Source organism: Dokdonia ponticola (assembly GCF_042653865.1).
Classification (GTDB): domain Bacteria; phylum Bacteroidota; class Bacteroidia; order Flavobacteriales; family Flavobacteriaceae; genus Dokdonia; species Dokdonia ponticola.
The window spans coordinates 57672-115342 of sequence record NZ_JBHSFV010000011.1 but is presented as its reverse complement, the minus strand read 5'-3'; the positions used below and the strand labels follow the sequence as shown (position 1 = coordinate 115342).

At 37.9% G+C, this 57671-nt stretch carries 46 protein-coding genes (2 of these 46 cut by a window edge); 13 read left to right on the top strand and 33 right to left on the bottom strand.

The genetic code is table 11. The features are described from left to right. Both ACFO3O_RS16900 and pheT read right to left on the bottom strand, forming a co-directional pair. On the bottom strand, nucleotides 1-339 hold the beginning of the coding sequence (locus ACFO3O_RS16900; RefSeq protein ID WP_379980974.1) for a hypothetical protein. The gene continues 384 nt to the left of window position 1, outside the view; only the first 339 of its 723 coding nucleotides appear in the window; the start codon lies at nucleotides 337-339; its stop codon lies off the left edge, out of view. Nucleotides 340-491: 152 nt separating this feature from the next. Beyond that, on the bottom strand, nucleotides 492-2918 hold the full coding sequence (gene pheT, locus ACFO3O_RS16895) for a phenylalanine--tRNA ligase subunit beta (RefSeq protein WP_379980972.1): 2427 nt from the start codon (nucleotides 2916-2918) through the stop codon (nucleotides 492-494). 321 nt (nucleotides 2919-3239) lie between these two features. Here pheT and ACFO3O_RS16890 point away from each other — a divergent pair, with 321 nt between their 5' ends. From ACFO3O_RS16890 to ACFO3O_RS16875, 4 genes are all read left to right on the top strand, one after another. After that, nucleotides 3240-5543: an endonuclease gene (locus ACFO3O_RS16890; RefSeq protein WP_379980970.1), complete on the top strand. Its 2304-nt coding sequence runs from the start codon at nucleotides 3240-3242 to the stop codon at nucleotides 5541-5543. A gap of 285 nt (nucleotides 5544-5828) precedes the next feature. After that, nucleotides 5829-7088: a TlpA disulfide reductase family protein gene (locus ACFO3O_RS16885; RefSeq protein WP_379980968.1), complete on the top strand. Its 1260-nt coding sequence runs from the start codon at nucleotides 5829-5831 to the stop codon at nucleotides 7086-7088. Nucleotides 7089-7158: 70 nt separating this feature from the next. Then, entirely contained in the window at nucleotides 7159-8265 is a 1107-nt protein-coding gene (locus ACFO3O_RS16880) for a DUF2911 domain-containing protein (RefSeq protein ID WP_379980966.1), read from the top strand. 315 nt (nucleotides 8266-8580) lie between these two features. After that, nucleotides 8581-9690 (top strand): hypothetical protein, encoded by a 1110-nt coding sequence (locus tag ACFO3O_RS16875; protein ID WP_379980964.1) that lies wholly within the window; start codon nucleotides 8581-8583, stop codon nucleotides 9688-9690. A 15-nt stretch (nucleotides 9691-9705) separates the two neighbouring features. Here the strand turns inward: ACFO3O_RS16875 and ACFO3O_RS16870 are convergent, their stop codons facing one another. The 3 genes from ACFO3O_RS16870 to ACFO3O_RS16860 form a co-directional block, all read right to left on the bottom strand. Next, entirely contained in the window at nucleotides 9706-10278 is a 573-nt protein-coding gene (locus ACFO3O_RS16870; protein ID WP_379980962.1) for a DUF4377 domain-containing protein, read from the bottom strand. 70 nt (nucleotides 10279-10348) lie between these two features. Continuing rightward, nucleotides 10349-12451 (bottom strand): ATP-dependent DNA helicase RecG, encoded by a 2103-nt coding sequence (gene recG, locus ACFO3O_RS16865; protein ID WP_379980960.1) that lies wholly within the window; start codon nucleotides 12449-12451, stop codon nucleotides 10349-10351. A 227-nt stretch (nucleotides 12452-12678) separates the two neighbouring features. Next, on the bottom strand, nucleotides 12679-13260 hold the full coding sequence (locus ACFO3O_RS16860; protein WP_379980958.1) for a hypothetical protein: 582 nt from the start codon (nucleotides 13258-13260) through the stop codon (nucleotides 12679-12681). Between the two features lie 293 nt (nucleotides 13261-13553). On the opposite strand from ACFO3O_RS16860, the gene ACFO3O_RS16855 reads away from it, so the two are divergent. After that, nucleotides 13554-14183, top strand: coding sequence for an SDR family oxidoreductase (locus ACFO3O_RS16855; RefSeq protein ID WP_379980956.1), 630 nt, complete (start codon nucleotides 13554-13556; stop codon nucleotides 14181-14183). 287 nt (nucleotides 14184-14470) lie between these two features. Here ACFO3O_RS16855 and ACFO3O_RS16850 read toward each other — a convergent pair whose 3' ends face one another. The 5 genes from ACFO3O_RS16850 to ACFO3O_RS16830 form a co-directional block, all read right to left on the bottom strand. Beyond that, nucleotides 14471-15427 carry an FkbM family methyltransferase gene (locus tag ACFO3O_RS16850; RefSeq protein ID WP_379980954.1) on the bottom strand — a complete coding sequence of 319 codons (957 nt, stop codon included), beginning with the start codon at nucleotides 15425-15427 and terminating at the stop codon, nucleotides 14471-14473. 236 nt (nucleotides 15428-15663) lie between these two features. Then, nucleotides 15664-16797 (bottom strand): DUF819 family protein, encoded by a 1134-nt coding sequence (locus ACFO3O_RS16845; RefSeq protein WP_379980952.1) that lies wholly within the window; start codon nucleotides 16795-16797, stop codon nucleotides 15664-15666. A gap of 184 nt (nucleotides 16798-16981) precedes the next feature. Next, nucleotides 16982-17788, bottom strand: coding sequence for a hypothetical protein (locus ACFO3O_RS16840; RefSeq protein WP_379980950.1), 807 nt, complete (start codon nucleotides 17786-17788; stop codon nucleotides 16982-16984). A 114-nt stretch (nucleotides 17789-17902) separates the two neighbouring features. Continuing rightward, a complete protein-coding gene (locus ACFO3O_RS16835) occupies nucleotides 17903-18745 on the bottom strand; it encodes an abortive infection family protein (protein ID WP_379980948.1) in 843 nt (280 codons plus the stop codon). A 145-nt stretch (nucleotides 18746-18890) separates the two neighbouring features. Next, a complete protein-coding gene (locus tag ACFO3O_RS16830) occupies nucleotides 18891-19730 on the bottom strand; it encodes a hypothetical protein (protein ID WP_379980946.1) in 840 nt (279 codons plus the stop codon). A 223-nt stretch (nucleotides 19731-19953) separates the two neighbouring features. Here ACFO3O_RS16830 and ACFO3O_RS16825 point away from each other — a divergent pair, with 223 nt between their 5' ends. Next, on the top strand, nucleotides 19954-22182 hold the full coding sequence (locus tag ACFO3O_RS16825) for a M1 family metallopeptidase (protein WP_379980944.1): 2229 nt from the start codon (nucleotides 19954-19956) through the stop codon (nucleotides 22180-22182). Between the two features lie 443 nt (nucleotides 22183-22625). Here the strand turns inward: ACFO3O_RS16825 and ACFO3O_RS16820 are convergent, their stop codons facing one another. Continuing rightward, nucleotides 22626-23144 carry a DUF7935 family protein gene (locus tag ACFO3O_RS16820; protein ID WP_379980942.1) on the bottom strand — a complete coding sequence of 173 codons (519 nt, stop codon included), beginning with the start codon at nucleotides 23142-23144 and terminating at the stop codon, nucleotides 22626-22628. A gap of 189 nt (nucleotides 23145-23333) precedes the next feature. Here ACFO3O_RS16820 and ACFO3O_RS16815 point away from each other — a divergent pair, with 189 nt between their 5' ends. Next, on the top strand, nucleotides 23334-25142 hold the full coding sequence (locus ACFO3O_RS16815) for a hypothetical protein (protein ID WP_379980940.1): 1809 nt from the start codon (nucleotides 23334-23336) through the stop codon (nucleotides 25140-25142). 248 nt (nucleotides 25143-25390) lie between these two features. Here ACFO3O_RS16815 and ACFO3O_RS16810 read toward each other — a convergent pair whose 3' ends face one another. From ACFO3O_RS16810 to ACFO3O_RS16760, 11 genes are all read right to left on the bottom strand, one after another. Beyond that, nucleotides 25391-26953 (bottom strand): FMN-binding glutamate synthase family protein, encoded by a 1563-nt coding sequence (locus ACFO3O_RS16810; protein WP_379980938.1) that lies wholly within the window; start codon nucleotides 26951-26953, stop codon nucleotides 25391-25393. A gap of 86 nt (nucleotides 26954-27039) precedes the next feature. Continuing rightward, complete coding sequence (locus tag ACFO3O_RS16805; protein ID WP_379980936.1) at nucleotides 27040-27420, bottom strand: hypothetical protein; 381 nt, start codon at nucleotides 27418-27420, stop codon at nucleotides 27040-27042. Between the two features lie 40 nt (nucleotides 27421-27460). Beyond that, on the bottom strand, nucleotides 27461-28714 hold the full coding sequence (locus tag ACFO3O_RS16800; protein ID WP_379980934.1) for a DUF3999 family protein: 1254 nt from the start codon (nucleotides 28712-28714) through the stop codon (nucleotides 27461-27463). Next, nucleotides 28698-31097 carry a DUF2339 domain-containing protein gene (locus tag ACFO3O_RS16795; protein WP_379980932.1) on the bottom strand — a complete coding sequence of 800 codons (2400 nt, stop codon included), beginning with the start codon at nucleotides 31095-31097 and terminating at the stop codon, nucleotides 28698-28700. Before ACFO3O_RS16795 ends, ACFO3O_RS16800 begins: the two co-directional genes overlap by 17 nt. 213 nt (nucleotides 31098-31310) lie before the next feature. Further along, a complete protein-coding gene (locus ACFO3O_RS16790; RefSeq protein WP_379980930.1) occupies nucleotides 31311-32000 on the bottom strand; it encodes a DUF6304 family protein in 690 nt (229 codons plus the stop codon). A 416-nt stretch (nucleotides 32001-32416) separates the two neighbouring features. After that, nucleotides 32417-33691 carry an amidohydrolase gene (locus tag ACFO3O_RS16785; RefSeq protein ID WP_379980928.1) on the bottom strand — a complete coding sequence of 425 codons (1275 nt, stop codon included), beginning with the start codon at nucleotides 33689-33691 and terminating at the stop codon, nucleotides 32417-32419. Between the two features lie 100 nt (nucleotides 33692-33791). Continuing rightward, nucleotides 33792-34343, bottom strand: coding sequence for a DUF4287 domain-containing protein (locus ACFO3O_RS16780; RefSeq protein ID WP_379980926.1), 552 nt, complete (start codon nucleotides 34341-34343; stop codon nucleotides 33792-33794). 127 nt (nucleotides 34344-34470) lie between these two features. Then, nucleotides 34471-34899, bottom strand: a complete 429-nt coding sequence (locus ACFO3O_RS16775; protein ID WP_379980924.1) for a hypothetical protein — start codon at nucleotides 34897-34899, stop codon at nucleotides 34471-34473. Nucleotides 34900-35400: 501 nt separating this feature from the next. After that, nucleotides 35401-36678 carry an amidohydrolase gene (locus tag ACFO3O_RS16770; RefSeq protein WP_379980922.1) on the bottom strand — a complete coding sequence of 426 codons (1278 nt, stop codon included), beginning with the start codon at nucleotides 36676-36678 and terminating at the stop codon, nucleotides 35401-35403. Between the two features lie 75 nt (nucleotides 36679-36753). Then, nucleotides 36754-37308, bottom strand: coding sequence for a hypothetical protein (locus tag ACFO3O_RS16765; protein ID WP_379980920.1), 555 nt, complete (start codon nucleotides 37306-37308; stop codon nucleotides 36754-36756). Between the two features lie 2 nt (nucleotides 37309-37310). Continuing rightward, nucleotides 37311-37850 (bottom strand): DsrE family protein, encoded by a 540-nt coding sequence (locus ACFO3O_RS16760; protein ID WP_379980918.1) that lies wholly within the window; start codon nucleotides 37848-37850, stop codon nucleotides 37311-37313. A gap of 1268 nt (nucleotides 37851-39118) precedes the next feature. Here ACFO3O_RS16760 and ACFO3O_RS16755 point away from each other — a divergent pair. Further along, nucleotides 39119-41458 (top strand): ATP-dependent helicase, encoded by a 2340-nt coding sequence (locus tag ACFO3O_RS16755; protein WP_379980916.1) that lies wholly within the window; start codon nucleotides 39119-39121, stop codon nucleotides 41456-41458. Here ACFO3O_RS16755 and ACFO3O_RS16750 read toward each other — a convergent pair. Beyond that, nucleotides 41448-42353 carry an alpha/beta hydrolase fold domain-containing protein gene (locus ACFO3O_RS16750; RefSeq protein ID WP_379980914.1) on the bottom strand — a complete coding sequence of 302 codons (906 nt, stop codon included), beginning with the start codon at nucleotides 42351-42353 and terminating at the stop codon, nucleotides 41448-41450. The genes ACFO3O_RS16755 and ACFO3O_RS16750 overlap by 11 nt on opposite strands. Before the next feature lie 191 nt (nucleotides 42354-42544). Here ACFO3O_RS16750 and ACFO3O_RS16745 point away from each other — a divergent pair, with 191 nt between their 5' ends. After that, nucleotides 42545-43162, top strand: a complete 618-nt coding sequence (locus ACFO3O_RS16745) for an L-threonylcarbamoyladenylate synthase (protein ID WP_379980912.1) — start codon at nucleotides 42545-42547, stop codon at nucleotides 43160-43162. 112 nt (nucleotides 43163-43274) lie between these two features. Here ACFO3O_RS16745 and ACFO3O_RS16740 read toward each other — a convergent pair whose 3' ends face one another. The 5 genes from ACFO3O_RS16740 to ACFO3O_RS16720 form a co-directional block, all read right to left on the bottom strand. Further along, nucleotides 43275-44033 (bottom strand): leucine-rich repeat domain-containing protein, encoded by a 759-nt coding sequence (locus ACFO3O_RS16740; RefSeq protein ID WP_379980910.1) that lies wholly within the window; start codon nucleotides 44031-44033, stop codon nucleotides 43275-43277. A gap of 587 nt (nucleotides 44034-44620) precedes the next feature. Then, nucleotides 44621-44812 carry a hypothetical protein gene (locus ACFO3O_RS16735; RefSeq protein ID WP_379980908.1) on the bottom strand — a complete coding sequence of 64 codons (192 nt, stop codon included), beginning with the start codon at nucleotides 44810-44812 and terminating at the stop codon, nucleotides 44621-44623. A gap of 166 nt (nucleotides 44813-44978) precedes the next feature. Next, nucleotides 44979-45584, bottom strand: a complete 606-nt coding sequence (locus tag ACFO3O_RS16730; RefSeq protein WP_379980906.1) for a hypothetical protein — start codon at nucleotides 45582-45584, stop codon at nucleotides 44979-44981. A 340-nt stretch (nucleotides 45585-45924) separates the two neighbouring features. Then, a complete protein-coding gene (gene pepT, locus ACFO3O_RS16725; protein ID WP_379980904.1) occupies nucleotides 45925-47166 on the bottom strand; it encodes a peptidase T in 1242 nt (413 codons plus the stop codon). Between the two features lie 600 nt (nucleotides 47167-47766). Further along, entirely contained in the window at nucleotides 47767-48609 is an 843-nt protein-coding gene (locus ACFO3O_RS16720) for an alpha/beta hydrolase (RefSeq protein ID WP_379980902.1), read from the bottom strand. Between the two features lie 86 nt (nucleotides 48610-48695). Here ACFO3O_RS16720 and ACFO3O_RS16715 point away from each other — a divergent pair, with 86 nt between their 5' ends. Then, the gene (locus ACFO3O_RS16715) at nucleotides 48696-49724 is read left to right on the top strand and encodes a quinone-dependent dihydroorotate dehydrogenase (RefSeq protein WP_379981139.1); all 1029 of its coding nucleotides are present in this window, start codon (nucleotides 48696-48698) and stop codon (nucleotides 49722-49724) included. A gap of 103 nt (nucleotides 49725-49827) precedes the next feature. Next, on the top strand, nucleotides 49828-49989 hold the full coding sequence (locus tag ACFO3O_RS16710; protein ID WP_379980900.1) for a hypothetical protein: 162 nt from the start codon (nucleotides 49828-49830) through the stop codon (nucleotides 49987-49989). A 183-nt stretch (nucleotides 49990-50172) separates the two neighbouring features. Here the strand turns inward: ACFO3O_RS16710 and ACFO3O_RS16705 are convergent, their stop codons facing one another. Both ACFO3O_RS16705 and ACFO3O_RS16700 read right to left on the bottom strand, forming a co-directional pair. Continuing rightward, nucleotides 50173-50715, bottom strand: coding sequence for an RDD family protein (locus tag ACFO3O_RS16705; RefSeq protein WP_379980898.1), 543 nt, complete (start codon nucleotides 50713-50715; stop codon nucleotides 50173-50175). 615 nt (nucleotides 50716-51330) lie between these two features. Then, complete coding sequence (locus ACFO3O_RS16700) at nucleotides 51331-52044, bottom strand: hypothetical protein (protein ID WP_379980896.1); 714 nt, start codon at nucleotides 52042-52044, stop codon at nucleotides 51331-51333. A 232-nt stretch (nucleotides 52045-52276) separates the two neighbouring features. Between ACFO3O_RS16700 and ACFO3O_RS16695 the strand changes: the two genes are divergently transcribed. After that, nucleotides 52277-52888, top strand: coding sequence for a LysE family translocator (locus ACFO3O_RS16695; protein ID WP_379980894.1), 612 nt, complete (start codon nucleotides 52277-52279; stop codon nucleotides 52886-52888). Between the two features lie 123 nt (nucleotides 52889-53011). Further along, the gene (locus ACFO3O_RS16690) at nucleotides 53012-53836 is read left to right on the top strand and encodes a hydroxymethylglutaryl-CoA lyase (protein ID WP_379981137.1); all 825 of its coding nucleotides are present in this window, start codon (nucleotides 53012-53014) and stop codon (nucleotides 53834-53836) included. Between the two features lie 169 nt (nucleotides 53837-54005). Here the strand turns inward: ACFO3O_RS16690 and ACFO3O_RS16685 are convergent, their stop codons facing one another. The 3 genes from ACFO3O_RS16685 to ACFO3O_RS16675 form a co-directional block, all read right to left on the bottom strand. Further along, nucleotides 54006-54341 (bottom strand): nuclear transport factor 2 family protein, encoded by a 336-nt coding sequence (locus ACFO3O_RS16685; RefSeq protein ID WP_379980892.1) that lies wholly within the window; start codon nucleotides 54339-54341, stop codon nucleotides 54006-54008. 70 nt (nucleotides 54342-54411) lie between these two features. Further along, complete coding sequence (locus ACFO3O_RS16680) at nucleotides 54412-55944, bottom strand: alpha/beta hydrolase (protein WP_379980890.1); 1533 nt, start codon at nucleotides 55942-55944, stop codon at nucleotides 54412-54414. 122 nt (nucleotides 55945-56066) lie between these two features. Beyond that, nucleotides 56067-57671, bottom strand: partial view of a Xaa-Pro dipeptidyl-peptidase gene (locus ACFO3O_RS16675; protein ID WP_379980888.1) — the 3' portion only. 237 nt of this gene lie beyond the right edge of the window; the window shows 1605 of its 1842 coding nt (coding positions 238-1842); the start codon falls outside the window, past its right edge; it ends in the stop codon at nucleotides 56067-56069.

Here is a 57671-nt window from a genome sequence, read left to right as displayed (position 1 = left end):
TGTTGTCTGATGTTTGTTTTCTAGATACTTAATTTCGTCCAAAGCTGCCTGTGGATATTTGCCTTTAAAGTACTTAGAATCTAGGAATCGTAAACGATAATTAACACAAATTTTCTTGATTTGTTTAACATGGAAGATTCGCTCAGAATCAAGAAGGTCAAAATCAAAAGGAACAAAATCGTCTTTATCAGTCCCTTTTAGGGTGTCGATGATTCCTTTTTCGCGCAAGCGGTCTTCTTCAAAAACACGTTGTACTTGTGCAAGAATATCTTCTGATGTCCCATGCTTACTGCGTTCTTTAATGAGTTTATCTTGAATGTTTGTTCGTTGAAGTAGCATTTTCTTTTTATTTTAAAGATACGCAGTTTTGGAATAAATATCAATACATACAAGGACAACTACTTCTATTTTACAAACGTGAAACAAAAAGCCCTGTTTTTAAGAAACAGGGCTTACAATAAACTATAAAATTTTAATTCTCAAATGAAGTATTATCGCAAACTAGCTCCCAATTCTTTCTCAAAGCGCTGTTGTAATTTACTCATTACTTTGTCAATTTGCTTATCGGTGAGTGTTTTGTGTTCATCTTGCAATAAGAAACTCACGGCATAACTCTTTTTACCTTTTGGTAAGTTTTTCCCTTCATACACATCAAATAGTTGGATGTCTTTAAGGAGTTGTTTTTCCGTTTGTTTTGCAAGGGTATGGATTTCTTCAAATCGTGTTGAAGTATCTAATAGCAATGCAAAATCCCTACGAACGGATGGGTATTTTGGGATCGGTTGAAACTTGATTTTATTTCGTTTAGCAACCTCGATAATATGATCCCAATTAAAGTCAGCGTAGTATACATCTTGGCTTAGACTAAACTTCTTGAGAATAGACTTTTTTATAGGGCCATATTCTACCAATTTTGTTTTTCCAAGTTGAATGCTTACCGCTTCAGAAAAGATATCATTTTTAACAGTAGCCGTTCTTCCTCTTGTGATCCCTAGTCGATCTAATACAGCTTGTATAATCCCTTTTAAATAGAAAAAATCAGTAGTTTCATTAGTTGCTTTCCAATGTTCTGCATGACGATTTCCAGTCACAAAGAGCGAAAGATGTTTGTTTTCAACCGTACCAGACTCATAGCTATGGTAGGTTTTGCCATATTCAAAAAACTTGAGGTCAGAACGTCTTCGGTTGTTGTTGTATGAAATCGCCTCCAATCCAGAGAACAACATAGATCTCCTTAGTACACTTAATTCTTGTCCTAGAGGATTCAGCATCGTCACGTTATTTTCTGCGTGTATAAGCTCAGAATACTCTCCATAACTAGGCGTTGTTAAACTATTGGTCATGATCTCATAAAACCCTTGAGCCACCAGTTGATTAGCAACGACATCTTGTACTTTATGATCTTCAAACTTAGAAGAGTTGGCAACAGTAGCGTTTAGTTTATTCCCAAAATTAATATTGTTGTACCCGTAAACGCGTAAGACTTCTTCAATGACATCGGCTTCACGAGTAACATCATTTCGGTAGGCAGGAATGGTCATTCCTAAACCAGATTCAGTGACATTATTAATCTTGATATCTAAAGAAGATAAAATGGCTTTAATCTGTTCTCTAGGTAGTTCTTCTCCGATGAGTTTTGCGGCATTTTCAAAACTTAAGAAGACTTGTTGGTCTTCTATCTTTTTTGGATAGATGTCTACAATCTCACTCGTAATTTCTCCGCCGGCGACTTCTAATAATAAAACAGCCGCTCTCATCAGAGCATAGTCTGTAATTTTAGGATCAATTCCTCGTTCAAAACGGAAAGAGGCATCTGTGTTTAAACCGTGACGCTTTGCTGTTTTTCGTATAGATACAGGATTAAAATAAGCACTTTCTAAGAAAATAGCCGTAGTACTTTCTGTAACACCACTATCTAAACCTCCAAAAACACCTGCGATACACATTGGTTTTTCTCCGTCACAGATCATTAGATCTTCCTCGTGTAGTTCACGCTCAACACCATCTAGAGTGGTGAATTTCGTTCCTTTTTCGACTGTTTTAACTTCTATTTTATTGCCTTTAATTTTAGAGAGATCAAAAGCATGTAAGGGTTGTCCTAATTCATGTAAAACATAATTGGTAACATCTACGATGTTATTGATAGGCGTTAATCCTATGGCTTTTAAACGATGTTGAATCCAAGCAGGAGATGGAGACACTTTAAGCCCACTGATGACAAGACCTGTATATCTTGGTGCACGCTCTCCGTCTGCAACAGATACAGCTACTTTATTGAGTCTGTTTTCTATTTTAAATGACGTGTTAGAAGGCGTAATTAACTCTGGAGTGATGTCATGTTGCATGAGTCCTGCACGTAGGTCACGAGCAGTACCTAAGTGGCTCATGGCATCGGCGCGGTTAGGAGTAAGTCCGATCTCAAAAACTTGATCATTTTCTATTTCAAATACATCGGCAGCGGGTGTTCCAGGAACTAAACTGTTATCCAATACCATGATTCCATCATGACTTTTTCCAAGACCTAGTTCATCTTCGGCACAAATCATACCGTGCGATTCTTCGCCACGTATTTTTCCTTTTTTTATAGTCCACGCTTCCCCTTCTTCAGTGTAGAGGGTGGTACCTATTGTAGCCACGGGTACTTTTTGTCCTTTGGCAACATTAGGAGCGCCACACACGATTTGAACAGGGGTGTCTTGTCCAATGTCAACCGTAGTGACTTTTAATTTATCTGCATTTGTATGTTGTTCACATGTAAGTACATGTCCAATCACAACGCCTTCAAGGCCTCCTTTTACACTCTGGTAAGATTCAATGCCCTCTACTTCAAGACCTAAATCGGTTAAGAGCTCTCCAGTCTTCTCTGCATCCCAATCTATTTTGATAAATTGCTTTAGCCAGTTATAGGATATTTTCATGAATTAAAATAGGTATTTAATAAGTTGACAAAGATAGAATAAGATGCTTAGCAGACAAAGAAGTCATAAAACTATCTAATAGATATTTTCAACAATTTAATAATAAGAATTATGAACAACACTGATTATTTTAATTGTTTAGTTATCAATATTTTATATATAAAATGTTAGTATCCTGAATCTTATATGATATGCACGCATAGGAATAGCGTTATTTTTCTATTAGATTCGCTGCGCCGTTTAGAGATAACAATTTAATAATAAGTCGCTTATATTATAATTTTTACTTTTGTAGAAGAATACAAACCCAAACATAATTTTATGAAAAAATCAGTACTGTTTTTAGCCTTATGTTGTATTGCATCTATTGCATACAGTCAAATTCCATCATATTATGATGATGTCAACCTAACCTTACAAGGCGCGTCTTTACAGGCCGAATTGTCAACCAAAGTCACAAACACCCACACGACGTTCTTAAGCTATACACCTGGTGTATGGGACGCATTAAAAGTAGCCGATTTAGACCCAACCAATGCGAATAATGTCTTATTAATCTATGGATATGATGATACGGACGGAAACACGCTTACCGATAGATCAAGAGATAAAAACTTAAATGGAGGAAGCTCGGGAGAGTGGAACAGAGAACATGCCTACCCAAAATCATTAGGAAACCCAAACCTAGGTACGACAGGCCCAGGGGCTGATGCACACCACATTCGTCCAAGCGATATACAGTTGAATAGCCAACGAAGCAATCGGAAGTATGCCGCAGGTTCTGGGAATGCAGGAGTTACGGCACAAGGTCATTTTTATCCAGGAGATGAGTGGAAAGGCGATGTCGCACGAATGATGCTTTATATGTACATCCGCTATGATAATCGGTGTTTGCCTTCTAATGTAGGTATTGGAAATGCCGTAGCTAGTGATGCTAATATGATTGATTTGTTCTTGCAATGGAATGTAGAAGATCCGGTCAATGCTTTTGAAGATACCCGTAACGAAGTTTTAGCAGGGATTCAAGGAAATAGAAATCCTTTTATAGATAATCCAGCCTTCGCTACTCAAATTTGGGGAGGCGCACAAGCCGAAGATCGATTTGACGGCAATACAGGAAACCCAGGAGATCCAGGAGACCCAGCGGCTTCAGAGCTCTTCTTTTCTGAATATATAGAAGGTTCTTCTTTTAATAAAGCGTTAGAAATCGCCAATTTTACAGGAGACGCTGTCAATTTATCTGCATACTCATTAAGAAAACAAACCAATGGTGCAGGCGGTTGGAGTGCTGATTTTTCATTGAATGGTTCATTAAATGATGCAGACGTTTATGTGGTAGCGCATAGCTCAGCCAATGGAACCATTACAGGAGTGGCTAATACAACAACAACAAACACCATTATTAATTTTAACGGAAATGATGCTGTTGGTTTATTCAAAAATGGAGCGTTGATTGACATCATCGGAACATTTAATGGAGGTAGTGCCAATTTTGCAAAAGACGTAACGTTGCGAAGAAAGGCCACTGTAGTGTCGCCTACAACTACTTATACAACGTCAGAATGGGATAGCTTTCCTTCAAATACGGCTAGTGATCTTGGAGTCCATACGGTAGAAGGAAGTACCCCTCCCGCAGCCGATACCCAAGCACCTACAGCACCAGCAAACCTTTCCGCTTCAAGCGTAGGAGAAACATCACTGACGCTCTCTTGGAATGCCGCAACAGATAACGTGGGTGTGACCGAATATGAAGTGTATCAAGGAAGCACTGTTATTGGAAATCCATCAACAACGAGTTATACGGTAACTGGATTAAGTTCAGCAACTAACTATAGTTTTAGTGTTCGTGCTAAAGATGCCGCGGCCAATGTTTCAAATGCAAGTAACACCATTTCAGTGACCACAGACGCTGTCGTTTTAAATTACTGTTCTTCAGAAGGAAATAACGTAAACTATGAATACATTGATTTTGTGGGTGTCGGTGGTATTTCCAATACGACAGCAGCCAATGGGGGGTATGCCGACTTTATCAACCAAACAGGCGTTATAGGATATGGTTCCAACACCATCGTATTGAGCGTTGGTTTTTCAGGGCAATCCTACACAGAAAACTGGGGTGTTTGGATTGATTTTAACCAAAATGGCACTTTCGATACCTCAGAAAAAGTAGTTACAGGATCGACGTCAAATACGGGGAACCTTTCGTATACTTTTACAGTACCAACAAGTGCCTTAGCAGGAACCACCAGAATGCGTGTATCTATGAAGTGGAATGGAGATCCAACCGCTTGTGAGACCTTCTCATACGGTGAAGTAGAGGATTATAACGTGACTATAAGTGCCAATAGAGATGCAGCAGCAACGCCAACTTTAAAAACCGACGGGCAGTTGCGATCTGAAGCTCCTATTTATGAGGCGCAGTTCACGCAACAAGACGACACCTTACGTATCCAAATGGCGGACGCTAGACCTGTACATTATACCGTGTATACTATATTAGGGCAGGTGATAAAGCAAGATTCATTCAGCGGAGCAACATCAGTTGCAGGCTTGCGTAAAGGCGTGTACATCATACAGATTAATGATGGACAACGCGTTGTAAGTAAGAAGTTTATAAAACAATAAATTTAGTAGATACTCTGTAAAATCGCTTGAAGATTCGTCTTTAAGCGATTTTTTTTGCTTTATATTCGTGTTTGTTGTAAGGATACTGTGATATGTAGACTTTAGTAGCTGATATCTTATACCAGTTATTAATTGAATTTACTGGAAAAGAAAACGATGATTTTTTTCTTTATATAAGAAAGAAAACTAAAGCATAGCCTAAGCTACGGTTTCTTTTTTCTTGTGAAATAGAAAGGAAAAAAGGGTGTTTTATTACAGTAAATTCAATTAATAAATGGTATTACTATGAAAAAACTTTTGCTCCTTTTGATATGTCTTAGTGCACTTTCGTGCGAAACAAAACCCTCAACGCTTCATACTGGTTTTTGGCGGGCTACCTTAGACGTACAGGATACCAAACAACTCCCCTTTATTTTTGAAGTAAAAGACAACGGAACGCTTGTGATTCAAAATGCAGAAGAACGCATCACCGTTGATGAAATCGAAATCAACGACAATGAGATTCGGATTCAAATGCCTGTATTTGAAGGGTATTTTCAGGGAGTATTTAGCGATGATGGCAATCAGATTACGGGGGATTTTATCAAACCTAGTTTAGATCGGGTGGTGCCGTTTCAAATGATTTATGGAGACCGTGTACGCTTTCCTGCCGACCGAGTAGGTGGGCGTGAACCTGCCTCGCCAGCAGGCAGGAGCGGAAAAACCCCCACCACCAATATCACTGGGAATTGGGAGACGGTGTTCAGTGAAAACGGCCCAGAAGACACCTATATCGCCAAAGGAATTTTTAAACAAGAAGGACGTCAGGTGACAGGAACGTTTAGAACCACCACAGGGGATTATCGGTTTTTGGAAGGTATCATGGATGGGGATCAATTACAACTTTCTGCCTTTGACGGAGCCCATGCTTTCCTATTTACAGCGACCGCCACAGACAGTACGCTAGAAGGTCAATTTTATAGCGGGAATCACTGGAAAGAACCTTTTCGCGCTAAGCGAAATGAAAATTACCAACTTCCAGAAGCGACAAGCCTTACCTACATCAAAGAAGGCTATAATGGACTAGCATTTACATTTACAGATGCAGAGGGCACGATGGTGTCTCTGGATGATGAGCGCTATAAAAATAAAGTGGTGCTTGTGCAGATATTAGGGTCATGGTGCCCGAATTGTCTGGAAGAATCTAAGTTTTATGCGGAGTATGTAAAACAAAACCCAAATCCCGATTTTGAGATCATAGGGCTCGCTTTTGAATATGCACCCACGCAAGAAAAAGCATTTGCAAGCATACAGCGCTTACAAGATCGATTGCGTATCTCATATCCTATTTTATTGGCACAATATGGCAGTGATGATAAAAAGTTGGCGCAGGAGAAATTACCGATGCTCAATCATATTATCTCCTATCCTACCTCTATTTTTATAGATAAGAAAGGAGAAGTAAGGCGGATTCATACGGGCTTTAATGGTGCCGCTACAGGGCAGGAATTCGTCGATTTTAAAACAGATTTTGATCAGTTTGTTAAAAGTTTACTCGATGAGTAGGTTTTAACAGGAAGCTAACAGTACGAGACGATAGTGTCTTGTATATTTAAGAAACAAAACAACCTTACAAATGAAACATTTACAACCATGGATTGCGTGTGCAATCATCTGCTTTTTTGTGTTTAGTACAGATAGTAACGCACAAATCAAAACCCCAGCCACTAGTCAAAAAGCAACCGTAAGTCAAACGGTAGGAATTTCTGATATCACCATTACCTATTCCAGACCTAGCGTACGCGGGCGTAAAATTTGGGGAACACCATTAGCACATTATGGATTTCAAAACCTTGGTTTTGGAACATCCACCGCAGCACCATGGCGTGCCGGAGCTGATGAAAATACGGTGATCACCTTCACTCACAATGCAACCGTCGAAGGAAAAGCCATCAAAGCCGGTACCTATGGATTGCATATCGCTCTTGCAGAAGACAATACGGCGACTATTATCTTTTCAGAGAATTCGACGTCTTGGGGAAGTTATTTTTATGACGAAAATGAAGATGCCTTACGGGTGAAAGTGACCACTAAAGAAATAGCGCATACAGAATTACTTACCTATCAGTTCACAGCAGTAGATGCCACATCGGCAACAGTCGCATTACAATGGGAGAAAAAAGAAATTCCTTTTAAAATAGGGTTTGATGTACCTTCTATTGTGATGAATGATATCAGTAATACGCTAAGAGACGGAAAAGGATTCAATCGTCAAGCATGGGAAAATGCTGCGCAATATGCCTTTAGTATCGGCAATATGGAAAAAGCATTGGAGTGGATCAATAATGCGCAAGAGGGCTGGTTTTTTAGTCAAAAGACATTTGCCAATGCCCAGATCAAATCGGCTATTTTAAAACAAATGGGAAAACCCAATGAGGCTATTGCAGAGATGGAAAGCGTATTTGATCAAGCCACTGCCATAGAATTACATGGATATGGAAGGCAGTTATTGGCTGGAGGAAATCTTAAAAAGGCAGAAGAAGTCTTTAAAATCAATGCTAAGGAAAACAACAATGCATGGCCTACACAATACGGTTTAGGCCGACTATACTCAGCAAAAGGCGATTATAAAAAAGCGATTAAATATCTAGAGAAAGCCTTGAAAAACGCACCTAATCCAGCCTCAAAAGCAAACGTACAAGCAAATATTGAAAAACTTAAAAAAGGAGAGGATATTAATTAGATGGACGTCTGTTTTGAAAAGTTCTGTAAAAAGTAGTGATGTCCGTTCGAGCGCAGTCGAGAACTATTAGTTCTGTGTTCTCAACAAGTAAGTTTCGACTTCGCTCCAACAGATATTTAGCTAAAGAGGCTTTCTAAAAAGTAACTTAGTGGGCAAATTGTCATCCTGAGCCTGTTGAAGGAGTACTGGTAATCAATAGATTAAAACTTCGATAGACTCAGTTTGACATGCTTAACTTCTTTTTAGATAGCCTCTTTTTTTGATTCAAACCTTAGAATTCAACGACATTTTAAGTATCTTTCTAAAAAAAAAGCAATGAGGTATTTCTTGTATACCCTTGTGTTGTGCACTGTTTTGCTATGTAGTTGCTCAGACACAGATGATGATCCTGTGATGGTTGATACAGCCACCGACTTCCCCGATTTTTCATTCTTTAACTTTTCAAGTGATACGGAGCTGCTTCAGTATCAATTTACCGCGTTTGATCAGATGGGTAGTTTTTTAGATATTGCTGCATTAGAGGCGATTAGTCCGAGTATACAACGTGTGGAAATTGCAGGAGATGTTGCAGGTTTGTATTCAGGGAATATGGTATGGTTAAAAAATGTACGCACCGGAAGCCTTTCTTCAGGAATGAACTTTTTTGAAGAATCGGATACGGAGTTTCGGAGTTGGACCATTAATTCGGAGCAAGAAGTATTTTCAGGCTATAATGATTCCAATGCACTAGACAATCTACGACTTCGTGTGATTAGCTTGAATTCTGGTGTGGTGTCTGATATCCAAATAGGCTCACTATCCCAAAACAGCATTCCTGCCTATCGCAATGGGCGGTTGGCTTTTTACGAAAATCAGACGGCTGTGAGTGGCGGACAACAAGCGACGCTTGTGGTGGTGAATACAGATGCTGTAGAGGTACTTAATTTAGACGTGCTTGCAGGTGTGCATATCTTCGGCCTTGTTTTTGGGGATGCTAATGATTTTTATACCTTCTTAAGTGATAATACCTACATTCGGTATGATGCCACGACCTTTACACAGTTAGAAACAGGCCCTTCGTCTTTTAATCGGTTTTTGGATGGGTCAGAGCAAATTGTCGATGGAAAACTCTATTTTACATTTATGCAATCCGAGCCCGCGGTGGTGCCTGATTTTCCAGCCATGTACGATATTGCTTCTCAAGAAACCACTTTTGTAGAGATTACTCCTGCATTGAGTGCACTTGCTAGTGAAAATGGATGGGTTGACCTTCAGCGAACGACCTTTAACTATGTGGCTAGCCAAGACGCTTGGTTAATTGGTTATCGATACCTAGATGCGGTTGGCAATGAAGTAGGAGGGGTCGCTAAGTTTTCTGTAGATGGAGACCTCCAAATCAACCTCGAAGTCGAGCATTTTCCATGGAATCTTGTGGTGTTGGAGTAGTTAGTATTATCTTACCTAAAGCATATACGTAGAAACGAGAACATACACATTTTCACTATTTCTAGTGAAAATTCCAATTAAAGATGAATTTTCTTCGAGATCTTCTATGCTGAGTTCATCGCACATCGTGGAGCAATCAATAGGAATACTATCTAGAACTTTAAATCCAGTCACAGCATCGCCAGTAACAAATATTTCTGATCCAAATGAAGCGTTATATCCTAGCCATACTTCAAAGGTTTCTGTGGTAGACCCTGGCGTTTTACTGACAACCTCTAGAAGTTCATAACGTGTATTAGGAGCATCTTGAACTGGAGGGTCTACAGGTGTCTCAAGCACACGTAATTCGTAATCAAATCCCAATTCATAATCAAACCCTTCTACAAACCGATAAAAAGAGGAAAACTCCCCACTCTTTGTAGAAAGAGGAAGTAGTGGAGGAGTCGTATTTGAAACAGCGATTGTAGTCATATAATGAGTGAATGTTAACGTAACGATTTCGGAATTTGAATCATCATCAGAAGCGCAACCTATAAGTACTAAAAAACAAACTAAAATAGACAAAGAGAAACGATGTAACTTTTTCATAAGGATCATTTATAATGAAAATTCAAAAATATAAAAAAGGTTGCTTTCAGTTATGTTATCAAATTGTAACTTAACTTATAAAACTCCAGATATTCTTAAACTTCACCATTTGGGCATACATAAATCGGATGATTTGGTTTTCCGCTTTCGCGAAAGCGGGATCATCCTTCACCACGCCCCATGCGTAACTCCGAGCTATTTTTAGAATATCATTATCTCGAATGATGTCGCCTATTTTGAGATGCAAGGCGCCACTTTGTTGGGTGCCGGTGATATCTCCGGGGCCTCTGAGCTTCAAATCGACTTCTGCAATCTCAAAACCATCGTTGGTACGGGTCATCGTTTCCAAACGGGTTTTGGAGTCGCTAGAAAGTTTAAAACTGGTCATCAGGATACAATAACTTTGCTCGGCACCACGACCGACACGTCCTCGTAATTGATGCAGCTGACTCAACCCAAAACGCTCCGCACTTTCAATAATCATCACGGAAGCATTGGGGACATTGACGCCGACTTCGATCACGGTCGTGGCGACCATGATCTGCGTTTCGCCTTTAATAAAGCGTTGCATTTCGTAGTCCTTATCGGCCGTTTTCATCTTCCCATGGACGATGGAAATCTGATAGTCAGGGAGGGGAAATTCTCGCGAAATACTCTCGTAGCCATCCATCAAATCTTTGTAGTCCATCGCCTCCGATTCTTGGATTAATGGGTACACAATATAGACCTGTCTGCCCTTCTTAATTTCATCCCGAATAAAGGCAAAAACCTTCAGCCGATTGGCATCATATCTGTGCACCGTTTTTATCGATTTTCGACCTGGTGGGAGCTCGTCAATTACGGACACATCGAGGTCTCCATAAACAGTCATCGCAAGAGTACGCGGAATAGGGGTAGCGGTCATCACCAACACGTGTGGTGGGTACTCATTTTTGTGCCATAACTTGCTTCGCTGTTTGACCCCAAAACGATGTTGCTCATCAATAATGGCAAGCCCTAAATTTTTAAATTTCACCTTATCTTCAAGTAAGGCATGTGTGCCAATAAGAATCTTTAATTCGCCATTTTCGAGTTGTTCGTGAATAATTCGTCTATCTGAAGCTTTAGTTGAACCTGTAAGTAATGAAATGCTGGTATTTAATGGTTTACATAATTCAACTAACCCATGATAGTGTTGAACTGACAAAATTTCAGTCGGCGCCATGAGACAGGCTTGAAAACCGTTGTCAAGGGCTATTAACATTGACAAGAGCGCCACAATGGTCTTTCCAGAACCCACATCTCCCTGTAACAACCGATTCATTTGCGCATTAGATCCTAAATCAGCGCGAATTTCCTTGAGCACTCTTTTCTGTGCACCCGTTAATTCGAACGGCAAATGCTCGTTGTAAAAGGTGTTAAAATGTTCACCAATATTTTTAAAAGGATAGCCTTTTATTTTAGTTTTATGCATTCGATTTTTGAAGGCTAATTGCAATTGAATATAGAAAAATTCTTCAAATTTTAATCGGTATTGTGCCCGTGCTAAATCGGCTTGTGATTGTGGAAAATGGATGTTCAATAATGCCTCCCTTTTTGGCATCAATTTGAGGCTTTCCATAATGGGTTTTGAGAGGGTTTCATGTAGATGACTTTTGGCTTCCAAAAAGAGCGTTTGCATAAGCGTATTAACCACCTTATTGGTGATGCCTTTATTGCTCAATTTTTCGGTACTTGGATACACGGGTTGCATGGCACTTCGCAAACTTTTTTCGTGATCAGCGAGAAGTTCCATTTCAGGATGTGGCATGGAAAAGCTGCCATTAAAATAATTGGTTTTTCCAAAAATCACATAGACCGTATTGAGCTTAATACTTTCCCGAATCCACTTTTGACCTCGAAACCAAACCAACTCCATAGAACCGCTATCATCTTTAAAAGTAGCCACGAGACGTCTCCCTTTTCCCTCAATCATTTTGAGACTGGTCACTTTCCCGATGACTTGTACATCGGCGTTATTTCGTTCTAATTCAGAAATGGTATAATACCGCGTCCGGTCGATATATCGATTTGGAAAGAGGTGGATGAGGTCTTGATAGGTATGAATCCCCAACTCCGCACGCAACAGATCGGCTCTGTTCGGGCCAACGCCTTTTAGGTAGTCAATAGGTGTCTGAAGGAAGGTGGGATTCATTAAAGCTAAAATAATCAATTCCTGTGGATCGAGGAATTTAAAAACTTAGGATCATTTTATTTTTTACCTAGAAATTTTGTTTTTAGGTAGTGTAAGTTTTATGTATGATTTCGTTTGGTGTTTTGATATCTGATTTATCAAATACAAATCGAATAGAAGATTTGCAAGGATTTAGTTACGTAGTTTTTAACTAGTAATGAATTATGCGGGGTGTTTTGTGTGTTCTTTTATTCCGTTATATATTTTTCAAACTCCGTTTTGTCTACTTTCTTTATCATTGTTGGTTTTTCTATTTTCAATTTACCAGATTTGGTAAACGTTGTATTTTTATCATTTGGTATCTCAACAAAATACTCGAAAGTTCCTTTTTCGAAGTCAAATTTAGACCATGCGAAAATTCCTTTTTGATTTTCGTTTTGATAATAATCTGTTTCGGTTTTAACGTCTAAGACTCCATATTCAATAACCTTTTTGAAATGCCCATTTCTCGGTTCAGGTTTCCACCAATAAGTTGTATATTTTTTGGATTGGGTTTCGTCTTTTTCCCAATCAGTTTTTAATTTAGGGATTCCAAGCTTTTCACGTTCAGTATTAAAATCAAATCCGTGATTCGTATTTAAAGGAATAAAAAAATCTGAAATTAGTACGCCTAGAAAAACACCTACATAAACTCTATTCTTTTTCCAATAGTTTTTAAATAACTCTTTTAACGAGGCTTGTCGATTTTTGTTCCAATCCCAAATTAAGAAGATTGGCATTGAAATTAGAAAAATCATTAATATTCCAAAAAAGAAGTAATGTCCGCTCATTTTTTAATTGTTAGTAAGACTCCCTTCGTATGACTTGTGAGTATCATGACAAGTATATGAAACATTTTTAGTTAGTTTATTATTAGTGATATAAAAATTAGTTTTGGGTTCTTGTAAATTTAAGCATAGGTATTTCTTATCCTTTGTTGTGGTTTCGTTCTTTTTTAGTTATATTCTATTGTGGCTCTTGTTAATCGTTTAGAACGACTTCAAAAAGGGGTACGTATGACAAGAATGATTGTTTATCAACCACAATGAATTGAAGTATAATTACCTATAAAAAAAACACATACATGGAAAATATATTGGTAGCAGGTGCAAATGGCACAACAGGGAAAAAAATAATTCATTTACTTAAAAATTCTCAGTACTTCAACCCCGTAGCGATGGTTCGGAAAGAAGACCAAATAAAACAGTTTGAGAATATGGGAGTTCAAACCATTTTAGGGGATTTAGAAAAAGAAGTTTCTCACGCAACCAAAGGTATTGATAAGGTTATTTTTGCCGCAGGTTCTGGAGGGAAAAATGTAGTTGGAGTCGATCAAGAAGGAGCCAAAAGACTCATAGATGCTTCTAAAGTAGATGGCATTTCAAAATTTGTCATGTTGAGTTCTATGGGAGCAGACCATCCTGAAAAAGCAGACGATTTGCAAGAGTATCTTAAAGCGAAACATAATGCTGATGAATATTTAAAAACAAGCGGCCTTACGTATGCTATTGTCAGACCAGGGAGTTTAACTGATGACAAAGGAACTGGCGCTATCGATCTTCAAGAAAAACTACATCGTAACGGCTCTATTAGTAGAGATGACGTAGCCCAAACCCTAGTAAGATCCCTACACGACGATGCACCACATCACACTACTTTTGAAATTTTAGAAGGTAGTACCCCTATAGGGAAAGCATTAAATAACGTTTCTTAGTCTTTTTAGTAAAATCAGTGTATATGAATTGAAAAGAAATCTTGATAGGTATAAATGTCCAACTCCGCACGGAACAGATCGGTGCTGTTCGGGTCAATACTTTTTAGATACTCAATGATAGGTGTTTGTAGGAAGGTGGGATTCAATGACGCTAAGTTGATCCAAATTTTACAAGCTAGAAAATCTATTCTTTTGCTTTTATACTTGTTTTTGAAATTAGACATTCCCATAAGATGTAATAAAAAAAGCCTCAGAATAGAGGCTTTGAATACGTGCTTTTACTAGAATTAAGAACTTTTGCGACGGTTACTGCTGTTAGGTAGCGTTTTTAATAAATACCATGGAATAAATGTTCGAATAATCAAGTCTCGTTTAATTTGTAATTCTAATTTTTTCTTCTTCATGGGGATACAAAGCCAGTTAGATGATTTATTTACTAATAAGTCATCTTTAGTTATTTTGGAAATTGAAAATTTATTTATTTTGAATATGTTATAACCTAGATCCTCAAAGAATTGGCTTATATCTTTTGGTTTTGAATCCGCATATTTCAATAAAAGTTTTGGACTGACTTCTATTACTACAACGGGACTGTATTTTTTTAGGGTATTCTTGGCTCCACGCAGGACAAAAGGTTCATGACCTTCAGTATCTATAGAAATAAAATTCACATTGTTAAACGCATCTAGAAAATCATCAAGTTTAGCCGTTTTAACCCGAATAAAATCAGAACCCTCTTGATTGTTTATTATTTTTCCAGTGCCTGAGGATGTTTCAGTAGGAACTAAAAAAGAGGCTTCACCTTTCTTTTCGGATATAGCATATTCAAAAACATTAAGAGATTTTTGAGTTTTAGATAATTCTCGGAGATGTTTTAAATTTTTAGGTAAAGGTTCAAATGCGTGAACTTTTGCATCATTAGTAACAATATCACAAAAAGAAACCGTTTCAGTTCCCATGTTTGCACCAATTTCAATAATATCACCTATGGCGTGTTTAGCTATTGAATTTGAGATTATTACGTTTCTCCAATCAAAAAAACCATGGATGTAAAATCTATATCCATGAAAATCAAGGGTATTACTATTTAAATAAGAACCTGTAATAGATTTTTTTTTGAAATCTATTTTATATTCCCTCGCTAGCTCAATTGGAAAAATAAAATCCCGTATTTTTTGAGAAATGATAGGGGGGAAACATTTACAAATTTTCTGAGCAAATAATATTCTTCTTTTTGGGTTCACTACTTTTAATTTTAGCCAATATTAGTATAAAACTAATATACATTTTTTCTAGGTCACCTTAGAAGAATAAACAGTTTATTAGAAGGTTTTGTGCTTGAAAGGTATGACTATAAAGAGGGGGGATGTTGAAAGGTTTTGGGTATTTTTATAACGTCTGTTAAGACACATCAACTATTGTACGGCTTTTATGCTTGTTGTATACGCTTTCGCGAAAGCAGATTCCTCAAAACCACCCTTTACAACACATACACCACCATAAACCCTAAATACGTACCCAGCGCATTCCCTAACGACCCCACGAGAATAGCAGGTAATAACAGTTCTTTACGTTTAAACGTTTCGGCGAGCGCAATAGCAGTGGTGCCTCCACCAATATTGGCTTGACTTACAATCGAAATCATATCCCAATCTCTGTAGATCAGTCCGCCAAAAAGAATGGTAAACACACCGTGAAGTATGACCGCAAAAGTCGTAAAACCAAGTAGCGTAAGTCCGATGGCTTTTAATTCCACCACAGCATTGAGTTCGCAATACGCACCAATAACCGCTAGGAAAATATACACTAAATAGAGTCCCAGCGTCTGACTTCCTTTCAATTGAGCAACAAATGGGATTTGAGCAAGGAGAATCCCTAGCGTAGAAATCGTAATCATCGAAGGGATTTGGGGTACATAAGTTGCCAATAGGTCAGAAACAAAATAAGCAGCAAGTCCTAGAAATACGAGCCACATCAAGCTATGTGTGTTTATCCCTTCACGTTCCTGAGTCTTGGTGGTCTTTTCGGGGGTGTGTATTTTTTTATCTTTCCAGAGGGAGCGTAATAGCGAAGGAATTGCAAGCGTTACGATAATCCATAAAGTAGTCACTACATTATCAATCGCAATTGTCCCAGCATATAAAACGCCTCGTTTTTGAAAATCATACTCCAAAGCAACCGCATTAAAATTAATACTGCCACCGGTATACGTCCCTGTGAGCATCCCAGCGATGATGTTGGCATCTTCTCCTAATACTTCTTGTGGCGAAACGACATACCATGAGATCAAAATGCCTAAAGTGGTCGCTAACGAGCCTATCAAAAACAAAATAATCATAGGCGCTCCCGCTCTTTTGATAGATGATAGATTGACGCCAAGCAATAAATAAAAAATCGAAATAGGAGCAAGGTAGGTGAAAATCCCATCATACAAAGGAATCGAGTTCGATGCCGATGGAATCAGGTTTAAGTTGGCAATTACGGCGGTAAAAAGAATCGCTAGCAAGGCAACGCCTAATTTTTTACCTAAGTTGGTTTTGGCAGCATATACAGCCAGCATCACCATGGAAAGGAGCATGAGTAAGACATACACTGGGTTTTCAAGAAGGGTCATAAACACTCGTTGGTTATCATAACATACGATCTAGAGCTCAATATACGGGATTTTATTATTCCATGTCTACCGATGTAGTCGTATTAAATTCTTGGGAGAAAAGCTTTGGTTGAGAGGGTATGATACTTTGTTTTTGCTAGAATTATGGAGGTGTGTGACGGTTGCTGGTGTTGGGAAATGTTATTTATTCAATTAATTTCTCTCTATGTTTTTCAACCATTTTAGCAATTGCATTATCTTCTTTTCCAATTAGGTTTAAATATTCAGGTAGATATTTTTCGGTAATTACGTCAATGTCAAAATACCTACCATTATTATCTGTTAAAGCAACTTGAAATTTTATATGATTCTGATTTTTAATTTCTAATTCTTTATTTTGTTTCACAGATAATAACTCTCCTTGTAGTATTATTAATGGTCTATAATAAAAACCACTAATAAAATCATTAGTATTCTTTCTGTCTTTAAGTTCTATTCTTTGAAACTGAATGTATTGAAATAATGAGTTAATACTATCGTGTTTTATATCAGGGTGTAATGCAATCCAACCATCGTTAAATTCCTTAATTAATTTTTGAACTCTACTAAAACTGCAATATTGAGAGGAATAGATAAATTCTTTTTTAGATTCCAATTCACTTTGCGTCCAAGATAAAATATTCCAAAAGGCTTTATTAAGAACGCTGAAATTCAGAGCCGCAATTCTACTTGGTAAAGGTGCTAAATTTTCAAAAAAGACTATTGGCTCTTTATTATTCATACATTCTATTAGTAGAGTTGAACTTATAGTGTCCATTTTTGGGTAATCATAATCAAGATATTTATAACCAACCACATCAATTTCTCTTTCTATTTCAGTTTTTAAATCTTTAAACCTTGCATTGGGGGTAGTTGACCAATTACTTCCATTCAAAACTTGATTCACTCTATCCTCAAGAAGATATCCTGAATTTAGAAGAGCTTTTTTTATTTGTTCTTTTGTTATTCCCAATGTTGAGTTTTAATGTTGCCTAACGTGTGTGTGTTTTGTTGCGTAGTTAAGCAACTAATTTCGTAAGTAGGCGACTATTAATAATGAATTATAAACGTTATTGTAGCTAGTGTTTTATTTTTTTCTTAGTTCAAACGTTTCCAATAAAAAAGTACATAGTGTAATTGCTGAACCAACAGCAAGTCTTGCATGTCTTGAATTCAATCCACTACTTTTTACTTTTCCGTGTCCTGTTCCATAGAGGTTTCTTAATTCGGTCATTTTTATTGCAACTTGTCCGAGATTACTCAACAGAACTTTAATTATATCAGCTCCTTTTTTGGCGTTATCTACATTTCCTGGTACTAATTCAAGAGCTTTTTGTGTTTCTTTTAATAGCTTCGGAACATCATCATTTTTGTCAAATCCAACTCCCATTTCGGTTAGGATCGTTTTTAGTGTTGATTCAAGTAATTCTTTTGCCGAACCAATTGCCAAACTAGGGTCAGTATCAATAGACTCTTTAATTCTATTCGTATATTCTTGAAAGTGAGTTTTATCTAATAGACTTGTTGCATTTTCTAGTTGCTCAATTTCGACTTGTCCAACTGGAACTATACTTTTTCCATTAAATTGATATCCATCACGTTCTAATGTCTTTATTAGTTTATCATACCATTCTTGGTCATTTTTCGCATTCCAATCATTAAAACCAGTTTCTTCCTTACTCTCATTAAGTCTTATTAGAACATCAGTGTAAACACTAAGAATTTTTTTTACATCAGCAGGATTAGTCCAATTCACAGAAGCATAATAATTTTCAACTAAACCACGTCTTTGTCCAGAAGGCATTTTTTCTTCTGGTATTTCGGTAAATGGAATATCGTAATTGTCAAAATCTCTTTCAATTTCTCTCAATGTAGTTCCAACAAAATATTCTTGAAATTCTCTTCTTGTTCTTTTAGTTATTAATTTCATTAGGTTGGGTTACAATAGTTACAACAGTCGAGTGTATGATTTCGTTACGGGTTTAAGCAACTAATTTAGCAAATAAATCACAGATAGAAAGTTCGCTAGGACTTTCGTAAGTAGGCTAGAAGTCAGCAATTAATTTTATGCTTTGTTAGGCATTGGGATTTATTTTTTTGAATTCTAAATAGGTTTCTGCTAAATCAAATTCTCCATCTTTTTTTAATCTTTCGATGAAATTTTCATTTTGAACACTATCTATTAATTTATTATATCTCTCTTTCATCCAACGATATTTCACTTTTATATCAGACCTATAGACGTTGCTGGAGCCTATAAGGCCTTTTCTAATTTTTTGTCCTATTTTCTCAATATAATCTGGAAATCCATATTGAGGGTCGTCCAATTCTTCTTGTGCTTTGGCAAAGTAATCAATGTAATACATTCCGTCAGAATCTTTTTCAAGCAATGATTCTACATATTCTTTTTCCTCTTCTGAACTGTGTTGTTGACTTCTTGCAGTACCTGCTAAATCGATTATGTCTTTATGCAATATTACTCTTGGATATAGAGCGGCTTTAGATTCTAAAATATACGCTTCTGCTAGCGCAGGGCCAAATAAGACTTCTTTGGTGTGAATCAACTTACCATAAGTTATTGCTCCTCTGCATAATATGCCTCTGTAAATCAGCCTCATAATCATCCACTTGATTTCTAATAAAGTATAAAATATCTCACTTTTTTCGTTTGTATTAAATGAAATAACGAGACAATCAGAAAATGTGGTTATTTCTTTACTATTTTTCGGTAATGATTTTCCGTATTTTGGTACAGTTTTATCTAAATCCCAAACGTCACGAATAGTTTTATATGCTGAGAATATTTCTTTAATTTTTTCAGAATCATCTTCTCCTTTTTTTCCTGTTGTTTTAGAAAGCAAATCCTTAAAACCAAGAATATCAATAAATACAGTAACTCTATTTTCGTAATTCATTTTTTCCTTGCGCCTAACATTAGTATAAACCCAATATACAAATTTTTGCACCCTACCCAAACAAAATCAACAAGTTATCAAAAAGGTTTATGCTTCGGTGATATAACCAGAAAAGATAGCTTATCAAAAAGTTAAGACATTTCAAATGATCCCTGTTAAGGCAATCCACCAATTAACAAATCCCTCACAACCACATTCCTTGCTAAATTGTATTTTTACAATCATGAAATACCGTCTTACTTTTTTGAAGTCTATTCTTGCTTTCGCCAAATGTCATGCAAAGCACTTCGACAAAGCCTGTCTTGAACTTGTCGAAAGGCTCCCTGTGACAGCTTCCGCGAAAGCGTACCGAAACATTTTACTATTAACTTTTTGGTTCATCGCTTTTGTAGGTATAGGCGGGAAAGCGTACACTCAAGAAATCGCCCCACAAACCACGACGGTGGATATCCAAAGTATCCGAGCCGTGGTGACGCCTCAATTTGGCACCCAATCTATTAAAGGGCAAGTCTGGGTGCGTTTTATCCCATTAAAAGATGTCACCGAAGTCCGCTTAGATGCCAAAAATATGACCGTGTCAGACAGCGCCACCATCGCGACGATCACTGCCGAAAAAGACCATATTGTGTTGACAGGCGACTTTAAAGCGATTCAAGAATACACCGTCCAATTTGACTATACCGCCATCCCCAAACAGACCTTGTATTTTGTCAATGCAGGCGGGAATGACCAAATCTGGACACAAGGGCAAGGCAAGTACACCTCGCATTGGCTACCCAGTATTGATGATGTGAATGATAAAATTGAATTTGATATTTCGGTGATAGCGCCAACGATCTATCAGGTGACTACCAACGGCAAACTGATCGACAAAGAAACCCTTGGCGAATCCACGGTTTGGAGTTTTGATATGCAACAGCCTATGTCCAGTTATTTGGTGGCGTTGACCGTTGGCGAATACAAGAAAACCACCTTTCCGTCCACATCTGGCGTGCCTTTGGAATTTTACTATTACCTAGAAGATTCCTTAAAAGCGGAGTCTACCTATCGGTATTCCAAGCAAATTTTTGATTTTTTTGAAACCGAAATTGGCGTTCCGTACCCGTGGCAAAATTACAAACAAGTCCCCGTAAAGGATTTTCTCTATGCCGGGATGGAAAACACCAGCACCACTATTTTTTCAGACAGTTTTGTGGTCGATAGCATTGGGTTTACAGACCGTAATTATGTCAATGTGAATGCCCACGAACTGGCACATCAGTGGTTTGGCGATTTGGTCACGGCTACCAAAAGCGAACATCATTGGCTTCAGGAGGGCTTTGCGACCTATTATGCGTTACTTGCGGAGCGCGAAATCTTTGGTGACGATTATTTCTATTTCAAGCTCTATGAATCCGCAGAGCAACTGCGCGATCTCAGTGATCAAGGCAAAGGACAACAGTTGGTCGCTGCTGGCGGGAGTAGTCTCACCTACTATCAAAAGGGAGCCTGGGCGTTGCATATTTTAAAAGAGACTGTGGGGGCGTCCGCTTTCGCGAAAGCGGTGACAAACTATCTCAACACCTACGCCTATAAAAATGTCACCACCAAAGATTTCATGGCAGAAGTCGAGGCCGTCTACGGAAAAGACCTCACTGAGTATAAAAAGAAATGGCTGTATCAAAGCGCCTTCCAAGCCGCTGAAGCCTTGGAATCCTTGAAGAAATCGGCGTTTATGCGGTCGTATTTTGAGCTACAAGCGTTACGTCCGTATCCGTTAAAAGACAAGCTAAAACCCTTGGAAAGTTCCTTAAAACTACCCAATGAGTACCTAGGACAAGAGGCGGTCTATCAGCTCGCAGGGGCCGATTTACGAGAAAGTATCGGTTTGTATAAACAAGCGTTTGCGAGTAAAAATACCTTTGTCCGACAAGCCATCGCGACCTCTGTAGATCAAATTCAAGATCCGTTGTTGTATCAATTTGAAAGCTTTTTGAAGGATGAGAGTTACATCACCCGAGAGCAAGCATTTTTAAAATTATGGTTGTATTACAGAACCCAAAACGACCTCCCCAAACAACACGCCCTATTGGACGATATGGACGGCCAATTTGGCTTTTCAGACGGGAATATCCGTACGTTGTGGCTCACGTTAAGTCTGGCAACACAAGAATACAAAGGCGATGAGGCAGGTGCGCGCTATGGCGAGTTAGTATCGTATACAGGTGGTGAATATCCATTTCAATTACGCGAAAATGCCTTTCAATACTTACGACAGATCCAATCGTTTGATCGTACGAGCCTTAAAAATTTGGTTAAAGCCTGTACCCATCATAGTTGGCGCTTTCGCGAAACCGCACGGAATCTTCTCAACGAACTCATCAAAGAACCCCGAACTGTGGAGTTGCTAGAAAGTGTCAAACCGTTGCTGAATGAGAAAGAATTGGCGTATTTGAAGCGGGTCAGTTTGTGAGAGGTGAGTCTGTGAGAGGTGAGTCTGTGAGTCGTGAGTGGGGAGTTTGTTTGAAGTTTGTAGTTTCAAGTATGAAGTTTTAGCAGTACGCACTTCCCTCCTAGAAAGGAGGGACTGAGGGAGGTGTTATATGTCACTATGTTTTCTAAATCATACTAATTAGGAATAGAACATAGAAGATTACAATCAAAAAGGTATATGATTGATTCTTTGCGTCTGAGTCATCTCGACGATAGGAGAGATCGCATATCAAGCTCACTTTTATGAGATTTCTCGGCGCTACGCTTTGTCAAAATGACTGAAAGTTCTGATTTTTATGTTTTTTTATAATATAGAAATAGCGTAGTACTCTATTTGAAATCGAAATCGAAGTCGAAATCGAATTTGAGATTTGCTTTTTTTGAGATTTGAAATTTAATTTTCCAACAGCCAACAGCCAACAGCTAGATCAACTCCGCAACCTCTCTTTTAATATACGTAATCCCAGCTTCGCTAGGCGCCTGCTGATCCATTAAGTCCTGTAAAATCGTTTTACGTAGTTTATCACTATCCTCTATTTTGTCACTCATGTTTGTCTTACGAATGATAGAGATCGTCGCATTTTTTGAAGTGCGTACCACATTCCAACACTCCTCAGTTACATAGATTTGTTGTGCCAAGTTATGCTCAAATTCCTGTTCGATATTACGTAGTAAAAGTGATTCATATTCGTATTTATCATCGCTATACGGTTTTACACGTATGAGTAGATTGCCAGGTGAAATTCGTTCTAAGAATAAGGTTAAGCGCTCATAGGCTTGAAGTTTTTGCGGTAGGGCAGAGGCTTGATTGGCTTTGTGTAAAAGGAAACGTCTTCTCCCTTCTTCACTCTTGGTGTATTGACTAAAGAAGAAATAAGAAATACCTGCAACGATGAGTGCGGGCAATAGGTTAAAGGCAAGGTTGACTAAATTTAGTTCCATGGGTATACAAATTTGGGATGACTAATGTACTTTTTTTTCAACAGTTTTACAACGTGTATTGTGCTGGATTGTTGTATTTGCTACGAACCTTGCTTTTAAAATTTAAATTTTTTTAAAAAAAATGAAGGTGTAGGGGTAACAAAATTGTAAGCATGTTGATATAGTGGTATAAAAACAAAACTTTAGATCATGAAAACACTAAAAATTTTAACCACTGTACTTATAGCGTTTCTATTTGTCTTTACATCTTGTGAACGCGATGATAATTTTGAACAAGACAATACTGATATTCCTGATGATATTGTTATTGTAGATGATAATACAGATGATACAGGGAATCTAGATCAGTTTTTTGGAGCCACCGCCGCAAGAAGCTTCTTTGGACAAGTTGTTGATGAGAATAATAATGGAATTTCAGGAGCTCTTGTAAGCGTTGGCGCACAATCGGTCTCTACAGATGGTAACGGAATTTTTTCTGTATCTAATGCTTTGGTGAATGAGCAATTTGCCTATTTACGTGTCACCGCTTTTGGATATGTAACCAGCGGTAGAGCCTTGCGTCCTACAGACGGTACAAATCGTATCAAACTGATGTTACTAAGCGCCGATGTGACGGCTACGGTCACGAGTGGTGTCCCAGAAACCGTACAATTAGGCAATGGTACTAGTGTGGCTTTACCAGGTGATTATATCGATGAAAATGGAAATCCGTATACAGGGTCGGTGGATGTGATTCTTGATTTTCTGGATCCTGCATCTCAAGATTTAGACGCCGTGATGCCAGGGATGTTATATGCAGAAGATGTAGAAGGTGATGAGGTGTATTTAGAAACCTTCGGAATGATCTCGGTAGAGTTACGTGATGCGAGTGGTAACGAACTCAATATCGACCCAAATAGCCCAGCCGAATTACGTTTTCCACTAGACGCAGCCTTGCAAGGGGTAGCTCCAGCGACCATTCCTTTGTGGAGTTTTGATGATACGTTAGGGTATTGGATAGAAGACGGAGAGGCGACCTTACAAGGCAACGAATATGTAGGACAGGTGTCTCACTTCTCTTTCTGGAATTGTGATGCTCCGTTTCCAGTGGTTGATTTTTGTACAACGGTATTAGATGACAACGGAAATCCGTTAGCAAATACAACCGTACACATCACAAGCCCTAACTCTCCATACCCAAGATCTGGAATCACTGACCAAAACGGACAGGTATGTGGGAAAGTCCCTTCTGGATTGACCATGACCATCGAAGTCGTTGATTTATGTGGAAATCCTGTTTTTTCAGATGTCATAGGGCCTTTTGCATCACCTACTACTTACGTACCTATTTCTGTAAACCCTGGTTCGTCAACTTCTCAACAAGTGATTGGAGATTTTAATGACTGTTCTAACAACCCCATTACAGACGGATATGTGGTTTTAGAATATGGAGGAGCGATCTTTTACGAGCCTGTAACGGCAGGGACTTTTGACATCTATTTGATTAGTTGTCCAGCGAGCAATGCATTTACCCTTGAAGCAATTGATATTGTGAACCAACAGTCAAGTGGGGTGATTAATTACACATTTACGCCTCCAACAACTGACTTAGGAACAATTACCTCTTGTAATGCCGTGTCTGAGTATGTAGAGTGGGAAATTGAAGGGGTACAACATTTCTTAACATCACCGATCAATACCTTTGATAACGGAAATGCCTTTAGTATCAATGCAGGTAATGGGAATGACTTTTTCTATATAAGTAGTTCAGATACCGTGGTAGGAACCTACACATGGGGGAATGGGATCCAAGCGCCCCCAGGTTCTTTTGAAATGGAAATGTTTGAGCTATTATCACAATCTGATGTAGACTATAATGCGCCTATCAATATTACATTCCAATTAAATGCTTTTGGAGCCGTAGGCGATTATATTGATATTACGTTCACAGGTACGTATACCGATAACTCGGCTGCGATACAGCCTGTAAGCGGATCGGTACACGTGATTAGAGATTAAGCCCATTTAGTACCATAGATAGAAAACCTGCTCGTTTAGAGTGGGTTTTTTGTTTTTGTTCTTTGTCAGGCTCTGTATAATTTTTATGTTTTTTTATACGCTTTCGCGAAAGCATACACAGAAACTATCTACTACGCATACGCTTCTTCCATTTCCATTTTATTAGTGAAACACTGTTTTATAAAGTCTGAAGGACGCATTCAAAATAGTTAGTTGAACTAATCCCATTTTTTAGCGGGATCTATGGTTTAATACCCTTTATTCTGTCCTCCTAGGTATTGGCAATCATACAATTCTTGCATACCATTAAAAGGCACAGGTGTTTTTTTGTAGGCATAGGTATTATCAAGTTCCGTAGAAATTTTATGATCTCCTAAATTGATTTCGATATCACTCATTTGAAACTGACAGGGATGTTCGTATCCTGCCGCATGGGTAATCTCAATAAATTCCTTTCTAAACGTTTTAAAGTATTGTGCGAGTCGGTCGGATTTTAAAGGAACGTTGATGCCATTTTGAAGCCATTTGCTCTGTGTCGCTACTCCAGCGGGACAACGATTGGTATGACAGATTTGCGCTTGGATACAGCCAATACTCATCATCGCTTCACGTGCGACATTAATACAATCAACTCCCATAGAAAAAGCCATCGCGGCTTTGGCAGGGAAGCCTAGTTTTCCACTTCCGATAAATACCAAATGTTCAGAGAGTCCTTTCTGTTGAAATAAGCGATACAAATCGCTAAACCCATATACCCATGGTAAGGAAACATGATCTGCAAAGCTCGGTGGGGCTGCTCCGGTACCGCCTTCACCGCCGTCAACGGTAATAAAATCAGGGCCTTTGCCCGTTTTGACCATGATATCGGCGAGTTCTTCCCATTGTTCTAATTTTCCAATCGCGGCTTTAATCCCCACAGGTAAGCCTGTAGCCATTGCAATATCTTCTATAAAATCAACCATTTCAGGCACGTTAGAAAAGGCTTTATGATTTGGAGGGGAAAGGACATCTTTGCCAATCTCAACACCGCGAATTTCTGCAATTTCAGGGGTGATTTTGGCACCTGGTAATACGCCTCCTTTTCCAGGTTTTGCTCCTTGAGAAAGCTTTACTTCAATAGCGCGGATAAAGGGATTTTTTTCGACCAATGCGATCATCTTTTCCATAGAAAATCCACCATCCTTTGCGCGAACGCCAAAATAACCTGTTCCGAAATGAAAAACCACATCTCCGCCATGGCTGTGGTAGGGGGAGAGACCGCCTTCTCCTGTATTGTGATACGCCCCTGCAATCTTCACCCCTTTGTTTAAGGACTCAACAGCTTTGGCACTGAGCGATCCAAAACTCATGGCACTCACATTAATAATGGACGCAGGACGATAGGGTTTTTTACGGTTGTGATAGGCTCCAATGACTTTCGCACAGGGTAAAAAGGTTTTATCTTTTGTATTCGGGTGATTATCGGGTAGTTTATAGGGCATCATCGCATTATTGATAAAAATATGCTGATGGGTATAAATATCTCTGTTGGTTCCAAAGCCTTCGTAGTTGTTTTCTTTTTTCGCGGAAGCGTAAATCCAACTCCGTTCTATACGGTTAAAGGGAAGCTCTTCTCGGTTATTGGCAACAAAATACTGACGCATCTCAGGACCAATGCTTTCTAGCATATACCGGATATGACCAACCACTGGGAAGTTATGACTGATGGTGTGTCTGCGCTGTATGATATCACGAATGGCTATCACTGCAAAAATGATGAGAATCCAACCCCACCAAGCAATGTTTCCTAAAAAGTCTAAAATAGTATCCATAAATGCATGTAAATTTTTTTAAAAGTACGATGGTCTTTGGGAAGTTCAAAACATATAATAGAATTCCTCATTCCTACTTTTTTGAATTATTTGATGCTATAGAAATACGCTAACACAATACTACAAATCACCAATCCTATAATGATATAGGTTTTTGTGTTGTTTTTTGTTTTTTGAATGAGCGGTGTGGACCTATTTGTATCCTCCCTTATGGTTGTTTTGAGTTGTGGATTATGTAGATGGCTTACATCACTTAATAATTCGGGAGGGATCATATCAATATGATGGTTTCTGCCATCATAATAGGTAGGATCCTTCTCTAAGTTTTCTACAATATTCTTTGATTCTCTTAAACCAATATGTAGGGTCTCTCTCACGTATTTTATGGCAGTTAGCTTTTTTTGATTTTGAATAAGTGATAGGATGTTGGTCTTATCGATTTTCTGGTTGTTTATGGATATATACATTATAAAGAGAATTTCTGCGTAAAGCAGGAATGGGTTTAGGTTACTTCTGTTTAATCATTTTTAACGAAAACCCTCCAAGAATTAAAATCAGCAATCCCATGATACCCCAGAGCCAGATTTTATTTTCAAATAATGGGGACACCGTAGCGTCTCCATTTTTCTGAATCCTCTTTTCATTACCCAGTTCTAATGTGGTCAGTAACGTAGGAATATTTTCTTTAAACTTCTGAATATCGTAGGTGGGACGATTTGCATTTTCGTTCCCATACGTAAGAAAATAGGTAGCAGGTTCTGTAAAACGGGCAATGAGTTCGTGTGTATATCCTTTTAGTTGAATATCACCATAATCCAATGGCTGATTGTCTTGATTGTGAATATGGATTTGAAGTTTTTTGAGGATGGTACTCGTGGGTTTGAATTCGTTGTCACCTTCAGAATTCAGTACTCCAGAAGTCAGTGTACGGTAGGTATAAATCCATCCTTTTTCTGTTTCGATACTATCCGTCACATATTTTATGGTAACAGGCCTGTAATAATCATACGAAGCATTTGGATTCATTTTCAGGTAACTCACAGGAACCGCATGTTGTAATTCGATGTTGATTTCGGTGTGTCGAGCCTGCTTGTTTTCTTCTGTATGAATCGATTTTATTTGATAGTCATTCAAGGTACCTTCGATGCGACTTTGCTTTGAAATACTCACTTTTTGCAAGTCAGGTTTTTCTTTTGAATCTACCCGTATTTTAACATAGCGATATTTTGCATCTGGAAATTTGAGTGTGCTAAATGTAAAGTCAGTCAGTTCATTTTTAATAGACACAATTCGATAGGCATCTGTGATGGTAAACCATTCTTGTTGGTTTTGGCTTCCTTCAAGGGTGACTTTCCAATCAAAGTTTTGTTGTCCAAATGCTAACGCTATTTCATTAATAGACGCTTCCGATGGAATTTCAAACGTATAGAAATATCCATCATCATTGTAAGACGTATTTAAGGTATTGAATACAATTTCTTTGGAGGAGACCAGATCTTTTGTTTTTTGGAGGATATACGGTGCTTCAATAGTATCTTTCTCTTTTGTAATCCCGTAGATTCTAATGTCGGTTAGCTTTCGCGAACCTGCCTTGCCGGCAGGCAGGAGCTTACCAAACACGGTTTCTGGTAGTACAACCTTGTGCCATGATTCCTGAATACCTTTTAATTCACGCTTATAAGAATACTCCTGCATTTGACCATAAGAACAGGAGAAAATAAGAAGCAGTATTCCTGTAATGATATTAGTCTGTCGTTTCATTTGTAATGGTGCTTTTGTATTTGTTATATAAAAATGAAATGATAAGTAACAAGACGCCTAAGGAGACAAATACAATGGTTTTTGAAATGGTGTTGAGGTGCGCAATGTCATATACAAACAATTTGATAAGCGTTATACCAAATAAAGTAATCGCGCCAATTCGTAGGTATTGTTTCTTTTTCCAGATGCCTAATCCAATGAGGAAGAGCGCATATACTCCCCAAAGAATGCTAAGGCCCAATTTATAGGATTGCTCTGACGCGCCCATATCCATCCAGTGAATGAGTTCGCTACTAAGTACCCAAAGTATGGTAATATGGAATAGGATTTCAAATGGAATATGGATTTTTTTCTTTATAGAATCTTGTCGTATGAGTTGATAACTCAAGAAAATAGCAAGTGCTAAAAACATAAATGAAACATACCGTATGCCTATGTAAAAGAACCCTCTAACGAAGTATTTTGATGATGCTTTGTCTAGGTAGGTTTCCCGAAGTTCGCTCAATTCATAGAGCCCACTAATTAAAAAGATTAAAATTACTAATGTGAGTAAACCAAGACTTATATAGGTTAAAGATGTATTCTTGATTTTCTTGAGATTCACGAAAGCCAATATGGAGAAAAATAATAAGGAATAATTAAGTGTCCAGATGGATTTAAAATTCCACAAGCTATAATTTGAGTATTGATTTGCAAACGTATCTCCATCTGTTTCTAAGGAAACACTAGAGTTGTTAAATAGTTGATCCCAATAGTTTACAATTTCAAAACGAACGGCAAAATAGCTGATAAAGATTAACGCGGCCGGAATTAAAAATGAAATGATTTTGGTGAGACCGTTTTTTTTACCAAATGCTGGAGTATATTTTTTATCGCTATTGATGTATTGTATGCCTCCAAAGGCAGCGATAACGAGGAGCGATGTTAAGAAATGAATATTGAATATAGAAGTGAAAGGAACTTTTGTATACGCATATCCATAGCTGTTGTATGCGGCGAACCAGTCGTGTACCAAACTAAAGAAGGCAATGGCCATGACAATATAGGAGAGCTTTTCATACACGGTGATTTTTTGGGCCCTTCCAATCCAAAAGAGCAATACCGCTTCTGCGGCCCATAGTAAGGTGACCCAATTTCCATCTAGTTGCACGGGGATAGTAATGGTGATAAATACGAGCACCAAACCAGCCACGAGATAAAACAGGTTTTTATCGGCTAATTTTTTGCGATAAATGACGACGCTCACCACAAAGTGAATGATCGCATTACAGAGCGTGAAGACCCCTAGGAGTTCTTTACCTGTTTCGTGTCCACTTAAAATGGCATAGCCTAGGCCATAAAATATAAAAGAGTTGATAAGCAATAAAACGATATTCTCAATGCCAAATTTCTCGTTTTTAATGAGTTTGTACGCTAGGAATGTAACATAGAAAATAACAAAGAATGTAGTTAGGAAGATACATGCTAAATTAAAATGTTCCTGTTGTTGATACTCTGCTGCAAACCAAGCTAAGAAAATCACCCATGTGAGTCCAAAAGAGGAATAAAAAAGCGGTTTCCAATATTTTTTAAAAGAAATAATCAAAATCCCAATATTGATAATGGACATATAGCTCAATAATACCGCTACTTTTCCTGAACCATCATTTAGTAAAAATGGAACCGCATAGGCGCCAACTAAGCCTATATGTGCGATAATTTGCTTGTTATAATTGATAGCAGCAATCACACTAAAGATGGTAAAAATAACCATGAAAACAAACGCTATGGTCTGTGGGATGAGTTCGTAGAAATTATACGCAGAAAAGGTGATGAAATACATAATGGCAATGGCTCCACTAACGAGGACAGCACTGTAATTTTCGTATTTTTTCTTGAGTTTGATACCAAACCCCAAGAGACCAATACCTGCAAGATATCCTAAAATGATTCGTGTGAGCGGACTTACTAAATCATTTTCAATAGAGTATTTGGTACCTAAAGCAACTCCGATCACGGTGATGGCAATTCCTATTTTGTTGATGAGATTTTCCCCGATAAATTTTTCGAGCTCGTTCTTGGTTCTTGGTTTTTTGGTTGGAGGAATTGTTCTCTTTGTTTCGGTTTTATGAGAGGTTGTTATTTGTTGTTCTTCAAAAGATGAGGTTGGCACAGGCGTAGGAGTACTAACTTTTTCCTCTTTTAAAGGCTCAGAAACAGGAGGGGTCGTTACTTCTTCTTTTGGGATTTGTTGTTGGACAGTTTCGACTTTAGGTTCGGAGTCTTGTACTTTTTGTATCTCATTACGTAATAACTCTATATCACTAGAAATGGACTCTTGCTTCTTTAGTAACCGTTCTACAGCACTAAAAAGCTGATTGATCTTATGCTGATTTTCTGTCATGGTTTATGATGTAAAGAAGGACTCACTTGGATTGGATTTTAAGAACCTATTATTTTCTTTAATGTGATCTACCTATTTGATTAACTGTTATATAAGATTAATTGAGTCGTTTGAATATATAATTTAGCAAATACAAATCGAATAGTAGGTCTCTAAGATTTTTTTAAACATGTTTTTAACTATAATTAATTTTATATGAGCTTAGCAGTAGTTTTATCCTCTGTAGCCTATGTTTTCACCCCTTAATTCAAACTCTTCACAGCAATAAGTTTCTTGAACTATTCTATCTGGTTTATTTAAATTAAAGAATTGTTTTTTATTTTTAACTTTTAAATAATCTTCTTTTTGGTTTTTGAAACATAACATATCCCCGAATAGAGAATTTCCATAAGGGCTATAATCCGAAAAGTTACAACCGAAACAATTGTTGAGTTTAAATCTCGGTTCGATTTTCTTTTGAATTTGAGTTAATGCTCCTTCAAAATTACCATTCTTTACAGTTAAGACATCATTAAAAATTTTTAAACTTAAAGAAACTTCAATTCGATCTATTACCCCATTGCTTAAACTTTTTCCAATTTCAATTTTTATATCAAGCTTTCTTTCAAAAGTTTCTTTTGTTACAATATCTTTTATTAATATGGGAATAAAAATATTTATATTACAATCGCATAGTTCATATACAAACCCTTGACCACATGAGATTTTATTTAATAAAAATCTTTCTAATTCAGTTTTTGAATAGTTGTCATAATTTAATAATTCAAAATCATCGAAGGATGTTCCCTCAAATTTGAAAGTATCTAAATCAAATTTCAGATATTCAAAATCGTTTTCAATTTCAATTTCAGATATACCTAGATTGTTTTCAAAGAAGCCTTTATATGTTTTGAGATTTGTCATTTATAAATTATAATTAACAATATATAAAGACTAAATATAGCTTAAAAATATGGGAGTGTTCTTTTCATGAATGTATAGCATATTTGGAGGAATTATTTTTCTAAAAAAAATAAGTCTCAAAATAACAAAATGTTATTTTGAGACTTATTTAATCATAGGAGATTGCCCGCTTCGCTTCAAGCAAAGTGTACTGGAATCCCGTAGTCATTTGAACAAACTAAGTAAGAACGGAAAGTTTAAGAAATTACGTAAAGAAAAAATTACGCAATTTCTTAAACAACCACCCTTTCACCAAATTCTAACTTCCGAGATAGTCTGTTGTCATTTGCACTTACAAGAGAATAAACGGAAAGTTTTAAAATTTTATACTTCGCAGTTTATAAAATTATTTAAAACAACCACCCTTTCACCAAATTCTAACTTCCGAGATAGTCTGTTGTCATCTGAACAAAGGTTTTAACACCCAATAATAAGCCGCTTTCGTCTATATAAAAATCGGGGGTGTGATGTGGTGCAGCATTTTTATCTCCAGGGGTTTTACCTCCTAAGAAGAAATACACACCTGGTACTTCTTTTTGGAAGAAAGAAAAGTCCTCAGCGCCTGTAATGGCTTTGATCAGTTTTACATTGTCTTTTCCCGCTGCTTTCTCCATTGATGGGAGCATTTGTGCGGTGAGATCCAAATGGTTGTACGTAATAGGGTATCCTTTTGCAATATCAATTGTTGCTTCCGCACGATAGGCAGCGGCAATGGCAGGTACCATTTCTTGCATACGTTTGTTGATCATTGCCTGCATATTGTAATCTAGCGTACGCAACGTTCCGATGATTTGGGCACTTTCTGGAATGATATTGCTACGTACGCCTGCATTTATTTTTCCGATAGACAATACCGCTGCTTCTTGTGTGAGTGGTGATTCACGGGAGATAATCGTTTGGAGTCCGTCGATGATTTTGACAGACGCCATAATCGGATCGATACTCGTCCACGGGGTAGAGCCATGACTTTGTTTTCCTTTGACATTGATCTCAAAACTCTGTGATGCTGCCATGATACCGCCCGGTTTGTAGGCAATTGTGCCCACATCTTGTCCCGCTCCGATGTGCAATCCAAAAATAGCATCGACGTCTGGGTTTTTTAGCACCCCTTCTTTCACCATGAGTTCCGCGCCTCCTTCTTCTCCTGGAGGTGCCCCTTCTTCGGCAGGTTGGAAGATAAATTTGACCGTTCCTGCAAAGTCATTATTTTTTGCTAATACTTCGGCAACGCCCATTAAAATAGCAATATGAGTATCATGCCCACAGGCGTGCATGACAGGCACTTCATTACCTCTGTACGTCCCTTTGGCTGTTGATTTAAAGGGTAAGTCAGCGCGTTCTTCTACCGGTAACGCATCGATGTCGGCACGTAAGGCGAGTACTTTTCCGGGGCGTTTTCCCTTCAAGATACCTACCACTCCTGTGAAGGCAATACCCGTTTGCACTTCCATGCCAAGGGATTTTAAGTGCGCTGCGATTTTTTCGGCGGTTTTGAATTCGCGATTTCCTAGTTCTGGGTTTTGGTGAAAATCACGACGCCACTCTATGACTTTCGATTCTACAGCCTTAATTTCTTTTTCGAGTGATTGCGCTTTCGCGAAAGCGGACACCAGTATAATCCCACTTAAAAGGAGTGTTTTTGTGTATTTCATAAAAAGGGTTTGAAGTAAATAATAGTTTGATTTGACTGAAAAATACGAATTAATTAGAGGAATTGATGCTCGGAAGCACCTGTTTTGTTGATTTAGTACACTAATCAGCCATTTGATACGCTTGTTGTAACCATGCAATAAGCTCCTCATCGATCTCATTACTATCGGACAGTTGAACACGATGCGTACACATGGTACCAAAGGGACCTGAACTCCCCAGACGTTCTGTAGTAGGAACATCTTTTAATTTTAAACCCAAATCAATACGGGTTTTGGTCGCGGGTTTGATCAGTGCGAATTGTCTCTTCCGAATGATACTCACCGTCGTTTTCTTAGGCGTTATCACCACATCCTCACCAAATCCTTTTACAAGGTCGAGTAATTGCTCATAGATAGGAAATAGGCTTTCTTTCCCTTTGTATTGCGCTTCTACAAGATCTGTCGGGGTACTGTCTTCTTCTTTAGATAAAGAGACAATGGTATTTGCAAAACCATGGGTAACTTGATGTTCTTTCTTTAAGAAGTTGACGGCTTCCGAATGCTTACTGAATGATTTTGTTTTAAGAATCGCTTTCCATTGATCGAGTGATTTGCCTGTTTTTTCGGGCATGTTGCTAATCATGGTTTGTAGGGCTTTGTCGACTTTGTCCATATAGGGTTGCTTTTCTATTTCAAGGTAATAAAAATATTTTGAAATAAGCTTTACATTCAACTCATCAGAGACGCATTTAGCAGGAGTAGTGGCACGGGAGTTTTAAAGACGGATGAATATATGTAACTCATTTACAATGATTCATTTCAAAATAATATTTGATAGGATTATAACTTCTGTATTTTTCTTCACGGACTGCAGCACAAAATTTTTGCTTGTCCATCTCAATAATGATTTTTAGATACTCAATAAATATTTCTGCAAATTCTCCATCAGCATAGCTTATAAGTTGTAGGCTGGGTAAATAAAAGTCATTGTTTTTGTGAGCGGTGACTTGTTCAAAAATAAGTTGAGAGGTATTATAAAAAAAACCTGTTTCAGATAGCTTATGATCTGGATAGGTAGTTCCATAGTATACTTCGAATTCCGCATCGTTGTCAGGGACTAAATTTAGTAATACCGCTGTAGGAATTTCCTTTTTATTTAGATATATTTCAGACGCAATCGTTAGATTCTTCAGATAATCAGTTTCATTTAGATTTTGTTGTTCGTTCATATTTTTGATCCCTAAAAAGGGCAATACTATGAAAGCTAGTAGTACTGAAAGAGTATTCATAATTTAATAATTTCAATTCTTTATATACGCATTTGACGGCAAGAGCGGCACAGGCAGTTAATACAAGCCTAATGGAGCCCTGTCGAAGGGCTTTTCATATCAGAAGATTAAAACTTCGACAGACTCAGTTTGACAACTTAAAATATATTAATAACAACCACCCGCTCCATTTTAGATCGTTTTCTTACTTTCCATTCAAATAGTCTATTGACATCTGACGACAAGAGTGGCACGGAAAGTTTTCTCTTTTTTATGCTCCGCAAATTATAAAAAACAGAAAACAACCACCCGTACCATTTTTAGTGTACATAGGATCATTTCCCATTCAAATAATCAATACTCATCTGACGACAAGAATGGCACGGAAAGTTTTAAAAATTACGTAAAGAAAAAATTACGCAATTTTTAAAACAACCACCCGCTCCATTGCTACTAGTTTACTTACTTCCCGTTCAAATAGTCTATTGACATCTGACTTAACGCTTTGACGCCTAATTGGAAGCCGGATTCGTCGATGAAGAAATCAGGGGTGTGGTGTGGAAAAGCTTCCGTATTTCCAGGGGTCATCCCTCCTAAAAAGAAATAAAAGCCAGGTACTTTTTCTTGAAAGAACGAAAAATCTTCTCCACCTGTTGTTGCTTTGGTCAAGTTGATGTTCTCATCACCTCCGACTTTACGAAGCGTAGGAAGCATCTGATCTGTCAGCGCAAGGTCATTATACGTCACTACGGTCATATTTTGCCAGTCAATCGTCGCTTCACCACCATAGGCTTTGGCGATATCACGCGCCATTTCGTTCATACGTCTGATGATCTTTGTGCGCATATCAGGATCGAGTGTTCGCACCGTACCAATCAGCTCTGCATTTTCAGGAATGATATTAAAACGTAACCCAGACGTGATTTTTCCAATCGTAATCACCGCAGCTTCATCGGTCAATCGACTTTCTCTTGAGATGATACTCTGAAACCCATCAATAATCTTTGCTGAAATATAAATCGGATCCACACCCGACCATGGCTGACTCCCATGGGTTTGTTTTCCTTTCACATTCACGACAAAGCGTTCTGTTGCGGCCATGGTACCACCGGGTTTATAACGAATCGTATTGACAGGCGTTCCGCTATTGATGTGCAATCCGAAGATGGCGTCTACTTTAGGGTTTTCTAGTACGCCTTCTTTCACCATCAGCTTCGCACCGCCTTCTTCTCCTGGTGGAGGGCCTTCTTCAGACGGTTGGAAAATGAATTTTACGGTACCGTTGATTTTATCTTTATTTTTCGCTAAAACTTCTGCAACACCCATTAAAATGGCTGTATGCGTATCGTGTCCACAAGCGTGCATCACACCCGTTTCAGCTCCTAAAAAGGTGGTTGTTACTTCCGATTTGAATGCCAGATCATTGCGTTCGGTCACTGGAAGGGCATCAATATCCGCGCGAAGTGCGATTACTTTTCCAGGGTTGTTTCCTTTTAGGATACCGACAACCCCAGTTTTCGCAACGCCTGTTTGGACTTCAATGCCAAGGGATCGTAAATGATTGGCGATTTTTTCTGCCGTTTTGAACTCGCGATTTCCCAATTCAGGATTCTGATGGAAATCACGACGCCATTCGATGACTTTGTCTTTCACGGCTTCAATGTCGGCATCAAAGCTGGTTTGCGCTTGCGCGAAAAGGGTTCCTGCGAGGAGGAGAAGTGGTAGTATGTGTTTTTTCATAATTATAGTTTTCATTCCCTTGAAGAAGGGAATCTCATGAATGTTATCTGGAATACTATTGAGTGTTTATTATTATTAGCGCATTGAACTTTCTATTTTTCTTTTATGTACGATCCAAGCAGTATCACTTTTTTTTAAAGCTAGTTTCATATAGTAAAGGTCACCAATTTTTATATTAGGAAAATCATATAAGAGAATTATTAGTTCGGCATATGTATTATCCATGATGGCTAATCTTTTTGGCTGAATAGCTCTAAAAGTGCTTGTTTTTTTAGCAATGTTACGTAATTCACTAAAAGTTTTAACTGAAAACTGAATTCCTTCAATTGCTTGAGGATAATCCTTTTCTGAATCTAATGTGTAATATTTATTTTTTCCTTTTATTTCTTCTTTTTGATGTTTGCTGAAAGCGATGTATATCTTTTCCTTGTTTTCTAAGTTATTAAAAATGATGTTATCGGTGTTTTCGATGAAAATGTCTTTTAAGACAGCTGCCAGTATTTGATACTTATCATTTGCGTAATTGCTATTGTCATTATCCTGTTGTGTAAAAAAAGCATCGTCTACATACGTTCGTTTAGCACAACCAGATACTAAAATAATGAAGAAAATAAAAACTACTTTTTTCATTATTAAAAAGCAATCAGCCGATACCCTTCCCCTTGGGATTGTATTAAAATTGTCATGGCCGAAAGGGCGGTTTGAGTCAGCGGCAACCGTCGATCTTCGGTGAGGTTACGAGCACCCGCGGTTTGACCGCATAAAATAATGTCGACACCCGCGTTGTCAATTGCTTCGAGCAATTCGATATTTGGATTATCTACACCAAATTTCTCTTTATACAATTCATTTTTCAATAATCCATACGATGCTTGACCGTGCATCGCCATGCGAACGTGTAGATTTTTGACCGGAACGCCTGCTCTTTCATGCATATTTAAAAATCGCGCAATGGTTTCGATATAGGGATTGCGAACACTCGGATCTTCAGGAGCTTTAGAGACATCAAATACGGCTTTAAATACCAAATCAGTATCGGTTTTGAAGTCAGGGTTTGGTGTTTCATAGGTTTTTCCAAACTCAGGGATGACATTCCCAGACTGGGCTACAGGTTGTTGTGCGTACGCTTTCGCGAAAGCGAATACACATATCATTACAATAAGTTTCTTCATATACTAGTTCTTGTTTGTGAAGATACTTTATAATTTGTTGAAATCGAAATTGAAGTTAAAAGTGGGGAGTATGAAGTTGGAAGTGGGAAGTTTTTTTGTGGTTTGAGATTTGAGAATTTGTGATTTATATCGAAGGAGTAAGGTGGTTGAGTGATTTTGTTTCGCCGAAAGGCAGAAATGAAATTGTACCGAAACCCCGTGTTGGAAGTGTGAAGTTTTTGTGATTTGCTGGGTGCTGGGTGCTGGAAGCAGGAAGTTTTTTTTGAGATTTGAGATTTGAGAATTTGTGATTTATATCGAAGGAGTAAGGTGATTGAGTGATTTTGTTTCGCCGAAAGGCAGAAATGAAATTGTACCGAAATCCCGTTGTTTGAAACTGAAAGGAAATTGAAGCCGAAGTGTTTAGAAGAAAGAGTATAGAATATAGATCATAGACGATTTTGAAACTTAGAGTCATTTCGACAAAGCAAGGGACGAGAGACGAGTTTGCCTGCCGTAGGAAGGAAATCACATCACAGTGAGTTAGGTGTGTGACTCCCCTCCGTCTGGATCTCGTACCTCGATCCATACACCTCCCCTCGACAAGGGGAAGAACTTTGATTTGAGTCATCATCAAGATGACTGCTGTTTTTTTAATATAGATAATACCATTTACCAATTGAATTTACTGTAATAAAACACCCCTTTTTCCTTTCTATTTCACAAGAAAAAAGAAACCGTAGCTTAGGCTATGCTTTAGTATTCTTTCTCATATAAAGAAAAAAATCATCGTTTTCTTTTCCAGTAAATTCAATTAATAACTGGTATAACCAATGACTAAAGACTAGCTAGGAACAACTTTCGCGAAAGCGGAAAATATCAAAGCGTACTTTGCAAATAGAGTAGTGTTCTATTTTTTAATATAATTAGAGTAGTACTCTATTTTGGGATTGTTGATTGCTGGAAGTTTAAGAATTTGAGAATTTGAGATTTGTTTTTTTGTTATTTGAGATTTTTTAAAAAGAGTCTAGACCGCTGCGCTTCTAGATACTAGAATCAGGACTAAATGGATTCGCGTTTTGAGATTTGATTTTTTGAGATTTATTTCGCGAAAGCGGACAAACATTCTACATTCGATAACTTCCTATTCCATTAAGTCTTCTTTTAAGGTGTCTATACTCTAGGCTCTATTCTCTATATTCCTTTTTAAATCTTGTTGAAAAATTAGTAGAAAAAGCGAGCCGATTGGTTTTGAATTTGAGCATCAAATCGTACTTTGGCAGATAGCTATGGATTCTAAACTAGAAGTATATATTGAGGGCTTAAATGAGGCCCAGCGAGCACCCACTTTACATAAGGATGGGGCTCTCATTGTCATTGCAGGTGCGGGCTCGGGTAAGACGCGTGTGCTTACGATGCGTATTGCGTATTTGATGAGTCAAGGGGTGGATGCCTTTAATATCTTGTCACTCACCTTTACCAATAAGGCGGCGCGCGAAATGAAAAAGCGTATCGCAGGGATTGTGGGGAGTAGTGAGGCCAAAAATTTATGGATGGGAACCTTCCACTCTATATTCGCTAAAATTCTTCGATTTGAAGCGGATAAACTCGGTTTCCCTTCTAATTTCACCATCTATGATACGCAGGATTCTCAACGATTAATCAGTTCGATTATCAAAGAGATGCAACTAGATAAAGATATTTATAAATACAAGCAGGTACAAAACCGAATTTCTTCTTTTAAAAATAACCTGATCACCGTACGTGCCTACCTGAATGATCCAGATCTCGTGGAAGCCGATGCTATGGCAAAACGCCCACGAATGGGGGAGATTTATGCCGAGTATGTCGATCGCTGTTTTAAAGCAGGAGCGATGGATTTTGATGACCTTTTGTTACGCACCAACGAACTCCTCAACCGATTTCCAGAGGTGCTCGCTAAATACCAAAACAGGTTTCAGTACATCCTCGTAGATGAGTATCAGGATACCAATCACAGTCAGTATCTGATTGTAAAAGCCTTATCAGATCGTTTTCAAAATATCTGTGTGGTAGGAGATGACTCTCAGAGTATTTATGCCTTCAGAGGGGCGAATATTAATAATATTCTCAACTTCCAAAAAGATTATGAGAATGTAGCGATGTATCGTTTGGAGCAAAATTATCGCTCTACTAAAAATATTGTAGAGGCCGCTAACTCTGTCATCGAAAAAAATAAAACACGATTGGATAAAACGGTTTGGACGTCTAATGATGATGGCGGTCAGATTATCGTACATAGATCTCCTACCGATGGTGAAGAGGGACGCTATGTAGCGTCGAGTATTTTTGAAAATCGGATGAATCATCAGTTAATGAATGGTGATTTTGCGATCTTATATCGTACCAATGCACAATCGCGTGCGATGGAGGATGCCTTGCGTAAACGAGATATTCCGTATAGGATTTATGGCGGACTCTCTTTTTATCAGCGTAAAGAGATTAAAGATGTGCTTTCGTACTTGCGATTGATCATTAATCCTAAGGATGAGGAAGCGCTTAAGCGTGTCGTGAACTATCCTGCGCGTGGAATTGGTGGGACGACCATTGATAAACTGGTGGTCGCTGCAAAGCATTATGGGCGTTCTATTTTTGAAGTAATGGAAAAAATAGACCAACTCGGGGCTTCTATGAATATCAATCGGGGGACGCAAACGCGACTTGCCAATTTTGTGACCATGATTAAAAGCTTTCAGATTTTTAATGAAGGGAGCAATGCGTTTGAAGTGGCCGAAGCCGTAACTAAAAAAACAGGACTCGTTCAAGAACTTAAAAAGGATGGGACTCCAGAAGGGATTGCACGTATCGAAAATATAGAAGAACTTCTGAACGGAATGCGTGATTTTGTGGAGGAGCAAAAGCAACTCGCCGATACCACCGGATCGCTTGCTGAATTTATGGAAGATGTGGCCCTGGCAACCGATATGGATAATGACAAAGGGGATGAAGACCGGGTGGCATTAATGACCATTCATTTGGCCAAAGGACTAGAATTTCCGTTTGTGTATATCGTAGGGATGGAAGAAGATCTGTTTCCAAGTGCGATGAGTATGAATACGCGTAGCGAATTGGAAGAGGAACGTCGTTTGTTTTATGTCGCGTTGACGCGAGCCGAAAAGCAAGCTTATTTGACCTATACAGAGTCTAGGTATCGCTGGGGAAAATTGGTAGAAGCAGAGCCTAGCCGTTTTATCGAAGAGATTGATGATAAGTATCTGGATTACCAAACGCCTATGCAAAGCTATCGCTATAAGCCTTTGATGGATACGGATATTTTTGGGGATGTAGATAAGAGTAAATTGCGTTTAAAAAAGCCGGTTAGCGGTTCGCCGCCAAGTGTAGGGACACCTACGGGAGACCAGTTGCGTAAATTGCGTAAAATCAAACCTACCGACGCTTCAGATGTGCCTATCTCTAGTGTGGTAGGGGCGTTAGGCAAAGGAACTATCGTAGAGCATATTCGTTTTGGACGCGGAATCGTGGAGCGTCTCGAAGGAAAAGGACAGGATCAAAAAGCCGAAATTAATTTTGAAAATGGTGGTTTGAAAAAACTCCTATTGCGTTTTGCAAAACTTAAAATTATTGAATAACAATCGGGAGATAGGTGTCGATATACTGGCTTGATTTTAAGGCTAAATCGACCGTGCTTTCCTCACTCCAATCATCTCCATGACCTCCTTGGTATACCGTAAATAAATGCGGAATGTTATACATATTCAAACGACTGTCTAATCGGGTTCCATTAGTAAGCGGCACGAGCGGATCTTCATTTCCATAAAAAAGAAGGGTAGGACTACTCGTTGAAGACACTTGTAATGCAGGACTATTCGCAGCGGCATAATCAGTACCAGACGGATACTGGCTTTCATCAACAAAGAAATCTAAGGCAAGGTCAAAATTTGGATCATCTGCGTAAAAAGGATCTGTAAAATCACTGGGACCTACAATGTTAATGACAAACTTGATTTGGTCATCAACATCATACCTATAATCATACATCATCGCTAAGTGTGCACCTGCACTGGCACCTATCATTCCAAATTCAGGTAAGATTTGTAAATCGTCGCTTTGTGCTGTAAGCTGATTAATAACTGCTCGAATATCAAAATATTGATTAGGAAATGCAGGAATATCTGGAATTGATGCTAATACATAATTGACATTCACAATCGCATGATCAGGATGAAACGCTTGTACAAAAGCCACTGATGATGCCATGTCACTTTTATCTCCTGAAGTCCAACCACCTCCATGGATGATCACAATTACTTTGGTGGTTTCTGCTGTTCTTCCTTCGGGTAAATACAAATCATAGACTTGCTGCGGATCATCTCCATAGGAAACGTTGGTATACGTCACAGCTTCCAATGCAGGTTCGTCCATCTGTATCATATCATCTGTGATGCTTTGATCATCAGAAGATGTACAGCTAGTAAGAAAGATAGAAAAACAGAGGGAGAATAGGAGTACGTGAAGGTGTTTCATCTGGTTGTTTTTAAGTATAACGTTCGTATGAATAGATAACGTATGTTTTTTGTAGCAATTTCTAATACCTATCAATTAACGTACCCATTTTGTAGAATAGGATGTTTGTTATATTTTTTTGTGATGTTTTATACGCTTTCGCGAAAGCGGACTACTTTTTTCATAACTTTAGGGTGTTCTTATAGAGCTATATGGCAGAATTTATCAAAATATATGAAGAGAATCCAAATCCGAAGGATATAGCGCGCATTGTGTCTATTGTCAAAGCAGGTGGATTGATTATTTACCCAAGTGATACGGTATATGCCTTGGGCTGTGATATTACCAATAACAGGGCTTTGGAGCGTGTTGCTAAAATTAAAGGCGTCAAACTCGCAAAGGCTAACTTCTCTTTTGTGTGCAAAGATTTGAGTAATCTTTCGGATTATGTAAAACAAATTGATACGGCTACGTTTAAACTTCTTAAACGAGCATTACCTGGTCCATATACTTTTATATTACCAGGAAATAATAACTTACCTACCGTTTTTAAAAAGAAAAAAGAAGTGGGCATCCGAGTGCCTGATAACTTAATTACTACAACCATTATTGATGTTTTAGGAAATCCAATCGTGTCTACGTCTATTTATGATGAAGATGAGGTGATTGAGTATATGACCGATCCTGAACTTATTTATGAAAAATGGGGCGACCTCGTTGACGTTGTAGTTGATGGTGGATATGGAGATAATACGCCTTCTACCGTTATTGATCTTACCAGTGGCGAGCCTATCCTTATACGTGAAGGGAAAGGAAGCCTAGAAATATAATTATAATCATCATTATTATATATAATAGAAAAAGCCTCTATAAAGAGGCTCTTAACTAAATCTAATACAGATTTGGGGTAAATATTAGCCGCTAGGCTAATATGCTTATATTTTATTTATCGCTTATAGCAACTGTTGAAGCTACACTGAATTTATTGTTCTGATACGCTAATTCTTGAAGATCTAGTGTATTGATAACTTCTGGAAAATCTCCAGAAAAATTATTGTCAAAAATACTTAACCTCTTTAGAGAAGTTAAAGAAGCAATCCCTACAGGTAATTCACCCTCAAAATTATTACTGCTTATTTGGATATCGCGTAGTTTAGTTAAGTTCTCTATAGAAGAAGGAATCTCACCTTCAAAGTTATTACTGTATAAACTTAGTCTTCTAAGATTCGTTAACGTTCCTAGGTTTTCTGGTAACGTCCCGCTTAGATTATTAAAAAATAAATCTAAATACTCCAAACCTGCAAGATCTGTTAAGTTTGTTGGGAGTGTGCCTTGTAATTTATTGAAAGAGATGTTTAATGTTTTTAATCCTTTGATAGAAGTGATTGATTTTGGAATCGTTCCTTCAATGTTATTTTTGTGGAGATTTAAAACTTTTAAGTTTGCTAAGTTCCCGATACTTTCAGGTAATGTTCCTGTGAGGTTATTATCAGTCAGTGTTAAAGCAATAACTTTATCATTTAAAATGACAACACCTTTCCACGATGTAGGAGATTTTGTAAGATCCCAAGATTGAGTCCAAGCGTCTCCATTGGTTTGTGTATAAAGATCAACTAAAGCTTGTTTTTCAGTTGGTGTGATTTGAGCAATCGCACCAAAAGATAATAACATAGAAAAGACTAGAATTGTAAAAGTTTTCATATAATCTTGTTGATTTGGGTGATATAAATTTAAAGAGAATCCCAAAGCCAACGACGAAAGCACTATTTTTTTCGATCAAATACGCAATATTTTAACATTTATAAAGAAAAATAGTGTCGTTTGTCGATTCGTCGAGAAAATAGCAATCATTTTTTATCGATGAACTACACAATTTTACAGTTAAGAAACTCAAAAGAGGTCTTTTTTTACGTTTTGCAAGGTTCATTTTGTTCTGTTATTCGGATTAAAAAAAGCTACCCATTTATGAACAGTTTTTCAAAATACAATAGGTGTTCTTAAAAAGGATGTCTTACGGATATACCTCCTCTAAAAATTCGTCTTGAGGAAAATCATTGTTACTAAAGTAAGGATCTCTTCTTGCGGATAATTCGACACCCCTCTCCATTGCTGCCCATCTGTGATTTTGGTATACAATAGCGTAGTACTATATTTTAGGTTTGTTCTCAGGATTTTTATCGAGATAATCAAACTTTGTGGCACGTATTTGTGTTCAAGTTTAAAAGTTACTTGAGAGGAATTACTGCGTCAAATTTATTTTTTCAAATATATCTATCTGATTTTCAATTTTATAAATAAATAATACGTAGCTTTAAGATCATCATAAAACTTTTAATTATGTTAAAAACAATTTCAAAATTAGGCGCTGAATTAAATGCATCAGAGAAAAAAACTATTACAGGTGGATGTCCTCCAGTTTGTGCTACTAATCGTGATTGCCCTAGAGGGTATGCATGTCTTATTACAAGTTGCGAACCCATGTAAAAGATGTTTGTTTTACATACAAAAAGAGACTGCCTTTTTCAAGTCAGCCTCTTTTTAGTTTTATTCGATAGTCGAGATTAAATACTCCTAGGCTTACCCAGGCATCAAATTATTTTTCTCAAAATATACTTTTTTAGGTTTATCCCTAGGTAGTTTTAGTATCTAGAAACGATATCCTACAGATACTCCGCCTCTAAAAAAGCCCTCTGGGTCATTATTAAAACTTTCATCATCATTAGTGTTCCCGAGATAACGCCCAGCTCCTAGAGAAAGTTCTAAGACAAACCCATTTCTACTCACCCATTTTTGTCCAATAGCAAATCCGATACCAAATCTGTTCCAGTCCTGATTGACCGCTTCAAAAAGAACTTCTCCATTTGGACCAGGAGTCTCTAGAATACGCGTATCATTAGATTCGCCATTTGCATACTGTAGTAAGCCCTCAGCGAAAAATCCCCTAGCTCCATAATCTTTCTTATTGAAGAAATATTGTCTGTAAAATCCTGTCAATGCAAAGTTTTGATCTATGTCAGAATTATTTCCATCAAGATTAATATTGATAGCACCTCCAACACCAGAATATCTACTCAATACATACTCGTAACTAATATCTAAAGCGGGTACAGCCAGCCCTTCTATAGCATCAATTTTTATTTCATGTTTTTTGTTATTGATTTCATTCAAGTTTACAGGTTGATCATCTGGATTTTCTTGCGCAAACGTTATTACAGAAATTACTAGGCATACCATTGTTGTTAATTTTCTCATAGGATTTGTTGTTAGAGATAGTTGTTGACCACGTTTCTATTATGAGTGATATTGACTATCTTTTGTGAATGTAGTTTATTGTTATACAGTATAGAGTCGCAAAGGTGTAAAAGGTTGCTTCGTTATAACTTAATTAACGTATCGTTAACGATGAATGGTGTGTGTTTATATTTAGGATGCCTAAAATCAAATTGTTATGATTTATGTTTGTTTTAAATTCTATTATATCAAAAATTATATCCAAAAAATCCCCTTATATTTTTGAGCTTTTTTTCGCTTAAAAATATAAGAGGATTTTATTAAGTACTATGTTGTTTGTAAGGGAACTATAAGCAATAAACTATTGTGCTCTTTGTGCTGTAATTTCAGTGATTTTTACAATGACTTCTACGGCGCGCATCATACTTTCTACAGGTACATATTCATACCTTCCATGAAAGTTATGACCACCTGCAAAGATGTTAGGGCAGGGGAGTCCCATATACGAAAGTTGAGAACCATCTGTCCCACCACGTATCGGTTTAATTAGTGGTTGAATATCTAAAGCTTTCATAGCTTCTTCGGCAATGTCTACAATGTGCATGACAGGTACTACTTTTTCACGCATATTATAATATTGATCTTTGATCACTATGGTAATTAATTCTTTTCCTAATTGTGTATTCAATTCGTTGGCTAGTTTGACCATCATTTCCTTACGGGCTTCAAAATGGTCCTTGTCATGATCTCGGATAATGTATTCTAGCTTTGTACTATCGACGCCTCCTTCAATACTATATAAATGAAAAAAACCTTCACGATTTTCGGTATGCTCGGGAGTTTCTAATCGTGGTAATGCGTTGATGTAATCGGTAGCGATATACATACTATTCACCATTTTCCCTTTGGCATAGCCAGGATGTACAATTTTACCTTCTATAGTCACCACCGCGCCAGCCGCATTAAAGTTCTCATATTCTAATTCGCCTATCTGACTTCCGTCCATGGTATATGCCCAATCGGCAGCAAATTTTTCTACATCAAATTTATGTGCACCTCTCCCTATTTCTTCATCGGGGGTAAAGCCCACGCGTATAGGCCCATGTTTAATTTCTGGATGCGCTAATAAATACTGCATTGCCTCCATAATTTCTGTAATTCCTGCCTTGTCATCGGCACCTAAGAGGGTCGTACCATCGGTGGTGATAATAGTTTGTCCTTTGTATTGGAGAAGGTCATCAAAGTAGGTAGGTGATAAGACAATATTTTGTGCTTCATTTAGTACAATATCACCTCCATCATAGTTTTCTATGATCTGTGGTTTTACATCTTTTCCTGTAAAATCGGGTGTGGTATCAAAATGAGATATAAAGCCAATGGTTGGAACGTGATGCGATACATTAGAAGGCAGTGTTGCCATGATGTATGCATTCTCATCTATCGTTACATCAGTCATTCCCATCGCTTCTAACTCGTCTGCTAGCTTACGAGCGAGATCCCATTGTTTTTCAGAACTAGGTGTGGTGTCACTATTTGGGTCGCTTTCGGTATCGATGGTTACATAACTTATAAAACGGTCTATCAATCTTTGTTTGTCTATCATATTCTTTTATTTCCGTGAAGGCGGAAATCTCATCCTATCTTCACTATTCATAATTTCTATTCTTATACCACAGCATGACACTCAGGGTAAATTCCGACGGAAATCTCATCCTATCTTCACTATTCATAATTTCTATTCTCATGCCACAGCATGACACTCAGGGTAAAATCCAGCGGAAATCTCATGTTATTTTTTCTTTCTTTCTATATTTTAAAATCACAAGCTGGGATTTCGATACAATTTCCTTTCTGCCTTTCGGCGAAATCAAATCACTCAATCGCCTTGCTTTCTACTTTCTAATCCCAAATCCCAAATCCCAAATCCCAAATCTAAAAATAGAGTATTACTCTAATTGTTGTTAAAAATAGAACACGACTCTATTTGTGAAAATCTCAAATTTTAATATCAGCATCCAGCACCCAGCACCCAGCATCCCACTTCCAGCATTTTACAGCAATGTCTTCGACAAGCTCAGACTGACAATTTTTAAAATCCAACTTCCCACTTTTCACTTCAAAACATCCAGCATCCAGCATCCAGTATTTAGCACCCAGCACCCAGTACCCAGCATCCCACACCTAACTTCCCACTTCCCACTTCTCACTTCCCACTTTCTTCTTTCGGGGAATAAAAATTCAGAAAAGCTTCATAAACGGCCTTATGCAGAATATTTGAATGATCCTGTCCGTCAAAGTAGGTGAAAGTCGAAATGATAGTTCTGTCTTCTTTTAAAGCACCGATCAAACTAAAGGCAGCACTTTCCATATACGGGCCTTCTTTTCCCACGGCAACATACACTTTTGTGGGTGTTTTGGTTGCTACACGCGCTCTAGGAAGTAATGAGTTGTCATCCCACCATAAACTAGGACTCACGATGATGTAGTTGGAGAAAAGGCTGGGTTGTGTCCACAGAATTTCGGTAGCGAGCAATCCACCTAGCGATTGTCCGATCAAGGTACGCTCTTTTGTCACCCGATAGGTATTGGTGACATACGGCTGTAGTTCGTTTTTTAAAAAGGAAATAAACGCTTCAGAACCACCCGTGGTAGGAAAATCTTCCTTGTCTTTTGCATTGGTGGTTGGGTAGGTGAAATCTCGTTTTCTGTCTATATTACTGATCCCAACAACAATCGATTCGGGTAACATATTGATCCACGGGAAGTTTCCAAATTGCACAATTCCTGCTACGTGTATAAAATCTTCGTTTTTACTACCATCTAGCAAATAGATCACAGGGTAGGAGGTATCCTTTTTTGTGTCGTATGATAGCGGTAAGTACACATTAATGGTTCTGTTTTCTTCTAAAATAGCCGAATGAAATGTACGTGTTTCACCTATGGTAAAAGGTGCTGTTTCTAAGGTGGGAATCGCTTGGTTAGATTGTGCTATGCTCGCTGTACACAGAGAGAAGAATACCAATAGAAAGACGTATAATTTTGTCATAAATGAGATTGATTTTTTTTCCGCTTTCGCGAAAGCATAAAATTACCGATTTTCAATTACTTTTGCACTCAAGATCACAAACGATTATGTACAAACTTCTTGTCAGACCCATTCTTTTTTTATTTGACCCTGAAAAAGTTCACTATTTCACCTTTTCGCTGATTCGGAATATGACCAAATTAGGGTTTGGAGGGCTTTTTAGAAGTTTGTGGCAAGTCAATGATAAACGATTAGAACGCACGGTTTTTGGACTTAAATTTAAGAACCCTGTCGGACTTGCGGCAGGTTTTGATAAAGATGCTAAGTTGTACAAAGAGCTAGATAATGTAGGGTTTGGTTTTATTGAAATTGGAACGGTTACGCCCGAAGCACAAGTGGGAAATCCTAAAAAACGGTTGTTCCGATTGAAAAGTGATCAAGGAATTATCAACCGCATGGGTTTCAATAATGGTGGCGTGGATGCGGCTGCAGAACGATTAAAATCCAATAAAAACATCCTGATTGGAGGGAACATAGGGAAGAATACGGCTACTAAACCTGAAGATTATACAGACGATTACCTAAGGTGTTTTCATGCACTGCACCCATATGTTAATTATTTTGTGCTGAATGTGAGCTGTCCTAATGTATCGAGCCACGCAAAACTGAACGATAAAGAGTATTTAGTGGAGTTGATTCAGGCAGTACAGGCCGCCAACAATACCTACGAGGTACAACGACCGATTGTCTTAAAAATCGCACCCGATCTGAATGACCAACAACTGGATGAGATTGTGGAGTTGGTACAAGAAACCAACCTAGATGGGGTGATTGCGAGTAATACGTCTGTGTCTAGAGAAGGCTTAAAAGCCTCAAAAGAACGCTTAGACGAAATCGGAAATGGTGGTCTCAGCGGAAAACCCATCACGGAAAAATCTACCCGCGTAATTCGCTACTTATCTGAAAAGAGTAACAACTCCTTTCCCATTATTGGTGTTGGCGGTATTCACTCGGTACAGGATGCATTGGATAAATTGGATGCAGGTGCCAGTCTTATCCAATTATACACAGGGTTTATTTATGAAGGCCCTAGTTTGATTAGGGATATTAATAAGGCGCTTTTGAAGCGTTCTTAATAATCATTTTAAAAAATCGAAGCCGTTTTGTAATGTTGAGCCTTTTTTTCGATTAACTCTTGTAGCTAAACAAATCATTAAAAACACCTTATCATCATCTACCATGCGAAATTCTCATAAAGTCCTTCTTGCTTCTGTTATGGTATTGCTTTTTTCATTAAAACCGGATGTGGCGACCTTTATCCCACAGATCGTAAAAGTAGGTGCTGCAGGTGTCTTATTGCTTTTAGGATTGTATTTGACGTGGAAAGAACGTCAGTGGTAGTTATTGCTTCTAAGAATGAATTTCTTGGTTTTGTAAGTTTATACACTTTGATGTATTAGTTTTTAAAAATCAGACCTGAATATCGGATGGCATAAAAAAAAGTCTCGGGAGAGAGGGGTAGAATTTGTCGTTTTTATCAGGATTTTGGAGGTGTGGAATGGGTACCGTTGTTGACAACAGTATTTATTTTTCCTTCTTAATCACATATGTTTTCGCTATAAAATCTTTCAGTGATCTTTGCTGTTTATTCAAGTCAACGAGATAGACGATTACATCAACTAAGGTTGCATATGACAAGACAGTTGCAATAAGTGTTAGAAAAGGATATTCTTCACCCATTTTTGTTCCGAAATCAATGACTCCGTTCGAATCAAGTACATAGGGATTATTGAATGCGAAAAAATGAATTATGATATAGGCAATTGCTGGGACAATTAATATCAAACTTCTCATTATTGATTTATTAAAATCAATGTAGTTATAGTTCAAATCTGTAACCTCCATTTTCATCACCATTTTACCTAAAGTAGCTTTATATCTAGATTCGAAGTATGGTTTGTATGCCATTCCAATCAGTGCGAAAATGAGATAAACCCCAAAACTTTTGAAAGTAGTAAAGTTTAATTGATTTATTGCGAATGACAGCCCCCCAATAATTATTGAATCAATAATACTTGCTAGGAATCGATCTGTAAATCCAGCATGTTCAGGAGTTTCGTTGTTCATAAGTATATAGTTGCTAACGTTCAGTATAAGAAACGTAGGGCAGGTGATAAGCACTTTCGTTTCGATTAATTACTTAGCTAAATATAAATATTTTGCTTTTATTTTTTCTACTATAAACGCCAAATTTTATATTTAGTGGACTATGTAAATAAACACAGAATTTTGGAGTTAAGACAAAAGCCCTATGTTTTTTATACATTGTGTGTGCCCAGCATGGGCGTCTTTTATGTATCGAAAGATAACTAATTCATTTAGAAGGTGTAAGTTCCTTTTGGGCAGGGGTGATCCTTCGACTATCGCTCAGGACAGACTATTTGAACCATTAGTAAGTTGCAAGGTAGCTAACCGTGAGGTTAGGACCGAAAGTAATCCTTTGCGAAATACTAAAGGGAGCATTGATTTCTGTTATTGGGTGACCAATTCCCAAAGAAGTCTGTAGTCCTTTGATACATTAGGGACTCCTTTTGATGGGTGTAAAGAGCGATTGAAAAGATGGATTGCTAACCGCCGTATACGAGAATCGCTTGGCCTGTCCTGAGCGATAGCCGAAGGATACGGTGGTGTGAGAGGATTAGGGGTGAGATTCCCCTTTTCCTACTCGACTGGCAATAGTAATTATTCCACTTGCTTATTTCCTATATATTTAACCTTGTGGTGTTCTATATATTTAAAAACTCCTTTTTTGTTTAATTGTATTTCAGACCATGTTGTGTCAATTTCAGTTTCTTTATTTTGTTCAGCCGATTCTTCGTCGTAATTGGAAATATCGGTATTTTCTATTCTAAAGTCGCTAAACCACTTTCCGTATTTTTTTCCAATCCATCCTCCGTCTCCACCTTCATAGCCTATAACACTAATGCTTATTGGCTTTAAATTGTCTTTTTCCGCTGTAACTGCATAAAGTGTTCTGCAACAACTTTCGTCGTCATATGTGAATGTATATAAATAAAAATTCTCATATTCTTTAAATTCATTAAAAGCATAAGCTTCTGGAAAATCAGCGTGAAGATTTTCAGGATATCCGATTTCAATTTTATGAGGTGTTATATATCTTGTAATAAAATCTTCAGGTATTTTTTCTAAATTTTTAACATCGATTTTCTCAATGTCTATTGTTTTGGATAAAGGCGAAGTTTTTGATTTAATATATCCAATATCAAATTCTGTTTTTGAGTCAGTTTCAGATATTGGTTTTGAAATTTTATTTTCAATTTTTTTAACATTCAGTTCCGTCGGGTTTTGTCCTCTTTCGCTTTCTAATAGGTTTTTAGGTTCCGATTTACAGGAATAAAGTTGGATTATTATAAGAAGTAATAATGTGTTTTTCATATTGTTGTCAACAATGGAATATAGGATATATGTCCTATATATTCCATGTATTTATTACAAATCTAACAGTTTTTTAATTGATTTAAAATGTAAAGGAATCATAAGTTATACTAAACTAGGAGCTTACTTCGTAAAATGGAAAATTAGATTCCTTTGAATGGCTCGTAGGATTGTTTAGAAGATATTTACTTATTTTTACGACAAAACAAAACCTCATGAAATCCTGTCGTCCATGCTAGAATCTATGCTTGCCTTTTTGGGAGCAACAGCGTTATTAGCGTTTTCTCCAGGACCCGACAATATCTATGTATTGACACAAAGTGTGGTGAATGGGCGTGCTTCTGGATTGGCGACTACCGCAGGACTCATCTCAGGGTGTATCGTACATACTACGCTAGTAGCCTTTGGCGTTTCAGCGATTATTGCGACGTCTCCTACGGTGTTTTTTAGCATCAAAGTATTGGGTGCCGCGTACCTTTTATTTTTGGCGTATAAAGTGTTTAAAAGTGATGGTACAGTATCGCTTACAGAAGGAGCTCCCAAAAAGAGTTACATGAGTTTATTCAAGCAAGGCGTGTTGATGAATATCCTCAATCCCAAAGTCACTATTTTCTTTCTAGCGTTCTTTCCTGGATTTTTATGGGAACCAGAAGGCAATACCGTGTTTCAGTTCTATGTCTTAGGCATTTTGTTTATGATAGAATCCTTCATCATTTTTGGTGGAATTGCGGTGTTGGCAGGCAGTATATCAGGATATCTTAAAAAAAGCAATCGAATAGGTATTGTCCTTAAATGGGTACAGATTATCGTTTTTATAGGCATTGCGATTTTCATTCTGGTTTAGCTTTCGTACTTCAACGATATTCAGCATAAACTTCTTCGTCACAAAGTTCCTCGAAAGCGTAATTAACACTATTTTTACATAGTGAAAACCAAGGTAAAGATCATAGAATGTCCTCGTGACGCGATGCAAGGAATTAAAGATTGGATTCCGACCGAAGCAAAAGTACAATACATACAGTCGTTGTTGCGCTGTGGTTTTGATACCATAGACGTGGGGAGTTTTGTGTCCCCAAAAGCCATTCCGCAGATGGTTGACTCGGCCGAGGTATTACACAGTCTAGATCTTTCTAAAACTGATAGTAAACTGCTTACCATTATAGCGAATGTACGTGGCGCCACCGATGCGGTCACCCACGAGATGGTTGATTATCTAGGCTATCCTTTTTCGATTTCTGAAAACTTCCAGATGCGTAATACACACAAAACCATCGCAGAGTCGGTTGAGGTACTGAAAGAGATTTTAGATCTTGCACATGGTAACGATAAAGAAGTGGTGGTGTATATTTCCATGGGATTCGGAAATCCGTACGGAGACCCGTGGAATGTAGATATTGTCGGGGAGTGGACAGAAAAGTTAAGTGATATGGGTGTGAATATTCTCTCCTTATCGGATACTGTAGGAACGTCTAATCCTGAAAATATTAACTATCTATTTTCTAATCTCATTCCTAAATACCCAACCATAGAGTTTGGCGCACATTTACACACCACACCCACCACATGGCACGAAAAAGTAGATGCTGCTTATAAAGCAGGATGTCGTCGTTTTGATGGGGCTATTCAAGGGTTTGGAGGCTGCCCGATGGCAAAAGATGAGCTGACAGGTAATATGCCTACCGAAAAATTAGTTTCTTACTTTGCTTCTGTAAAAGCAGATGCTAATATCAATGCGATGTCTTTTGAAAGCAGTTATAATGAGGCGTTAAAAATATTTGAGAAATACCACTAAAACTTACTTGCAATAGAAGTAATTTATACTTTCTCCATTCGCTAAAAAAATTGCTCTTTTTTAGCTGTTTTTTTCTTTTTTTCTTTCCGTAGCGATGCTATGCAACTCAAAAAAGCCTTCAAACAGTCAAAAAAATACTTAATTTTCGCTTGAATGTAGAAAGTTTAAATTACTTCATAAAATGTGCTTTTGTAATGGTCGTTTCATCTACCTCATAAATTGCGATAAATTCTAAAATATCCACTCCTTTTCGACCAGTAATTTCTTCGTGATCAATGACTTTATTCCCTAAAACAATTCTATGGAGTAGTTTTGAATGGAGATTTGGAGAGGTGTCAAATATCTCAGCATAGGTCGTTCTTATTTGCTCCTGTCCTTTTACAAAAGGGAGTGTCTCACCAAAAGCATATAGCTCAGCGTTTGCTGCATGCATGGCGAGAAAGGTTTCTATATCTCTATTGTTATAGGCATCTAGTTGTCTTTGAACGATTTCTTGTGGAGCCATAAATACTATATACTATAATGGATAAATACTTTTTTACAAGATACTTCTTTTGTTCTATACCGTATCCACTTTAGTATGGTCGTAACTCCTTTAATCGTTGTATGGCGTTTTGATTAGTTGGATCTAAGGAAAGTGATTTTTCAAAATAGCGAATTGCATTTTTGGTATCTTCTAAATATACATACCCTTCAGCCAAACTATCATAAAGATTTGCGGAGTTTGGATACAGCATTGTGGCAAACTCATACACAGCAATCCCTTCTTTTGAGGTTATAGGATTAAAAATGAGTTGCAATCCAAGGGTATTTAGATTTCCTTCTGGGATGATTAGTGCAGGGTGTTTTCTTTTCTGATCCTTATAGAGCGTCAACATATTTTTATATGCTTGTTGCTTTGCTAGTTTTAAGAAGTCGTAAAACTCAAAAGCCTTTTTGGTTGCTGCTTTTTTTAATTCAATTGAAATCAAATCTGTAGATATCTTATTTTCCTGAGGGGTATTTCTTATAAACTCTAAAGAGGCTTGCTCATTTTTGAGATAGGCATTCATAAACTGTAAACCATACGTAGCAGCAATTTTATAAGATGCCATAATCTGCTCATCACTCTTATCTTGTTTTGGGTCTCGCCCTGCAAAAAGAACGCCTAACGTACTAAAATACGTATGCGATAGATCGTGTAAACGTATTTTATAAGCGTCACTTTCTGTCAACTCATCATAAAAAGTAAAATCTGTATTTAGAGCGTTAGGCATGTTTTCTTGCTCCATAATCGCTTTCGGAATTTCTTTTTGAGCCAAATGCATAAAAGGGATGTTCGCTTTTTTGAGATCATAAAAAGCCGTCGATTTCAAAAGATCAGGGTTATAACGGATCGTGCCATCAAGACTTAGGTTTGCTTTTATAATGGGATTGCGCATTTGCAGCAGTATATTGGAGATTCCTCCAAAACTATATCCCATTGTTCCGACATGCTTCATATCTGCTGATGGGAAATCAGAAATCTCCTTAATAAGAAATTCAAGGTCTCTGGCTTGGGTTTCTATGGCACGTTCTGGTTTTTGATAACGTTTGGAAGTAGCCCCTCGACTAGGACTTGCAATCACAATATATCCGTGACTTGCTAAGAGTTCGCATAAGGCAAAATTTTCTATGGATGAAAATTCAAAACCAGGGGCATATATAACTACAGGAAAAGCACCTTTTGCAGGTGATAGATCTTTAAAAGCAGTAGTGATTTCGGTAAGATGTTGTTGATTCTCTGGCGTATTTTTAAAGTAAAACCAATCCAAGAGAAAATAGTTGGGCAGGTGTTCCCATTCTTCCTCTTCTTTCAAAATCTCCATGTAATTTAAAACAGATAACGGTGATCTGTTTTTAGAATGTATAGTTGAAGGATACCAGATACTCACAGGAATAGGGCGGAAGGATGGGATTGCATTGATATCAGGTTTTGAAATATAGCTTCGAGTGCTATCGATTGTGGTGTAATGTGTGAAACCTACGGTATATTTTCCGTTTTTTAAATCTATGTCTTTTAAGGAAGTTTGACTGGATATGGAGTGGGTGAGTAGGCACACTAAAAGCGTAAGGATGGATAATTTCATGATGGATAGATAGAATATTCCCTATAAAGATGGCATTTATGCACACATGTTACACTTAGAATTGTCAGATAAAAAAAGGCACTCGTTAGGAGTACCTTTTCTAGTCTATAAAATGGGACTATTTATTTTATTGCTTTCGCGAAAGCGGTCTCACCACCAACTACAGGAAGTGAAAGCATTGTTCCCGAAAGATCGAGCATCAATTGTGTACCTGGTTTTGGATGTAAGGTAAACTCGTTATCACTCGAAAAAATCATCAACCCGATTTGCTGCCCTTTTTTGATCACTTGATCATCAGGCATGAGGTCAAAGGTAACGTCATAAAATGTGCCTGGCACCAAAGGTTCTTCCTCACGAAGTGAACTATGATTTTTTGGGTCTGCCCATCCGCGGGTGATAATATTATCAGTGATTTTTACTTCTTTTCCATCTTCCCAAGGCAAGGAAACTAACCACACAGAAAGATTGGCAGCTGGTTGATCACTTGCCACTCGTACGGTGATTTTTGGAATTCCTGAAATATGGAGATCTTCTGTCAACTCAGGCGTTACATACAACAAACGATGTGCTGAATTTTCTGCCATTGCATGATCAGCCCCTTTGATGGTATAGTCGTCTGTTAGTGATTCTACTTTTTTACTTTTTTGTTGTTTTGTACTTAAATTCCCTTTTTGAGACCCACCGGCACCTAAGTATAAAGTAACTTCTGATGCATCAGGATTGGGGTACTCAGCATATGGAGTTGGATTGTCTCTTTTGTCATCTTCACGTACAATCCACGCACGGGCATCATTTTCGACCCCGTTTTCAATTCCGTGTAAGTATCGAGTAAACCATCGGTTACGCATTTTCATGGGCGGTGGACCTCCGTGACCATTTTGGTGATAAAAAATCTGAGAAGGAATGCCTTGCGCTTTGGCTTGTGCATAAATGCGGTAGCTATGTTCAGGCATTACATTCCAGTCATTAAAACCGTGTGACATGAGTAATGCAGCTTTCATAGGCTCCATCTGATTTAGGTAATCTCTTCCTGCCCAGAAATCATTATAATCCCCTGTAATTCGATCCATACCATTTATCATCTCCGTATCACGTACGGTTTTATTATTATACGGACGTTTTGCTTCATCACCACTATGGATGAAGTCATACAATACATCAATATCTTCTCCTAAATAGCCCCCTGGGGAGCGAACCAATCCGTTAGATCGGTAATAGTGATAGTAAGACGTGTTAGGCGCAATAGGAATAATCGCTTCTAGACCTTCGACACCTGTGGTGGCTGCAGCGAGAGGCAATGTACCATTATAAGAGGTTCCTGTCATTCCCACTTTTCCTGTAGACCAGAATGCGTCTACTGTTTCGTTTCCATCGGGGGTTGTATAGCCTTTTCTTTTTCCTGTCAGCCATTCGATCACGGCTTTTGGTGCAAGGGATTCATTAGGTCCTCCTACCGTGGGAGCTCCTTGTGAAAGCCCTGTTCCAGGCGATGATGAGTGTACGACGATATATCCTCTCGGAATCCATGTTTTAAGATGCGAATTTGAAATAATAGGACGCTTTCCTCTACGTTTCACTTCTGGATGTACGCGTTCTTCATTAGCCGGTTTTCCAAGTTCGTGCTCTACATTCCACATAGTACCAGGAAGATCTTGGGCAACGCCAGCAAAATACGGACTCGTTACGTATACGATAGGTAGTTTTAATCCCTCTGTATCGGTTTGTTG

Coding starts and splice junctions, on each gene's coding strand:
- ACFO3O_RS16870 (WP_379980962.1), bottom strand. CDS start 10,278: ATGAAAAAGTTACATCGTTTCTCTTTGTCTATTTTAGTTTGTTTTTTA.
- ACFO3O_RS16800 (WP_379980934.1), bottom strand. CDS start 28,714: ATGAAACGACAGACTAATATCATTACAGGAATACTGCTTCTTATTTTC.
- ACFO3O_RS16685 (WP_379980892.1), bottom strand. CDS start 54,341: ATGGCTCCACAAGAAATCGTTCAAAGACAACTAGATGCCTATAACAAT.
- pheT (WP_379980972.1), bottom strand. CDS start 2,918: ATGAAAATATCCTATAACTGGCTAAAGCAATTTATCAAAATAGATTGG.
- ACFO3O_RS16745 (WP_379980912.1), top strand. CDS start 42,545: ATGGCAGAATTTATCAAAATATATGAAGAGAATCCAAATCCGAAGGAT.
- ACFO3O_RS16805 (WP_379980936.1), bottom strand. CDS start 27,420: ATGTATATATCCATAAACAACCAGAAAATCGATAAGACCAACATCCTA.
- ACFO3O_RS16785 (WP_379980928.1), bottom strand. CDS start 33,691: ATGAAATACACAAAAACACTCCTTTTAAGTGGGATTATACTGGTGTCC.
- ACFO3O_RS16855 (WP_379980956.1), top strand. CDS start 13,554: ATGGAAAATATATTGGTAGCAGGTGCAAATGGCACAACAGGGAAAAAA.
- ACFO3O_RS16860 (WP_379980958.1), bottom strand. CDS start 13,260: ATGAGCGGACATTACTTCTTTTTTGGAATATTAATGATTTTTCTAATT.
- ACFO3O_RS16730 (WP_379980906.1), bottom strand. CDS start 45,584: ATGAGAAAATTAACAACAATGGTATGCCTAGTAATTTCTGTAATAACG.
- ACFO3O_RS16810 (WP_379980938.1), bottom strand. CDS start 26,953: ATGGATACTATTTTAGACTTTTTAGGAAACATTGCTTGGTGGGGTTGG.
- ACFO3O_RS16765 (WP_379980920.1), bottom strand. CDS start 37,308: ATGAAAAAAGTAGTTTTTATTTTCTTCATTATTTTAGTATCTGGTTGT.
- ACFO3O_RS16820 (WP_379980942.1), bottom strand. CDS start 23,144: ATGGAACTAAATTTAGTCAACCTTGCCTTTAACCTATTGCCCGCACTC.
- ACFO3O_RS16710 (WP_379980900.1), top strand. CDS start 49,828: ATGCGAAATTCTCATAAAGTCCTTCTTGCTTCTGTTATGGTATTGCTT.
- ACFO3O_RS16795 (WP_379980932.1), bottom strand. CDS start 31,097: ATGACAGAAAATCAGCATAAGATCAATCAGCTTTTTAGTGCTGTAGAA.
- ACFO3O_RS16735 (WP_379980908.1), bottom strand. CDS start 44,812: ATGGGTTCGCAACTTGTAATAAGACATGCATACCCTCTAGGGCAATCA.
- ACFO3O_RS16770 (WP_379980922.1), bottom strand. CDS start 36,678: ATGAAAAAACACATACTACCACTTCTCCTCCTCGCAGGAACCCTTTTC.
- ACFO3O_RS16695 (WP_379980894.1), top strand. CDS start 52,277: ATGCTAGAATCTATGCTTGCCTTTTTGGGAGCAACAGCGTTATTAGCG.
- ACFO3O_RS16790 (WP_379980930.1), bottom strand. CDS start 32,000: ATGACAAATCTCAAAACATATAAAGGCTTCTTTGAAAACAATCTAGGT.
- ACFO3O_RS16705 (WP_379980898.1), bottom strand. CDS start 50,715: ATGAACAACGAAACTCCTGAACATGCTGGATTTACAGATCGATTCCTA.
- ACFO3O_RS16740 (WP_379980910.1), bottom strand. CDS start 44,033: ATGAAAACTTTTACAATTCTAGTCTTTTCTATGTTATTATCTTTTGGT.
- ACFO3O_RS16760 (WP_379980918.1), bottom strand. CDS start 37,850: ATGAAGAAACTTATTGTAATGATATGTGTATTCGCTTTCGCGAAAGCG.
- ACFO3O_RS16885 (WP_379980968.1), top strand. CDS start 5,829: ATGAAAAAACTTTTGCTCCTTTTGATATGTCTTAGTGCACTTTCGTGC.
- ACFO3O_RS16715 (WP_379981139.1), top strand. CDS start 48,696: ATGTACAAACTTCTTGTCAGACCCATTCTTTTTTTATTTGACCCTGAA.
- ACFO3O_RS16750 (WP_379980914.1), bottom strand. CDS start 42,353: ATGAAACACCTTCACGTACTCCTATTCTCCCTCTGTTTTTCTATCTTT.
- ACFO3O_RS16880 (WP_379980966.1), top strand. CDS start 7,159: ATGAAACATTTACAACCATGGATTGCGTGTGCAATCATCTGCTTTTTT.
- ACFO3O_RS16825 (WP_379980944.1), top strand. CDS start 19,954: ATGAAATACCGTCTTACTTTTTTGAAGTCTATTCTTGCTTTCGCCAAA.
- pepT (WP_379980904.1), bottom strand. CDS start 47,166: ATGATAGACAAACAAAGATTGATAGACCGTTTTATAAGTTATGTAACC.
- ACFO3O_RS16890 (WP_379980970.1), top strand. CDS start 3,240: ATGAAAAAATCAGTACTGTTTTTAGCCTTATGTTGTATTGCATCTATT.
- ACFO3O_RS16815 (WP_379980940.1), top strand. CDS start 23,334: ATGAAAACACTAAAAATTTTAACCACTGTACTTATAGCGTTTCTATTT.
- recG (WP_379980960.1), bottom strand. CDS start 12,451: ATGAATCCCACCTTCCTTCAGACACCTATTGACTACCTAAAAGGCGTT.
- ACFO3O_RS16775 (WP_379980924.1), bottom strand. CDS start 34,899: ATGAACGAACAACAAAATCTAAATGAAACTGATTATCTGAAGAATCTA.
- ACFO3O_RS16780 (WP_379980926.1), bottom strand. CDS start 34,343: ATGGACAAAGTCGACAAAGCCCTACAAACCATGATTAGCAACATGCCC.
- ACFO3O_RS16875 (WP_379980964.1), top strand. CDS start 8,581: ATGAGGTATTTCTTGTATACCCTTGTGTTGTGCACTGTTTTGCTATGT.
- ACFO3O_RS16830 (WP_379980946.1), bottom strand. CDS start 19,730: ATGAATTACGAAAATAGAGTTACTGTATTTATTGATATTCTTGGTTTT.
- ACFO3O_RS16835 (WP_379980948.1), bottom strand. CDS start 18,745: ATGAAATTAATAACTAAAAGAACAAGAAGAGAATTTCAAGAATATTTT.
- ACFO3O_RS16700 (WP_379980896.1), bottom strand. CDS start 52,044: ATGAAAAACACATTATTACTTCTTATAATAATCCAACTTTATTCCTGT.
- ACFO3O_RS16845 (WP_379980952.1), bottom strand. CDS start 16,797: ATGACCCTTCTTGAAAACCCAGTGTATGTCTTACTCATGCTCCTTTCC.
- ACFO3O_RS16690 (WP_379981137.1), top strand. CDS start 53,012: ATGCAAGGAATTAAAGATTGGATTCCGACCGAAGCAAAAGTACAATAC.
- ACFO3O_RS16680 (WP_379980890.1), bottom strand. CDS start 55,944: ATGAAATTATCCATCCTTACGCTTTTAGTGTGCCTACTCACCCACTCC.
- ACFO3O_RS16720 (WP_379980902.1), bottom strand. CDS start 48,609: ATGACAAAATTATACGTCTTTCTATTGGTATTCTTCTCTCTGTGTACA.
- ACFO3O_RS16755 (WP_379980916.1), top strand. CDS start 39,119: ATGGATTCTAAACTAGAAGTATATATTGAGGGCTTAAATGAGGCCCAG.